Annotated in this window: 50 protein-coding genes and 2 tRNA genes (1 of these 52 running past the window's edge); 27 read left to right on the plus strand and 25 right to left on the minus strand. The window is 40.9% G+C overall.

All coding sequences use genetic code 11. The features are described 5' to 3' along the window. The 6 genes from B5X70_RS14615 to B5X70_RS14640 all read left to right on the plus strand — a co-directional run. Positions 1–254 (plus strand): ATP-binding protein (locus B5X70_RS14615; RefSeq protein WP_159450012.1); only part of this gene is annotated, 254 nt, incomplete at its 5' end. A gap of 301 nt (positions 255–555) precedes the next feature. After that, positions 556–1,803 carry a methionine adenosyltransferase gene (gene metK, locus B5X70_RS14620; RefSeq protein ID WP_079558652.1) on the plus strand — a complete coding sequence of 416 codons (1,248 nt, stop codon included), beginning with the start codon at positions 556–558 and terminating at the stop codon, positions 1,801–1,803. A 68-nt stretch (positions 1,804–1,871) separates the two neighbouring features. Beyond that, complete coding sequence (locus B5X70_RS14625) at positions 1,872–2,915, plus strand: polysaccharide deacetylase family protein (protein WP_079558653.1); 1,044 nt, start codon at positions 1,872–1,874, stop codon at positions 2,913–2,915. Then, a complete protein-coding gene (locus B5X70_RS14630) occupies positions 2,912–4,051 on the plus strand; it encodes a DegT/DnrJ/EryC1/StrS family aminotransferase (RefSeq protein WP_079558654.1) in 1,140 nt (379 codons plus the stop codon). The genes B5X70_RS14625 and B5X70_RS14630 overlap by 4 nt, the downstream gene beginning before the upstream one ends. 45 nt (positions 4,052–4,096) lie before the next feature. After that, entirely contained in the window at positions 4,097–4,705 is a 609-nt protein-coding gene (locus B5X70_RS14635; protein ID WP_198314246.1) for an acyltransferase, read from the plus strand. Positions 4,706–4,801: 96 nt separating this feature from the next. After that, positions 4,802–5,830, plus strand: a complete 1,029-nt coding sequence (locus B5X70_RS14640; protein WP_079558656.1) for a Gfo/Idh/MocA family protein — start codon at positions 4,802–4,804, stop codon at positions 5,828–5,830. A 31-nt stretch (positions 5,831–5,861) separates the two neighbouring features. Here B5X70_RS14640 and B5X70_RS14645 read toward each other — a convergent pair whose 3' ends face one another. From B5X70_RS14645 to B5X70_RS14665, 5 genes are all read right to left on the minus strand, one after another. Beyond that, entirely contained in the window at positions 5,862–6,587 is a 726-nt protein-coding gene (locus tag B5X70_RS14645) for a M48 family metallopeptidase (protein ID WP_079558657.1), read from the minus strand. Positions 6,588–6,762: 175 nt separating this feature from the next. Beyond that, complete coding sequence (locus B5X70_RS14650; protein WP_079558729.1) at positions 6,763–7,206, minus strand: GNAT family N-acetyltransferase; 444 nt, start codon at positions 7,204–7,206, stop codon at positions 6,763–6,765. A 199-nt stretch (positions 7,207–7,405) separates the two neighbouring features. Then, a complete protein-coding gene (locus tag B5X70_RS14655; protein ID WP_079558658.1) occupies positions 7,406–9,679 on the minus strand; it encodes a TonB-dependent receptor in 2,274 nt (757 codons plus the stop codon). Between the two features lie 394 nt (positions 9,680–10,073). After that, positions 10,074–10,460, minus strand: coding sequence for a hypothetical protein (locus tag B5X70_RS14660; protein WP_079558659.1), 387 nt, complete (start codon positions 10,458–10,460; stop codon positions 10,074–10,076). 97 nt (positions 10,461–10,557) lie between these two features. Next, the gene (locus B5X70_RS14665) at positions 10,558–11,688 is read right to left on the minus strand and encodes a hypothetical protein (RefSeq protein WP_079558660.1); all 1,131 of its coding nucleotides are present in this window, start codon (positions 11,686–11,688) and stop codon (positions 10,558–10,560) included. Positions 11,689–12,078: 390 nt separating this feature from the next. Here B5X70_RS14665 and B5X70_RS14670 point away from each other — a divergent pair. From B5X70_RS14670 to B5X70_RS14685, 4 genes are all read left to right on the plus strand, one after another. Next, positions 12,079–12,152, plus strand: a tRNA-Ala gene (locus tag B5X70_RS14670). A 194-nt stretch (positions 12,153–12,346) separates the two neighbouring features. After that, the gene (locus tag B5X70_RS14675) at positions 12,347–13,417 is read left to right on the plus strand and encodes a lysylphosphatidylglycerol synthase transmembrane domain-containing protein (RefSeq protein ID WP_079558661.1); all 1,071 of its coding nucleotides are present in this window, start codon (positions 12,347–12,349) and stop codon (positions 13,415–13,417) included. Between the two features lie 166 nt (positions 13,418–13,583). Next, positions 13,584–14,399 carry a substrate-binding domain-containing protein gene (locus tag B5X70_RS14680; protein WP_079558662.1) on the plus strand — a complete coding sequence of 272 codons (816 nt, stop codon included), beginning with the start codon at positions 13,584–13,586 and terminating at the stop codon, positions 14,397–14,399. Positions 14,400–14,582: 183 nt separating this feature from the next. Beyond that, complete coding sequence (locus tag B5X70_RS14685) at positions 14,583–17,633, plus strand: response regulator (protein ID WP_159450013.1); 3,051 nt, start codon at positions 14,583–14,585, stop codon at positions 17,631–17,633. Here the strand turns inward: B5X70_RS14685 and B5X70_RS14690 are convergent. From B5X70_RS14690 to B5X70_RS14705, 4 genes are all read right to left on the minus strand, one after another. After that, complete coding sequence (locus B5X70_RS14690; protein ID WP_079558664.1) at positions 17,622–18,605, minus strand: DUF6427 family protein; 984 nt, start codon at positions 18,603–18,605, stop codon at positions 17,622–17,624. The two genes, B5X70_RS14685 and B5X70_RS14690, sit on opposite strands and share 12 nt — an antisense overlap. 74 nt (positions 18,606–18,679) lie before the next feature. Then, positions 18,680–19,948 (minus strand): phosphoribosylamine--glycine ligase, encoded by a 1,269-nt coding sequence (gene purD / locus B5X70_RS14695; RefSeq protein WP_079558665.1) that lies wholly within the window; start codon positions 19,946–19,948, stop codon positions 18,680–18,682. 28 nt (positions 19,949–19,976) lie between these two features. Further along, positions 19,977–20,642: a polysaccharide deacetylase family protein gene (locus tag B5X70_RS14700; RefSeq protein WP_198314247.1), complete on the minus strand. Its 666-nt coding sequence runs from the start codon at positions 20,640–20,642 to the stop codon at positions 19,977–19,979. Beyond that, complete coding sequence (locus B5X70_RS14705; protein WP_079558667.1) at positions 20,590–23,670, minus strand: glycosyltransferase family 117 protein; 3,081 nt, start codon at positions 23,668–23,670, stop codon at positions 20,590–20,592. The genes B5X70_RS14700 and B5X70_RS14705 overlap by 53 nt, the downstream gene beginning before the upstream one ends. Positions 23,671–23,947: 277 nt before the next feature. On the opposite strand from B5X70_RS14705, the gene B5X70_RS14710 reads away from it, so the two are divergent. The 11 genes from B5X70_RS14710 (at position 23,948) to B5X70_RS14760 (ending at position 35,802) form a co-directional block, all read left to right on the plus strand. Beyond that, a tRNA-Gln gene (locus B5X70_RS14710) sits at positions 23,948–24,018 on the plus strand. Between the two features lie 371 nt (positions 24,019–24,389). Beyond that, entirely contained in the window at positions 24,390–24,863 is a 474-nt protein-coding gene (locus B5X70_RS14715; protein ID WP_079558668.1) for a hypothetical protein, read from the plus strand. 291 nt (positions 24,864–25,154) lie between these two features. Beyond that, positions 25,155–29,951, plus strand: a complete 4,797-nt coding sequence (locus tag B5X70_RS14720) for a RecQ family ATP-dependent DNA helicase (protein ID WP_079558669.1) — start codon at positions 25,155–25,157, stop codon at positions 29,949–29,951. Positions 29,952–30,779: 828 nt separating this feature from the next. Then, positions 30,780–31,007, plus strand: coding sequence for an addiction module protein (locus B5X70_RS14725; RefSeq protein ID WP_079558670.1), 228 nt, complete (start codon positions 30,780–30,782; stop codon positions 31,005–31,007). After that, on the plus strand, positions 30,988–31,293 hold the full coding sequence (locus B5X70_RS14730; protein WP_079558671.1) for a type II toxin-antitoxin system RelE/ParE family toxin: 306 nt from the start codon (positions 30,988–30,990) through the stop codon (positions 31,291–31,293). The genes B5X70_RS14725 and B5X70_RS14730 overlap by 20 nt, the downstream gene beginning before the upstream one ends. Before the next feature lie 533 nt (positions 31,294–31,826). Continuing rightward, positions 31,827–32,993 carry a 5-(carboxyamino)imidazole ribonucleotide synthase gene (locus B5X70_RS14735; protein WP_079558672.1) on the plus strand — a complete coding sequence of 389 codons (1,167 nt, stop codon included), beginning with the start codon at positions 31,827–31,829 and terminating at the stop codon, positions 32,991–32,993. Beyond that, positions 32,978–33,469: a 5-(carboxyamino)imidazole ribonucleotide mutase gene (gene purE / locus B5X70_RS14740; protein WP_079558673.1), complete on the plus strand. Its 492-nt coding sequence runs from the start codon at positions 32,978–32,980 to the stop codon at positions 33,467–33,469. Before B5X70_RS14735 ends, purE begins: the two co-directional genes overlap by 16 nt. Positions 33,470–33,631: 162 nt before the next feature. After that, entirely contained in the window at positions 33,632–33,967 is a 336-nt protein-coding gene (locus B5X70_RS14745) for an ArsR/SmtB family transcription factor (RefSeq protein WP_079558674.1), read from the plus strand. Positions 33,968–33,971: 4 nt separating this feature from the next. Then, a complete protein-coding gene (locus B5X70_RS14750; RefSeq protein WP_079558675.1) occupies positions 33,972–34,397 on the plus strand; it encodes an arsenate reductase ArsC in 426 nt (141 codons plus the stop codon). Beyond that, positions 34,394–35,455, plus strand: coding sequence for an ACR3 family arsenite efflux transporter (arsB, locus tag B5X70_RS14755; protein ID WP_079558676.1), 1,062 nt, complete (start codon positions 34,394–34,396; stop codon positions 35,453–35,455). The genes B5X70_RS14750 and arsB overlap by 4 nt, the downstream gene beginning before the upstream one ends. Before the next feature lie 59 nt (positions 35,456–35,514). Further along, entirely contained in the window at positions 35,515–35,802 is a 288-nt protein-coding gene (locus tag B5X70_RS14760; protein ID WP_079558677.1) for a hypothetical protein, read from the plus strand. 27 nt (positions 35,803–35,829) lie between these two features. Here B5X70_RS14760 and B5X70_RS14765 read toward each other — a convergent pair whose 3' ends face one another. From B5X70_RS14765 to B5X70_RS14805, 9 genes are all read right to left on the minus strand, one after another. Continuing rightward, entirely contained in the window at positions 35,830–36,666 is an 837-nt protein-coding gene (locus tag B5X70_RS14765) for a C-GCAxxG-C-C family protein (RefSeq protein ID WP_079558678.1), read from the minus strand. Positions 36,667–36,672: 6 nt separating this feature from the next. Continuing rightward, positions 36,673–37,992: a permease gene (locus B5X70_RS14770; protein WP_079558679.1), complete on the minus strand. Its 1,320-nt coding sequence runs from the start codon at positions 37,990–37,992 to the stop codon at positions 36,673–36,675. A 130-nt stretch (positions 37,993–38,122) separates the two neighbouring features. Beyond that, on the minus strand, positions 38,123–38,992 hold the full coding sequence (locus B5X70_RS14775; protein ID WP_079558680.1) for a universal stress protein: 870 nt from the start codon (positions 38,990–38,992) through the stop codon (positions 38,123–38,125). 42 nt (positions 38,993–39,034) lie between these two features. Next, positions 39,035–39,748, minus strand: a complete 714-nt coding sequence (locus tag B5X70_RS14780) for an aromatic aminobenezylarsenical efflux permease ArsG family transporter (protein ID WP_079558681.1) — start codon at positions 39,746–39,748, stop codon at positions 39,035–39,037. Positions 39,749–39,753: 5 nt separating this feature from the next. Beyond that, positions 39,754–40,140 carry a hypothetical protein gene (locus B5X70_RS14785; RefSeq protein ID WP_079558682.1) on the minus strand — a complete coding sequence of 129 codons (387 nt, stop codon included), beginning with the start codon at positions 40,138–40,140 and terminating at the stop codon, positions 39,754–39,756. Between the two features lie 58 nt (positions 40,141–40,198). After that, positions 40,199–40,627: a nitrophenyl compound nitroreductase subunit ArsF family protein gene (locus B5X70_RS14790; RefSeq protein WP_079558683.1), complete on the minus strand. Its 429-nt coding sequence runs from the start codon at positions 40,625–40,627 to the stop codon at positions 40,199–40,201. Positions 40,628–40,753: 126 nt separating this feature from the next. Beyond that, positions 40,754–41,059 carry an ArsR/SmtB family transcription factor gene (locus B5X70_RS14795; RefSeq protein ID WP_079558684.1) on the minus strand — a complete coding sequence of 102 codons (306 nt, stop codon included), beginning with the start codon at positions 41,057–41,059 and terminating at the stop codon, positions 40,754–40,756. Beyond that, positions 41,043–41,294 carry a thioredoxin family protein gene (locus B5X70_RS14800; protein ID WP_079558685.1) on the minus strand — a complete coding sequence of 84 codons (252 nt, stop codon included), beginning with the start codon at positions 41,292–41,294 and terminating at the stop codon, positions 41,043–41,045. Before B5X70_RS14800 ends, B5X70_RS14795 begins: the two co-directional genes overlap by 17 nt. Before the next feature lie 289 nt (positions 41,295–41,583). Beyond that, complete coding sequence (locus B5X70_RS14805) at positions 41,584–42,228, minus strand: class I SAM-dependent methyltransferase (protein ID WP_079558686.1); 645 nt, start codon at positions 42,226–42,228, stop codon at positions 41,584–41,586. Positions 42,229–42,784: 556 nt separating this feature from the next. Here B5X70_RS14805 and B5X70_RS14810 point away from each other — a divergent pair. Then, entirely contained in the window at positions 42,785–43,381 is a 597-nt protein-coding gene (locus tag B5X70_RS14810) for a DUF6992 family protein (protein WP_079558687.1), read from the plus strand. A gap of 24 nt (positions 43,382–43,405) precedes the next feature. On the opposite strand, the gene B5X70_RS14815 is transcribed toward B5X70_RS14810, so the two are convergent. From B5X70_RS14815 to B5X70_RS14845, 7 genes are all read right to left on the minus strand, one after another. Then, positions 43,406–44,896: an ATP-binding protein gene (locus tag B5X70_RS14815; protein ID WP_079558688.1), complete on the minus strand. Its 1,491-nt coding sequence runs from the start codon at positions 44,894–44,896 to the stop codon at positions 43,406–43,408. Between the two features lie 37 nt (positions 44,897–44,933). After that, positions 44,934–45,422, minus strand: coding sequence for a response regulator (locus B5X70_RS14820; protein ID WP_079558689.1), 489 nt, complete (start codon positions 45,420–45,422; stop codon positions 44,934–44,936). 12 nt (positions 45,423–45,434) lie between these two features. Next, a complete protein-coding gene (locus B5X70_RS14825) occupies positions 45,435–47,066 on the minus strand; it encodes an SLC13 family permease (RefSeq protein ID WP_198314248.1) in 1,632 nt (543 codons plus the stop codon). Positions 47,067–47,237: 171 nt separating this feature from the next. Further along, positions 47,238–47,495, minus strand: coding sequence for a putative signal transducing protein (locus B5X70_RS14830; RefSeq protein WP_079558690.1), 258 nt, complete (start codon positions 47,493–47,495; stop codon positions 47,238–47,240). Positions 47,496–47,569: 74 nt separating this feature from the next. After that, the gene (locus B5X70_RS14835) at positions 47,570–48,589 is read right to left on the minus strand and encodes an agmatine deiminase family protein (RefSeq protein WP_079558691.1); all 1,020 of its coding nucleotides are present in this window, start codon (positions 48,587–48,589) and stop codon (positions 47,570–47,572) included. A 4-nt stretch (positions 48,590–48,593) separates the two neighbouring features. Next, a complete protein-coding gene (locus tag B5X70_RS14840) occupies positions 48,594–49,058 on the minus strand; it encodes a DUF4268 domain-containing protein (RefSeq protein ID WP_079558692.1) in 465 nt (154 codons plus the stop codon). A gap of 218 nt (positions 49,059–49,276) precedes the next feature. Then, positions 49,277–50,497 carry a DcaP family trimeric outer membrane transporter gene (locus tag B5X70_RS14845; RefSeq protein WP_079558693.1) on the minus strand — a complete coding sequence of 407 codons (1,221 nt, stop codon included), beginning with the start codon at positions 50,495–50,497 and terminating at the stop codon, positions 49,277–49,279. 173 nt (positions 50,498–50,670) lie between these two features. On the opposite strand from B5X70_RS14845, the gene ccsB reads away from it, so the two are divergent. The 5 genes from ccsB to B5X70_RS14870 form a co-directional block, all read left to right on the plus strand. Next, positions 50,671–53,763 carry a c-type cytochrome biogenesis protein CcsB gene (gene ccsB, locus B5X70_RS14850; protein WP_079558694.1) on the plus strand — a complete coding sequence of 1,031 codons (3,093 nt, stop codon included), beginning with the start codon at positions 50,671–50,673 and terminating at the stop codon, positions 53,761–53,763. A 254-nt stretch (positions 53,764–54,017) separates the two neighbouring features. Beyond that, positions 54,018–54,500 carry an RNA polymerase sigma factor gene (locus B5X70_RS14855; protein ID WP_079558695.1) on the plus strand — a complete coding sequence of 161 codons (483 nt, stop codon included), beginning with the start codon at positions 54,018–54,020 and terminating at the stop codon, positions 54,498–54,500. Then, entirely contained in the window at positions 54,497–55,549 is a 1,053-nt protein-coding gene (locus B5X70_RS14860; protein WP_079558696.1) for an anti-sigma factor, read from the plus strand. Before B5X70_RS14855 ends, B5X70_RS14860 begins: the two co-directional genes overlap by 4 nt. A 134-nt stretch (positions 55,550–55,683) precedes the next feature. Further along, entirely contained in the window at positions 55,684–56,700 is a 1,017-nt protein-coding gene (locus B5X70_RS14865; RefSeq protein ID WP_088328609.1) for an outer membrane beta-barrel protein, read from the plus strand. 20 nt (positions 56,701–56,720) lie between these two features. Continuing rightward, on the plus strand, positions 56,721–57,671 hold the 5' portion of the coding sequence (locus B5X70_RS14870) for a WG repeat-containing protein (protein ID WP_079558697.1). 543 nt of this gene lie beyond the right edge of the window; the window shows 951 of its 1,494 coding nt (coding positions 1–951); it begins with the start codon at positions 56,721–56,723; the stop codon falls past the right edge of the window.

Here is a 57,671-nt window from a genome sequence, read left to right on the forward strand (position 1 = left end):
ATGTGCTGATTTTAGATGACTTCGGACTTCAATCCCTTGATAAACACGATCGTGAAACACTTATGGATATAATAGATGACCGATACAACCAGAAAACTACAATAGTGTCATCACAAATACCAGTATCCACTTGGTATGACATTATTGGGGAAGGAACAATTGCTGATGCAATACTCGACCGACTGGTAAACTCTTCCCATCGAATCGACTTAAATGGACCGTCATTAAGAAACGATATTTTGAAAGCAGAATAACATTTTTTTTATAATATTGCATGATCTCTCAGACTGGCACAGTCAGACCGAAATGCCTGGCACAGTCAGACCGAAATAGCCAGGCTATAACAGCATAATTTTTACAATTGATTTTTATCGTATTTTTTCTTTACTTTGTTGTAAAGAAAAAAGTGGAGGGATTTGGCTGATTGCAACCACTCAAAAAAAATGCTAAAACGCAGTTTTTTGGCTATTCAATTTCCATTTCCCGTTAAAATTAAGTTCAACTTTTGTGTGTGCCGCTTGTTATGCTTGGTACAGACGCTAATTTCTATGTTTTATGGGATATTTATTCACTTCAGAGTCGGTTTCAGAGGGGCATCCCGATAAAGTGGCCGATCAAATTTCAGATGCACTTTTAGATGAATTTCTACGACAGGATCCAAATTCAAGGGTTGCCTGCGAAACTTTGGTAACTACCGGTTTAGTGGTACTCAGTGGAGAGGTTAAAACCACCGGTTATGTACCGGTTCAGCAAATTGCGCGAAATGTCATTGAGCGAATCGGTTATACTAAAGCAGAGTATATGTTCGATTCCGGTTCATGTGGTGTTATATCTGCCATCCATGAGCAGTCGGAGGACATCAACCGGGGCGTAGATCGCGAAAGCGAAGAGACCCAGGGAGCCGGTGACCAGGGGATGATGTTTGGATATGCCTGTCGGGATACCGAAGAGTTTATGCCATTGCCACTGCATTTGTCGCATCTGTTGTTGCAAGAGTTGGCTGCCATTCGTCGCGAAGGAAAAGAGATGACCTATCTGCGTCCCGACTCCAAATCGCAGGTTACGCTTGAGTATGACGATAACAGCCAGCCCATCAAGGTTCACACCATCGTGGTTTCTACTCAGCACGATGCTTTTGATGAAGACGAAGCCATGCTTAAAAAAATTAAGGAAGATGTGCAAAACATTCTTATTCCAAGGGTCAAAAAAGTTCTAAATTCCAATATTGCCGGACTTTTCGATAACTTCATATTGCATGTAAACCCTACCGGGAAATTTGTAATTGGCGGTCCCCATGGCGATACCGGCCTTACCGGACGGAAAATCATTGTGGATACTTATGGTGGTAAAGGAGCTCACGGGGGAGGTGCATTTTCAGGAAAAGACAGCTCTAAAGTTGACCGTTCAGCTGCTTACGCTGCTCGTCATATTGCAAAAAACATGGTGGCTGCAGGCGTGGCCGATGAGGTGCTTGTTCAGTTGGCTTATGCAATTGGTGTAGCCGATCCCGTTGGTGTGTATGTAAATACTTACGGCACCTCCAATGTAAATCTGTCTGATGGGGAGATCGCCAAAAAAATCGAAAAACTTTTCGATTTGCGTCCCGGAATCATCATACGTCGCCTTGGACTTAAAAACCCTATTTTTGAGCCTACTGCAGCCTATGGCCACATGGGGCGTTCGCCATACAAGCAGAAAGTTAAAGTTTTTGATAACGGAAATGAGACCGAGAAGGAAGTTGAATTCTTTACTTGGGAGAAGCTCGATTATGTTGAAGCCATCCAAAAGGAGTTTGGACTTTAATTGTTAAGCGCAAAATCTCGGAAAACAGATAAAATTTCATTTATTTTACAACCTGATTCCCGTAGTTTATGAAGCACCTTATACTCACGGTGGATTATGAACTGTTTTTTGGTTCTGATCCTGGTACTGTGGAGAACTGTATGATACGCCCTGTCAGGCATCTGATGGAGGTGCTTGACGACTATGGGTATAAGATGACCGTTTTTTGGGATGTTTTGCATTTCTATCGGTTGAAGCAGTTGGAAGATCAGGTTGACTCTCTTCGTCTTGAGCGGGAAATGATAGAAAAGCAAATCCGGCTTTTGATAAAAAATGGGCATGATGTGCAAATGCACATTCATCCCCATTGGCTGGATACCAGGTGGGAAAACAACAGGTGGCATTTTTCATACATGCGGTTCTCCATTCACAAGTTGTGGGACGGTTGGGAACTGAACAACATTGAAACCATACCGGGATGCATCACCATCTGCAAAAATCTGATTGAAGAAATTTGCAAAAAGGAGAATCCAGGATATAAAGTAAGAGCGATAAGAGCAGGTGGGTACAGGATTGAACCATTTGAAAGATTAAAAGAGGCATTGAAACATAACAACATTAGGGTTGATGCATCAGCCGCTTATGGGATGAAGAGTTTTAATCCGGCTTATCCGTTTGATTTTAGGATGATGCCACCGTTTTTACATTACCGTTTTAACACCTCCGTGTTGAAACAGGAGCATGACGGCTTCTTCTGGGAATTTCCAAAGGAGAGCATCAAAGTACCGGTTTATATCCGGATGATGTTTTGGTTTTTGCGCAATATGGTGTATCCGTTTAAAAGTTGTTATGGCGACGGTACACGTCTGCGATTTACCCGAAGGGAACAGTCCGGCCACTGGATTTCAGAGCTTGGCGCCCGTTTTTATCGGCTTACACCCGAAGATATGGATAAGTATCGCTGGTCGTGGCTGGTTAAGAAATCAAGGCGCAACGGGATGGTTGTTCTGCATTCAAAAAACATGGGACCCTTTACAATGGAGATGTTGAAGGACTCTTTGTCCAAAAAGGAGGTTGCTTTTCATTCCCTGGCAGACAGAATTAAGGCATTAAAAGTTTACGACGATTTATGAGTAAAATAGAGATGGTAGATTTGCGGTCGCAGTACCATAAATACAAAGGCGAAATTGACGCAGCGGTTATGCAGGCCATGGACGACTGCCAGTACATCGGTGGTCCGGAGGTTGGGCAGTTTGCCTCCAACCTGGCCGACTATTTATCCGTTGAACACGTCATTCCCTGTGCCAATGGAACCGATGCCTTGCAGTTGGCTCTTATGGCACTTGATTTGAATCCGGGCGACGAGGTCATTACCTCTCCATTTACCTTTGTAGCCACCGCTGAGGTAATCGCTCTTCTCGGTTTAAAACCTGTTTTTGTTGATGTAGAAATTGGCACTTATAATATTGATGTATCAAAAATTGCAGATGCCATTACTGAAAAAACCAAAGTAATTCTCCCTGTGCATCTGTTTGGGCAGGCTGCGTCCATGGAGGCCATCATGAATTTGGCCGATGAGCATGGTTTATACGTGGTGGAAGATATCGCTCAATCATTGGGTGCGGAGGTGTATTTTAAGGGAGATAATCGTCAGGCAGGAACTGTAGGTCACATTGGCTGTACATCCTTTTTCCCTTCAAAGAATTTGGGATGCTTTGGCGATGGTGGCGCATGCTTCACCAATAATGCAGGGTTGGCTGCTAAAATGAAAATGATTTCATCGCATGGGTCACGCAAGCGTTATTTTTATGATATTACAGGCATCAACTCACGCCTTGATACGCTGCAGGCCGCCATACTAAAAGTAAAGCTACCCTATTTAAAGGACTTTATCCGGACACGTCAAAACGTGGCCGGAATTTATGATGCGCTTTTGATGCATCTTAAAGATATATCAGTCCCTGAAAGAGCTGTCGATTCGAGCCATACATTTAATCAATATACCATTAGAGTCAAAAACGGACAGCGGGATGCTCTTAAAACATATCTTCAGGAGAATGGTATTCCATCCAGGATTTATTATCCGCTCTCATTGCATCAACAAAAGGCCTTTGAAGCCTTTTGTCCCGGAATTCTTCTGCCTGTGGCAGAACAACTATGCAAGGAAGTACTATCTTTACCCATTCATACCGAAATGAAAAAAGAAGAAGCCGAACTGGTTGGTAAATCAATTATCGCCTTCTTTGAAAAAACAAAACATAAACCATAAACCCTCAACCCTTAACTTAAAACATAACAAATCAATCACATCAGCATGTCACAAAAAAATGACAACATCATGATTCACGAATCGGCCATTGTGGACGAGGGGTGTGAAGTTGGCTCAGGCAGTAAAATATGGCACTTTTGTCATTTGATTACTGGTTGCAAAATCGGAGAGGGATGCAGCCTTGGTCAGAATGTAATGGTTGCCAAAGGCGTTGTTTTGGGTAATAATGTAAAAGTTCAAAACAATGTTTCGTTGTACGAAGGAGTTGTCTGCGAAGATGATGTTTTTATTGGCCCATCAGCTGTATTTACCAATGTCATCAATCCCAGAAGTGCCATCAGCAGAAAAAATGCCTACAAAAAAACCATCGTTCGAAAAGGAGTGACCATTGGAGCCAATGCAACCATAGTATGCGGTGTAGAAATTGGAGCATTTGCATTTGTCGGAGCAGGAGCTGTGGTTACCAGCAATGTTCAGCCATACAGCCTTGTATTGGGCACACCTGCGCGTCATTCCGGATGGATGAGCGAATATGGTCACCGCCTCAGATTTAAACCCGACGGATTGGCTGAATGTCCCGAAAGTGGAGATATTTATATTTTCTCCGGCGGAAAAGTGGTCAAAATTGTCGCCAAAGACGACACTTCAAGTTAACTTAAAACTTAAAACTCTGAACAATCAACCATAAACTCTCAACTCTCAACTCTCAACTCACAACCATCAACTCAAAATCGCAAAATAGAGAAACGAATGCATAAACCAATAAAATTTGCCGTTATAGGCCTTGGACACATCGGGAAGCGACACGCTGCCATGATAAAAGGAAATCCCAATGCGAGTCTTGTAGCGGTGTGTGATGTATTGGATGCCAATGATACCGGCTTTAATGATCCTGAAACTCCTTACTACAAATCTATTTCAGAGCTGTTGGATAATGAACTTGAAGTAGATGTGGTAAATATCTGTACACCTAACGGATTTCATGCTTCTCAAACTCTGGAAGCATTGGAGGCACGTAAACACGTTGTGGTTGAAAAACCAATGGCTTTGTCTAAGCAAGATGCCGAACAGGTAATTTTTAAGGCACTACAGGTATCGCGACAGGTTTTTACCGTTATGCAGAATCGTTATTCACCACCGGTGAAATGGTTGCGCCAGATTATCCAGGAGGAGCGTTTGGGGAAAATATTCATGGTTCAGATGAACTGTTTTTGGAATAGGGACGATCGTTACTATAAACCCGGGGGATGGCATGGAACTGCCGATTTGGACGGAGGGGTTCTTTTTACCCAGTTCAGCCATTTTATGGATATTATGTATTGGTTGTTTGGTGATATCTGCAACATAAAAGGAAATTTTGGAAATTTTGCGCATCGTCATTCCACCAAGTTCGAAGATGCCGGAAGCGTTGTATTTAAGTTTGTTAACGGCGGTATGGGGAGCATCAACTACTCCACAGCGGTATGGGATCGCAACCTGGAGAGCAGCATCACCATTATTGGCGAAAGAGGAACGGTAAAAATAGCCGGTCAATATATGGATGATGTATCGTGTTGTCACATTCAGGATTATGAAATGCCTGAATTGGAGCCGGTAAATCCGCCCAATGATTATGGTGGATATAAAGGATCTGCATCTAACCACGCAGCCGTAATCGAAAACGTTGTAGAAACCCTCAACGGAAATACCGAAGTGGCCACCAATGCCCTGGAAGGGATGAAGATTGTAGATATTATTGAAAGAATTTATCAGGTTCGAGGTCCGGGTGAAGAGATATAAAGTTGCAGGAACAAAAATCAGGAGAACAAATTCAATAAACCTTTGTGCTGAATTGTTTCATTTCGGCAGCTAAAATTTTTGCTTGTCCAGCGGTCACCTGATCCATTAAGTTCCAGAATCCTGATCCGTGGTTTTTCTCAATGGTATGGCACAGTTCGTGTAAAATTACGTAGTCGATAAGGTGATCCGGGAGTCGCATCAAATGCAGGTTCAGATTGATGTTGTTTACTCCGGAACAGCTTCCCCATCGGCTTTTTAGATTCTTAATAAACAGGTGATTATAGGAGAATTGATGTTTGGCTGCGAAATGATGTACCCGGGCAGGCAATACTCTTTTCGCTTCCATTCGCAAAGCTTCCTCAATACCAAAACGTATGGCTTCCTGAACCGGCTCCGATGTGACGTCTATATGATACGGATACCACACATTTAAAATACCCCGGTTTAGTTTAAGACGTACATCCTCCCTTTGTGCCTTTTCAATTTTAAGGGAAAATGATCTGGTTTTGAAAGTGGTGTTTTCATTAAATATCGTGAAGTTTCCTTCATGTTCAGCCATTTTTTCCATGGATTTTAAAATCCATGGCTTTTTTTCACTCACAAAGGCCATGGCGTTTTTTATGGAATATCCAGGCGGGAAAAGTACCGACACTCCCTGCAATGGCTTTATTCTGATTGATAGCCGCTTGCATCGCCTGTCAGCCTGAAAGCTGACATTTCCAATTTGGTCAAAGTGGATGATGGTTGGCTGAGTCATTTCTTATTTATTTTCAATGCTGCAAAAATAGGTATTTATATAATTGTATTGAGATATTTATATGAATAGGGATTGCTTTTCGAAAGAAAAGCATCATGGTTTTTGCATGTATTTATCTTTTTTATTGCATTGAATTACATCAGCGGTGTTTTACAGCAATTAATAAAACAAAAATTTATAGTTTTTTCTTCAGATAAATCATATCAACAAGTTGTATTCCGTCTTCAAACATTGCATGGTCATAGTTTTCTGTAAAAAAGTTCTTGATAATATGAGACTTTTCAAATCCGCAACGTTCATAAAATGATAATATTTTCGGCGTTTCACCTGTTCCTACAAGCATTGTTTTAAAGTTGTTGCTGTAATAGTCCGAAATAAAACTTATCAGTTTCGTAGCATATCCTTTACCCTGATATTTTTCATATGTTGCGATATTTTTCAATTCGCAGTAATCTTTATCTATTTCTACTACAACACAAACAGTTTTTAAGTCTTCATCGTATAATGCGAACATATCGCCACTTTCCAGATATCTGTCAATCATATCCTCTTGCTCGTCAGCCAATAGCAATAAATCCAGGTATTGCTTTTTATTATGGATAATTTTCTCAATTTTCATTTTAAATATAACTTGATATAAGTCTAAAATATTCATGAAAATAAACAAAAAACTGAATAGTTTTAAAAAAAATGACCAACTACAATGTGCTCCACATGCATGAGAGTATGCAAGATAACATAGTTTTACTGGTTCTGAGTGTTTAAAAAAGCCGGGCAATGAATTGCCCGGCTTTTTCTATCTGGTATCCGCTGTTATTCTAAAAAAACCATCTGTATGAGAAGTTAACGTTTCTTCCAGGCATCACAAAGTTCCGGTCTTCAATGCGTGATAAGTGGTCGCGGTATTTTGTGTCGAAAGCGTTTTCAACCCTGAGAATAAACACATGGTTCCCCATTCTGTTCATTCTGTAGCCGGCTTGAAATCCAACTAGGCTGTAACCATCGGTTTTATCTTCCTCCGGTGCCACTCTGCTTTGGCGATTTACAATCTGGTGACTTGCTCCCAGCCAGGCTCTTCCAAAATCATATTCAATCTGACTTCTTACTCTGAAAGGAGGAATAAATGGCAAATTTTCGTTTGAGGCGTCATCAAAAATACGACGGCCACGAACCAGATCAAGACCTGTTTGCACTGTTAACCCATCAAACAGAGATGCTGCAATTGTGAATTCTCCTCCGTGCAACCTGGCTTTTCCGTCCACATATTCAAATTCGGGATAGCCTGATGCTTCATGAATGACTCCCGTAGGCTGGAATATGATGTAGTTATGGAAATTATTTATAAATGTTGCCAGCTCCATTTCAATGATGCCTCGTTTGTACCGAATGAAGAGGTCACCTCCGTGCCCTATCTCATCATTCAGGTTGGGATTCCCTCTTTCATAAACTCCGGCACCCAGATGCATTCCATCTGCATAAAGCTCTTCTACCATTGGGTTTCGGTGCGATCGGGCCAGCTGTGCTCCAATCTCCATTCCCGTTACAGGACGTGCATTTAAGCCAATTGAACCGGAATAGTTAAGTCTGTTTCGGGTTAAATCAATGTTATCAAAAATCTCATTGCTTAATGCTTTTGAGTTCATGAAATCAAGACGCAGACCAAATTGCAAACGCAGTATGTTTGTCATGGGTACCTCCTGAAAAGTAAAGGCAGCCACGGTAAATCTCCTTTCACCGGGAGTGTATGCTTCATCCCCACCCACATCAAGATTTTGCCCGGTCACACTTAATCCCATGGCTCCGCGAGCCAAAATACCAACGGGTTTGTGTTGCAGGGTTAATGTTGAGCTAAAGGCATATTGATCGTACTCTAGTTCAACATCTTCATCAATGCTTCCGTCCTCTTCAATTTCAATTTCAACTTCCTGCTGGAAAAAATGTGATGCATTGAATCGGATTTGGGCCTGATCAAAGAATCTTCCCTGTAGATTTTTTCCGAATCTTCCCTGAAATGACATCCGTCGTGCTCTGATTTCAACACTCTCATCGGGATCGTCGATGCTTTCGGGGATTTCAAAAGTTTGGTCGGAGATGGAGAAGCTCAACCCTCCGGTTAGTCCGTTTCCATTTTTCCCGTTAACGCCCCATCCCATTGCAGCATCGTAGTTTTGCATGGATGTTCCCGGTAGTTTTCCTTCTGGTGTTGTGATGTCGCCGGCCTTTCGCATGGAAGCACGTGCTGTGAAAGCATTTTTTTCTCCACCATAAGTCATTCTTCCAAATCCAGCCCCCATGTTGTTCATGGTGGCTGTTTGACCGGAAACAACCCCTGTTAAACCGGGATCCCATTGGTCCGGGATGTCGGTGGTCATTAGGTTGATGACACCTCCCAAAGCACTTGAACCATATAGCAAACTGGCCGGGCCTCTGATTACTTCCACCCTGGTGGCGGCCAATGGATCCAGCGAAATAGCGTGGTCTGCCGATGTCTCAGAAATATCTCCCATTCTTTCGCCATTTTCCAAGACAAGAATTCTGTCTCCATCCATTCCTCGAATAACCGGTCGTGCCGGAGCAGAACCAAAGCTGCGCATGCTGACTCCCGGTTGGCCGTTGAGCATTTCTCCAAATGAAGGTTCACTTCTGCGTTGGATTTGCTCTCCCATGAAAACCGCATCGGGCTGATATCTAAATCCGCTCGCAGTGGGAGAGGCAGTCAGGGTGACTTCAGCCAGGTTGATGCTGGTTGATTTGAGTTCAATATCTACTTCTTTTGTGGTATTAGCTGTGGCAACAATTTCAACTTCATTCATGGCATATCCCATGCTGTGAACTTGTAATACGTGTCTGCCTTCCGGAAGATTGGTTAATAAGTAGTGTCCGCTCACATCTGTTATGGTACCAATGCGGGTACCTTTTACCACAATATTTACAAAAGGAAGGTGCTCTTTTGTGTCTGCATCAACTACATGTCCGAAAATATTGGCGTCTGTTCTGGGTCTTTGGCTATTCGGGATATTGGTCGCATGAGACGGTATAAGTCCAGTAAACAGAATAATAAGAATGATATAGAATTTGTATTGGATTTTCATTAGATTAAAAGTTTAAAATCATACTCAGCTATAGATAGCCTATGCCGGAGCTGATTTGGTTTTATATTTGAACCTGTATGTTTGTCCTGCAGGTGTAGATTTTAATATTTTGACTCTGTTTGCTCACAATGCATTTTGGCGTTCTGCTGATGTGTTTTTGTACACATCGATACAACGTCGCCGACAGAACACATAAGAAGAGTTCTTATGTCTGGTTTGCACTATAGATTTTGCACTATGAGGTTTCTACGGTATCGAACTGAAGAGCTCTTCGTAATACAAAATAAAAAGGAACATTAAGGTATCGGTTTTATGCTTTTTCAAAATTTGCATAAAACGGATTGGTCATTTTGTATAGTCTTTTCTGAATTTAAATATAAAAAAGGGCAAAGTTCTAACCGATTAGTGTCGGAGAGAATGAGGGAGGGCCTCGCATGTGATTGGTGATGCTATACCCTTTGTTGAATATGAAAAGAGATTTATAGCTGCGTAAGCGGCTATATAAGAGCTGATAAACCAATGAAAGTGCAAGCAAGAACAACAGCAGTGTAGCGGTAATGCTAAGCATCGCCAAAAGAAAGAATTCAGCATTGCTGTGGTGATGGTTTTGCCATGGGGTTCCCGGAAGCGTGTTGCTGTTGTAGGGGTGAGCATGTTTAATCACCATTCCGTTGTCCGTAAGGTGATAGTGCCAGTTGGTCAGATGGTTATAATATAGCCACAGTACCATTGGCAGAGCCAAAAGAACGAAGAATGTCTTTATTTTACGGCTGTTATTCATTATACACCTTACATTTTACAATACAAAAGTAGCAAAAAGTTGAAGATACTCTATCCTGTCAGCGTTTTTAAGCTTTTTTAAAGGTTTCACAGGTTGTTTAGAATGAGAAGTTACTGATGAAAAACTCAGGTGTAAAAGTCAGGTATATGCCATATCCATAATCAAAGTGAGATATGGGCAAGTCGTAATAGGCTTCAACCAAAAAGGAGAAATTGACATTTCTGGAGAATTTCCTATGCCAGCTGTATTTGGCAGTAACCAGTTGGCGATTTTTTACAATCTCCATGGGATCGATAAATGAAACCGACTGGTAAATGGGATTTCCTCTTGGCGCGATGAAATTATTTGCATCCCAATATCCCAGCATCAGGGTGCTCTCATTGGTGCCGGCGGTAACGCCGGCATAAATACCCTGACCGCTGTATATTTCATGAATATTTACCTCCCGAAGATCTTTGTATAAGATGTAATGGCCAAACCAACCAATGTTTGAAATTCGGCCATCAAGAGCATGACGTGATTCCAAACCGGCTGAAATATTTACCAATGATTCACTTGGCGTGTCAAAATCGCTGATTTGTCCCCCTTCGTGCATCACAATACCTTGAATGGGCATGGTAAGATCCCAGCCAGATTCATTATTCACAAGTTTTTGCCTAAAGTTCAGACCTACGGTAAATATTTCAGGAATGGTGTCTCCGGTTCGGATGAATTGTTCCCAGTTAAGCCACACATCTGCTTTGGTGCTTCCCTTGTCATATAAAAACTGAATTCCATTTTCAACCGGGTTAAAAACTGCCCTTTCGTTTAAATAAAGAGCGTCAAGCATACTGTGATGCCGGTGACCATTAAGGGTTCCCATTACCAGCTGCAGATTGTCGTTAAATTTCAGCCTTGCCGACAAAATTGCGCGGAAATCCAGTTCCTCGTTTTTTCCGTAATATTTCCTGATATTAACACCGCCTTCCAGCCTGATGTGGTCACCTGCGTAGGCCACAATCGTTGGCTGAATGATGTGCCCCGGGAGGGTATATCCCTCAACGATGGGACCAAAAAATTCGTTGTTTATAAGGAAATGATGTGAATCAAAATTGAGAAAAATCTGATTTTTTTTTTGCTCATGAAGGTTGTTTTCGGAGATGTAGTACCATGGTTCGCTTTGTGCAGAAATAACGTTTGGAATAAGGATAACGGATACGAAAATGCTTGTTTTTAATAAGAAATTCATAATTAACTAGTTTGGTTTTGTCAATTGTAGATCCCTGATTTTTTCCAACACATACGTGTTGGAATTTACAAATGTTTTATTTTTTGCAACAACTTCCAACTCAGGATCACTTAAAATCAACATGCAACAAGTGCTGATGCTCCGTGACGAGTTTTTTTGAAGTATCGGGAATAGCTAAAAAGCAAATTTAGGGCGGTAATATAAGGCTGATGTTGATTTTTCTGACGGTTGAAAAGATTTAAAGCTATTGGTAAAGAGCGGTGGTGTGGACTTAGGCTTCTCTACATGTCATTTGAGCGTTGTCTCAAAAAACTTTCGGATGAAAGTGATTTATGTTTATGCTTTTTTGGATTTTAAGTTTAAATGTGATTATATTTGCACACCGATTACGGGGGCATAGCTCAGTTGGCTAGAGCGTTTGACTGGCAGTCAAGAGGTCAGGGGTTCGACTCCCCTTGTCTCCACAAAAATAGGTCGAGTTGTAAATCCCTTAGGATTTACAACTTTTTTTTTCAACAATAATTTCCATCATATCAGAAATCAATGTTGAATTTTTAGGTTTTCTTAACGTCAAATATCTTCTATCTTTTTCACCTTTCTATCCTTAATGGTGTAATTTTGTATTTTTATAAAATAGTAAATTTATACTTATATATTAATGACAGACAACTCCGGCAAAATTCTTAAAAGCATCCATCCAGCCCGCATAGTACTTCCCATACTAATTGGAATTGGTGTAACCGGATATATGCTTTACAGGGAATACCAACCCGGTAGTTTTTCACTGTTGAGTTTTACTTTCCAATCTCTTTTTTGGCTGATGCTTGCTTTTGTTATGATGTGCATCAGGGACTTGGGCTATATGGTCAGACTCCGCATTTTAACAAATAAGGAGTTGTCATGGAGAAAGAGTTTCAATATTGTCATGTTGTGGGAATTCACTTCGGCTATTACTCCTTCGGCAATTGGTGGAACAAGCGTAGCTATATTTTTCATTAATAAAGAGGGTGTAAAGCTGGGGCGCAGCACAGCTGTTGTAATGGTTACATCCTTTCTCGATGAACTGTATTTTATCCTGACCTTCCCCATTCTGTTGCTTTTAATTGGACGTACCGATATTTTTGCCCTGAGTGCAGATGATGTTGCAGTAGAATGGTATAGGAATCAGTTTTTTATTTTTGCCATTGTAGGTTATTCACTTAAGCTTCTTTATACACTTATTATATCGTACGGACTGTTTTTTAACCCCCGAGGGTTAAAATGGGTGTTACTTTGGATTTTTAAACTCCCCATCATCAGGAAATGGCGCCCGCAGGCCAATGAGTCAGGAACCGACTTAATCAAAACGTCTGAAGAATTTAGAAGATGGCCATTTAAAAAATGGCTACAGGCGTTTATTGCTACCTTCTTTAGTTGGACAGCTCGTTATTGGGTCGTTAATGCTTTAATTCTTACTTTTTTTGGAATGCATTGGCTCAGTTGGGACGAACATCTGCTTGTGTTTGGAAAGCAATTGGTGATGTGGATTATGATGCTGGTAAGCCCGACTCCCGGAGGGAGTGGTTTTGCTGAGTATGTTTTCCGTGAATTTCTTGCAATATTTATTCCTCTTGGAACCGGGGTTGCCATGGCATTCTTCTGGCGACTCATAAGTTACTATCCTTATCTTTTTATTGGTGCATTTGTAATTCCTAAATGGGTTAAAAAGCATTTTGTAGCCCGGAAGTAGTGTTTTTTTGACAAATGCCGTAAATCCTGTGACTAAAAACAGGAAAATGAGTAATTGGTTTCTTAATTTGCATCATACTATTGTTCACTTCGTTACGTTATTAGTATATCTCATGGAATTGTCCGCAGGTATAAGAAGTGTTTGTTTATGATGTAATTGATAGATTATGAGAGAATTACTTCTGATTTTTTGTGTCTTGTGGATAAAGGCTTGCAGCATGCCAAACGGTGAACCGGATGCTGATAAGGGTATTCCGGAACTTGTCATTTATGTAGAAAATGGGATGGTTCCGGCTATGGTTGATTTGGTTGAGATTTTTGAATCTCAATATCAGACCCGGGTAAGAATTCAAAACGGTGACGCTTTTACGCTTGCTGGAATGGTTAATAGATGGGAAGAGGGAGATTTGTTTATCCCCGATAGCCATAGAGGGTTACAAATTTTACATGAAAAAAAGTTGGATGCAATATTAGACTCCCTTTTTCTTGGGTATAATCAGTTGGCGTTTTATGTGAGCAAAGGTAACCCCTCCGATTTTGAAGGAACACTAAATTGCTTGTCAAATAACAGGCATATGGTGATTCTTGCTAACCCGGAAACCAGTTCTCTGGGTTATGTCACACGTCAATTACTAATGAATCACAATCTCTTTCAAAACGTTTCAGGAAATATTTTGGCACTTGCTATTGACAACAGACGTTTAACCAGTGCTGTAATTAATGGAGATGCTTCTGTTACAATCGACTGGGTTTCGAGTTATTACAGGAATAGCACGAAGGTGTATGCCGATACCATACATATTAACGGAACCACTCCGGGACATGAAATATATGCAGCTGTTTTATCAACGACAAATAATGCACCTTTAGCCTATGCTTTTTTGGCATTGTTGAGTTCCGAGAAAGGTCTGGGCGTGCTTGGTTATTATGGTATCAATAAGCAAAGAAGAATTAATATAGCTGATGGTGCATTTTTCGAATAATCCCTCATTTAATTGTAATTCACAGTGTATTAGTCCCAACACAGTTTAATTTCTATATCTTTTTAAATAATGATCGAGAACAATCAAATATTATCCTGGATAAAAAAAAGGGTTTTGAAACGCATACGACTCCCGGAATTTTTAAATTTTCGGGAACCTGTGATAAAAAAGCTCTTTCTTTTAATGGGACTCTTTATTTTGACTGTGTTTGTGATCATTTTTATTGAGAACTATTTCGATCAGAATTATACGCTAAGATATCATCAAACCATCAGAAATCAAGAACAAAAACAAAAGCTTGAATTCGTGCTTAAAGAGCAGCTCCTGAATATCCAGTTGCTTTTTAACAGCTATTCATCTGTTCGTCATCCCCAGCAACTGGCCAATACACATATTGAGATCAGAGAAAAAATTAATAATTGCATTAATGTGCTTAATATACTCGATCAAGGGGGGCGGTTTCAATACAGAAACAGGGTAAATCTTACCTCTTCTGACGAAATTATAGAGATCATTTCTTACGATAGAGATCAGTATACCGGAACCATTCCTGAAGTGCGAGAATTGTATGCTCCAATTCAGGATTTACAATCTTTGTCGGCAAGAATTGCAGCAACAATGAGAGGATATTTGGAGGCAAATGCAGCTCAGGCTCCCGCTATTTTTGAAACAGCTAATTTTTACCTGAAACAGGCCGAGAGTGTTTTTGATCGAATATATGAAACAGAAAGAAAAATTGCATATGACATTCAAAGCAATGTCGTTTCCGTTAACAATACAAGCATTAATGTGCTGAACCGTTACAATCGGTTAAAGTATCTCGGATTGATTTTGTTTTCAATTGTTACAGGTTTAGTAACCTATCTCATAATTGTTCAGATATCCCGAATAATCCTAGTCAGAAAAAAGGCAGAAGCCAATAATGCCAAGTTATTGATGGCGGTGGAACAGAGTCCTGTCGCCATCATGATTACCAATACCAGAGGAATCACTGAATACGTGAATCATTCGTTTGTGAATAAAACCGGCTATACCAAAAAGGAGATCATTGGCTCTCGACCATATTTTTTTAGCAATAATGGGATTTATGATTTTTCTGAAATCGTTATGGCGACTATTCAGGTTGGTAATAAGTGGTCAGGAGAAATTGAAACCAAGGATAAAGCTGGAAAAACCTACTGGGAAAAGGTGCAGATTTCTCCAGTTTTAAACGATGAAAACACCATCAGTAACTTCATTATCATCAGGGAGGATATTACCGAGAAACGATTGCTCACACAATCGTTGAATGAATCAATCGAAAATCTTAAAAGCATCACCGACAACCTACCTGTGGGAGTAATGCTTGTGGATGCCAATCATAAAATCATAGAGGTAAACCAGACGGCATCAAAAATAATGGGCTTCAACACGGTGGAGGAGACCATCAATTTTGTCAACTCAAGAGATTATCATCAGTTATTTGAGGTGGTGCATCAGAACAGTTACAATGATTTTAACTCGGGAGTTGAAGTGATCGCTCTGGAGGAGCGTCTCACCATAAAGGAGAATAATATTTCAAGGATTATTCTTAAAAATATTATCCCGATTAAGAATAATAACCAGACAGTCAAGTTGGAAGCTTTTATGGACATTACTGCTCAAAAGGAGATCCAGCAAAGGGAGGCTGAGGCGAACAAGGCCAAATCGGAATTTCTGGCCAATATGAGTCATGAGATTAGAACGCCCATGAATGGGATTGTCGGTGCTGCTGAGTTGCTTGTCCGCACACGGCTTACGCAAGAGCAATACAATATTTTGTCCGTTATTTCACGTTCGTGTGATAATTTGATTACAATTATCAACGACATTCTGGACTTTTCAAAAATCGAAGCCCGGAAAATGACCATTGAAACCAATCCGTTTGATATCAGAAAATCCATTGATTATTTAATGGATCAGATATCCTTTAAAAGCAATGAAAAGCGATTGGATGTAATGGCAAGTGTTGATGGAAATGTTCCGGTCATTGTTAAAGGAGATGAAGGCCGATTGTTACAGGTATTGATGAATCTTTTAGGCAATGCTGTAAAATTCACGGATAAGGGAGAGGTTGTTTTACGTGTTGATACAGAATCCCGGAAGGGTAAAGAGGTCATTCTGCATTTCTCCATTGAGGATACGGGAATTGGGATTCCTCCCGGGAAAATAGAAAAGATTTTTGAATCATTTACACAGGCCGACGGTTCTACTACCAGGCAATATGGCGGAACCGGTTTAGGTACCAGCATCTCAAAGATGCTGGTTGAATTAATGGGTGGAAAAATTTGGGTTGAAAGCCCAAATCCGGCGGTTAAGGACAATGCGGAGTTTCCCGGTTCGGTATTTCATTTTACACTCCCTTTTCTCATTGAAAAAGGAGGAAAGCAGGAGGATATTTACCGGAATCGTTTCGCAGGTTTGTCGGTAGCATTGGTTGATAATCATCCTGTAGGGCAGCTTTTGCTTAAGAAGATGCTTCAAACTTGGGGGGTAGAGGTTCTTGTGGCAGATAACCACAAAAGTCTCATCGAGTTGCTTAAAGATAATCCCGGCCTTGATCTGATCATCGCAGATAGCCATATTGCAGAAGTGAATAAAAGAGACTTTGTTTCCGATGTCAGAGCATTGCATCAAGACATCAGGTTGATTTTGTTGATGCCTGAAAATCATTCCATATCGGCCATAACACACAGAGGATTCAACCGGATTGTTTACAAGCCGGTTAAACATTCATCACTTTTTTCAACCATTTATGATCTTTTTAATCCCGGTAAAAATGGTGAATCATCTCCTGCAATAGCTGATGCCGATGAAGACGATGCGCAAGAAGAAAGGAAAAAGGTTTTACTGGTTGAAGATAATCTGATTAATCAAAAAATTGCCGAAAAGATGTTGAGCCGTTTAAAGTTTGATGTCATCATTTCAAGAAATGGTCAGGAAGCTGTTGATATACTCGAAAAGGATGCCACAAGCGTGGATCTGGTTTTAATGGATATTCAAATGCCGGTAATGAATGGTCTGGACGCAACAAGAGCCATCCGAGCCAGAGACATTTTTATCCCAATCATTGCCATGACTGCCAATGTATTGAAAGGAGACCGAGAGATTTGCATTGAAGCCGGGATGAACGATTACATCGGAAAACCGGTGAAAATTGATCTTCTTGAAAAGATGTTGAATCAATGGATTGATAAGCCGTTATTAAAGAAATAGCTGTGCCGATATGGTCACAACTATCAATAGTAAAAATATCATCTCTTTCATCCGGTTCTTACGCATTTTATCCAACCAAAACGCCATGGTTACTGCCGATCCGGCAGCTGCCAGTGGAATCATCTCCATGGAGAAGAAAGGTGTTAAAACTGTTGCTCCTGTTAGCAGTAAAATCCAAACGAACACCCTCAGATACCGCCTGACAATCACTTTTTGCATTGGCATATAGCTGAATGTGGCAATGATTGATAGTCCAAGGAATATAATGATGACGGACATATACATTTGAGAGAAAATGTTATGGTTGTATTGCCCGGGATTGGTAATCAGGTTCTCTTTTAGGAGCAAAAGAAACTCAATGCTTTTATCGTGCAGAAAAAACCAAGTAATACTTATTGCAAATGGGAATAAAACTCCCAAAATAGCTGCAACAATGGATCTGAATGAAGCCAGTCTTAAAATCCCCATTGTAATAATTAGGATTGGGAAAAAGAACAGCCCCTTAGCATAAAACAAACTTCCTATTCCGGCTAAAAATCCGGCATCAAAACAAATCGCCATGGGTTTTCTGCTTCCCGTTCCGGAAAAAAGACGTTCAATACCCAGTGCCAGAAAAAGGACAAAAAACCAGACTGGATTTAATCTCTGAACACTTAAGAAAACTGATGTAAATAAACCATATAGCAGCAGAGGTAGCATGCTCTGCTTCGATAAAAGGCCATATTGCGATACCATTCTGCTTAACGACCATCCTATTAACAGCGCTAGTAAGAAGGTGGTTAAGCCGGAGGTAAACTGAGATTGTCCCAAATAAGGATATATGATGCTGTCCCATAAAGGCATGGAAGGGTTGTCTAACGCTGTTATGTGCACCATGTCAGTGAAAAAGAAACGCATCCAAAACCCCAGTATCATGAGTGGGATAAGAACAAATGCCGGGATGGAATTATTATGAAATGTTCTTAAAAGCATATCTTGTTCTTAACTTGCGTAATGGTTAATTCTTCATTAGTTAAAACCCTTCCTGCCGCTAATTTCCTTGAAAGCTATAAATCGAACCCTATGTCTTTACGGAAATACTTTCCTTCAAAAATGATTTTATCAGCATTTTTCAGAGATGTTTTTCTTGCTTCGTTCATTCCTGGCGCCAGAGATGTAACAGCAAAAACCCGGCCTCCGTTTGTTAAAACATCTTTCTGTTCCAGAGCTGTGCCGGCATGGTATACCAGGCTTCCGTCTACTTGATCCAGGCCTGAAACTTTAATACCCTTTTTATAATCTCCGGGGTATCCTCCGGAGACAAGCACTACCGTCACTGCAAACCGGGGATCCATTTGGGTTTTGTGCTCGTTAAGGGTTCCGTTTAAAGTGGCCTGTAGTAACTCAACGAGGTCGTTTTTTAAGCGGGGTAACACGGCTTCTGTTTCCGGATCGCCCATGCGCACATTGTATTCAATCACATAAGGTTCATCGTTGACTTTGATCAGTCCAAAAAAGATGAAACCTTTATAGTCGATTCCTTCTTTGTTTATTCCATTAACGGTTGGACGTACAATGCGATCTTCAATTTTTTTCATGAAATCGGCATTGGCAAAACTGACCGGAGAAACTGCTCCCATGCCACCTGTGTTAAGGCCGCTGTCGTTTTCCCCGATTCGCTTGTAGTCTTTAGCCTCAGGAAGAATGAAATAGTCTTTTCCATCGGTTAAAACAAAAACCGAGAGTTCTATGCCGCTGAGAAACTCTTCAATGACAACGGTTTTTCCGGCTGCTCCAAATTTGCCGCCAAGCATTCTGTCAAGTTCCGAGCAGGCTTCATCATAATCATCAATTATGAGAACCCCTTTTCCGGCAGCAAGTCCGTCTGCCTTTAATACGTACGGAGGCTTTAACTCTTTCATGAAAAGTTTGCCTTCCTCCCTTATTTTGTCATTAACTGCCAAATAACGTGCTGTTGGGATATTATGCCTGAGCATAAATTGCTTGGCGTAATCTTTACTTCCCTCCAATTGAGCGCCTATTTTTGAGGGGCCTATTATGCCTATCTCTTTCAGGTCATTATCCTGACGGAAAAAATCGGTAATCCCATTAACCAATGGTTCCTCAGGTCCGGTAATAACGAGTTTAATATTGTTCTCAAGAACTACTTTTTTAATCCCTGCAAAATCGTTAACCCCAACCGGCACATTGGTTCCCAATTCTGCTGTGCCTGCGTTCCCGGGCGTGAAGACAATTTTATCGCACAGCGGACTTTGTTTGATTTTCCAACCCAATGCGTGTTCTCTGCCGCCTGATCCTATAATTAAGATGTTCATTATTTCTATGTTTTGTGTAATAAGTTGTTTATTGAATGATTTCCATTGAATAGCCTTCTCTTTTCAGGAATTCCAGGGTTAAAGGCAAGGCCGTTTCAAGTCGGGGCCATGCTTTTAATGAATCGTGAAACACGATGATCGATCCGGAACGAACGTTCCGGATGACATTTTTGTATATGTCATCTGCTGATAAATCATTTTTCCAATCCTGACTAAGCAGATCCCACATCACTACTTTACTAAAATTCCTTTTCAGGAATCCGATATACCATGGGTAGAGTTGGCCATGAGGTGGTCTGTAGAGATTTCCTCCTATGTAATGCTTTCCTTTTTTTATATCAGAAAAATATTCACTCTTCGACGATTGCCACGCCTTCAGATGCGAATATGTATGATTCCCTGTTGCCATGCCGTTGTTTATGAGCATGCTGTATACCTCCGGGTGTTTTCTTACATTATCTCCCACGCAAAAAAAAGTAGCCTTTGCTCCATATTTGTTTAGCATCTCTACTACCCTGGGTGTTACCTCGGGAATAGGTCCGTCGTCAAAAGTGATATAGACTCGTTTCTCTTTTTCCGGAATCCTCCATGTTGTGCCGGGAAACATCCAGCGCAAAAGAAGAGGCGGGCGTACTTTCATATCAACGGTTAAAAAAGCCAATTCGTTGAAATAAGCGTTCGTGATCTTCTTCAAATTCTCTGATTAATTCATCCCTATTGAATAATCTCAAAGTCCTCACTATTTCAGAGTATATAGCAAAAGATCTTTGTATTTCACCCATGTGAGCGTTTCTGATGCGTTGTGGCAAGTTTGTGAAGAATCTTAATTCCTGATAATTCTCCTCTTTCAAGCCACGTATAACTTCATCTGCTTTTTCAATTTCACCAATTTGATAATAGCTGTCTGCTATAAACAGTGAGAAATAATTATGAGGTAGTCTTGAAGGTGGCAGCATGTTCATGGTTTTATCCAGAACGGCCAAAGCTTCTTCATCCCGTCCTTCTTCAATCAGAGCCGAAGCCAACCTGGAAAGATTGTTTCGAATGTTGACCCCCATCCTTCTATGGTTCTCATCAAGATATACGGATGGATCATTCCAACCGTCAAAAATGAATTCGTTCATCACATTATTAAACATGCGATCAGTGTCAACCCTGCCAAACTGACCATCAACGCTCTTGGTTCTGATTGGTACAATTTGATAAGCGAATCCTTCAAGCTGGAAATAATCCTGTAAACCAACGTAATTATCGCTGCCAACTGTTACTGCAAAATATATGGGTCGTTCCCAGTCGTTGTGTGCTAAAAGGTCAAGTACCATGACCTCATTTTTCATTAACCGCTCTTTATTCAAGTCAATGAACATCAATGAATCAATCAGGTTGGCGTGTCGTTCGCCTACCATTCCGTTTTCAACTACTTTGCGCCAGTCTGCCGGTATTGTGAACGATTTTGAAGGAAGATGCTCAATGCGTCCACTGTAGTTGGGAATTTGTTTGCTCCTGGGGCTTTCACTTGCCAGAAATCGTATGGCTTCTTTTAAGTCCACATACCCTTCAATTCGGTCGATTAACCAAACAACATCTCGTTTCCCAAGTATGTATTGTTCACGCTCCATTGAAAAATTCAATGGTTCGGATTCGTAAGCCTGCCTTTTCATTTGATCAATGTACCAGTCGGTTTGCAGGTAGCTGAGGTTACATACTCTTACATCTGTTCTTACGCCTTCAACCTCCTGTGCATACCACAGAGGAAAAGTGTCGTTATCCCCCATGGTGAAGATGACACCATTTTCACCAACAGTATTGAGATAGTTGAATGCCAAATCACGTGCAATGGTTCTGCCGGAGCGGTCGTGATCGTTCCAGTTCTCTTTTGCCATATTTGCAGGAACTAGAACAAGCACGGCAAGCGTTCCTGCTGCTACTGCCGGCATGGCCGGAAGAAATCTTCGAAAGCCATCGATGATTGCAAGAACTCCCAATCCTATCCAAATGGAGAAGGCGTAGAATGAACCAACATAGGAGTAGTCCCGTTCACGGGGCTGAAGGGGAGTTTGGTTGAGGAATATCACAATAGCAAGACCTGTGAAGAAGAACAGGAGCATCACCACCCAGAAGTCGCGTTTCCCTTTTTTCCCTGATCCATATTGATAAAGTAATCCGATGATTCCCAGTATCAGGGGAAGCATATAATATTTATTTCTCCCCGGGTTGTTTTTGTATGAATCCGGCAAAATCTCCTGGTCGCCATACATCCAGTTGTCAATGGCGGAAATTCCGGTGATCCAATTTCCTTTGTGCACTTCCCCATGTCCCTGCATGTCGTTTTGGCGACCTGAGAAATTCCACATAAAATACCTGAAGTACATAAAATTGACCTGGTATCGCACGAAGAAAGTCAGATTTTCAAAGAATGTTGGCAACTGAATGGTTGTCGGGGCGCCGGTTTGATCCTGCACGGTCATTCTTCGTCCGTTTATGTTGGCCCACTGTTTGTATTCCTCAATGTGACGAGCGTCGCGACTGTGCATTCTGGGGAAGAAAGTGGTTGTCCTGCTGTCAAAACGATGTTTTCTGCGATGGTCTATCACTTCATATCTGTCTCCTATTCTGGCATAAACCGGGCGGCCTTTTTCCGACTCCATAGCGTCCCAATCCAGGGGAGAGTTGTAGTATTGGCCATAGAAAAGCGGACTATCGCCATATTGCTCCCGGTTAAGATATGATCGAAGCGCGAAAACATTGTCCGGGGAGTTCTGATCCATGGGAGGATTCGCGGAAGAGCGAATGATGATGGTGGCGTAGGATGTGTATCCCATGAGTATTACCGTGATGGCTGTCAAAATAAAGTTCAGAGCTGCTTTTTGCTTTACATAGGTGTAATAAACTCCATATGCAAGTGCTCCAAACAGTGCCACCGTATAGAAAATAAGACCTGAGTTAAAACTTAAACCGAAGCTGTTAACAAACAAGAGTTCAAACCATCCGGCAACTTTAATGGTTCCCGGTATGATGATGTAAAGAATAAAGCCCAGTATGGCGAAAGAGGTGAGTAGAGCAATGAGACTATTTTTACGAGTCACCTCATATTTTTTGTAGTAATAGACCATAACAATAGCAGGAATTGCCAAAAGGTTCAACAGGTGAACTCCAATAGAGAGTCCTATGAGGTAGGCAATTAGAATCAACCAACGGTTGGCATGGGGCTCGTCGGCAATAGATTCCCACTTCAGAATGGCCCAGAAGACAATGGCGGTAAACATGGATGAGGTGGCATAGGCTTCGGCCTCCACTGCCACAAACCAAAAGCTATCGGAGAAAGTATAGGCCATGGCACCAACAAAACCAGCTGCTATTACTGACCAGATTCTCCATGGCTCATTGTAGGCCTCTTCAGATTTCAGAACAATTTTCTTTGCAAGATGTGTAATACTCCAGAAAAGGAACGCAATGGTGAAGGCTCCTGCCATGGCCGACATCAAATTTATCGTATATGCCACATACGAAACATCGGGTGCAAACAGTGAAAAGAAGCGCCCCATTAACATGAAAAATGGAGCCCCCGGTGGATGAGGAATCTGCATCTTGTATGCTGCGGTTATACGCTCACTGCAATCCCAAAAGCTTGCAGTTGGTTCTAAAGTTAAAGTATAAACAACAGCGGCGACTAAAAATGCCAGCCATCCGAAAATGCTATTGTACCTGGAATATTTGTGCATAGGTTATAGTTTTCAACAATTTATCCTGATTATCATTTTTCACTGATTGCCAAAAATACAATAATCTGCTTAAAAAAGTATCAATATTGATACTTTTAAGTGCAGAAGGCTAAGATGTTGCCAGTTAACAAAAAAGTGAAATAGCAAAAAGCAGAGTTAAAATTGATTGATTTACAGTGTTTATGCAACTTTTTCTTTTTTTTAGACTGTTTTTTTTGAAAGATACCTGAAAACATTCTATATTTGCATCGCTTTTCAAGGAAAAAGCACTCAAGTTTGTCTCGTGGTGTAATGGTAGCACAGATGGTTTTGGTCCATCTAGTCAGGGTTCGAATCCTTGCGAGACAACAATTTAAGCGATCGTTTACGATCGCTTTTTTTTTGCTCCGACAAACTAAATTGCCAGATTGTTCGTTTGTTTGAAACAACCCTTAATATGGAAATCAGGCTGATTGTCTGATGATTGATTAACCTTTTCGATTAGTGGAAAGAGATTTGCAATTAGTCCTCTTTTGCAGAATGAACACTTTTTGGCTAATATTGTCACCTGTATAGAGACTGTTTGATTTTAGCCAGTATATATTTCATTGAGTTGTGGTACTAAAGTTGTATCTAAACATTTTCAAATGACCTTTTCTTTTGGAGAGAATTTAAACAGTTACAACATAAAGAATCGTTCATTTAGATTTTATATTACTAATTAAAAATGATTTATTAATATGAAAAAAGCAGTATTTGTTATTTTGGCATGCATGCTGATAATTCCTGCGGTATCTAATGCACAGGGAAGAGCAATAGGACTTCGCTTTGGGGGAGGAAACCTGGTTGGTGCCGAAATTTCATATCAAACCCCATTTAACGGTGACCGCCTGGAGCTGGACTTGGGGATTAAAAGTTCGTCGCACTGGAGCCATTGGTCACTAACAGGTATCTACCAGTGGGTGTGGCAAATTGAAGGAGGTTTCTATTGGTATGCGGGTGTGGGTCCCTCAATTGGGAACCGTTCTTATTCTGGTCCTGGTTACAGAGATGACGGAATGTTTTTGGCTGCTGCCTTAAATGCCGGCGTGGAGTATAATTTTGAAGAGATTCCACTTCAACTTTCAGTAGACATTCGTCCTGAATTGGGGTTGATTAATACATATGACAGGGGCGTCTTTAGTTTGGCTTTAGGTGTCAGATACAGGTTCTAAAACCTTGTTGTAAAATTTTTTAAAACAGATAACACTTTGGTGTTATCTGTTTTTTTATTTGTGAAGTTATGGTCCTCATTTTTTGTTCGTCCAAATATCTCAACCTTATTTACGATCATTAATTTCTAATTTTCTGAAATAATGCAGGTTAAATTTTTATATTTGATGTTTTCATGTTTTCGAACATGGGAAAGGCGTTCTATATTTACGTGAACTTTCGTAAGAAGCGTATCACATAAAGAGTTTATAATCAGTATAATATATGTTTAGGGTTGTTTTTTATAAGAGACAATGAAATCCATCCTGTTTTTAGATATTGAAACGGATCCTGAACACAAAAGGATACTAGATATTGGTGCAATAAACAATCATGGGCACCAAATGCACTCCAATGCTATTTCCGATTTAATTAAATTGATAAATGACGGCAGTTTTTTATGTGGACATAACATCATCCGTCACGATTTACCATATCTTAAGAAGGTGTTGGGAGAGAAACTCGTAAGCAGTCCGGTTATAGACACTTTGTTTCTTTCACCGCTACTCTTTCCAAAAAAGCCTTATCATGCTTTACTGAAGGATGATAAACTTCAAACTGAAGAGCTAAATAATCCTCTTAATGACGCCATTAAAGCGATGGATCTTTTTTACGATGAAGTGACTGCTTTTAAAGAGTCGGAGGAAGAGTTGCGGCAAATTTTTTATTCCCTTTTGGGGAATCAGGGTGAATTTGCTGCATTTTTTCTGTTTGTAGGTTATGAAAGTGAAAAGACAAATGTTATAGAATTGATCAGACGCAAATTTGCTTCACAAATTTGTGCTCACATTGATTTGGAACAGTTGATCTGCAACAACCCTATTGAACTAGCCTATTGCATTGCACTCATCAATACCGGATGTCGGAGTTCATTTACTCCGCCATGGGTGTTAAAGAATTTCCCGGAGGTTGACAGGGTGATGTATCTGTTGCGTAATAATCCTTGTTTAAAAGGCTGTACATATTGTGATCAGTCTCTTGATGCCGGGAAGGGATTAAGAAAGTTCTTCGGGTTTGAGTTTTATCGGCAATATGGAGGGAAGCCTTTACAGGAAGAGGCTGTGAAGGCGGCCATCCAAAACCGTTCGTTATTGGCGGTTTTTCCTACGGGAGGAGGGAAGTCCATTACTTTTCAGGTTCCTGCACTGATGAGTGGTGAAAATGTCAGAGGTTTAACGGTAATCATCTCTCCGCTTCAAAGTTTGATGAAGGATCAGGTTGATAACCTTGAGCGTGCCGGTATCACCGAGGCCGTTACCATTAACGGACTGTTGGATCCAATTGAACGTGCAAAATCGTTCGAACGGGTTGAAAACGGTTCTGCATCCATGCTCTATATATCTCCGGAATCGTTGAGGTCCAAAACCATTGAGCATTTGCTTCTGGGACGCAACATTGTGCGCTTCGTCATTGACGAAGCACACTGTTTCTCAGCATGGGGACAGGATTTCAGGGTGGATTATCTCTACATCGGTGATTTTATCAAATCCATTCAGGAAAAGAAAAATCTCACAGATCCAATTCCTGTGTCGTGTTTCACGGCTACGGCCAAGCAGAAAGTAATTGAGGATATAAAGAGCTATTTCAGGGAGAAACTTGCGCTCAAACTGGAGCTTTTTACTTCACCTGCCGCGCGCGAAAACTTGCTTTACAAAGTGCTTCCCAAAGAAACGGATGAGGAGAAATACCAGGCCATTCGTCATTTGGTTGACGGAAAAAACTGTCCCACCATTGTTTATGTGTCCCGCACCCGGCTCGCGACCAAGTTGGCTCAGCGGCTATCGGACGATGGCTATGCCGCAAAAGCCTATCACGGAAAAATGGACAAGCAGGAGAAATCGGAGAATCAAGACGCTTTTATTCGTGGCGACCTGCAGATTATGGTGGCCACATCGGCTTTTGGGATGGGTGTGGACAAGAAAGATGTGGGCATGGTGATTCATCATGATGTCTCTGATTCGCTGGAAAATTACGTGCAGGAGGCAGGAAGAGCGGGTCGTGATGAAAAGATCACGGCCGAGTGTTACATTCTTTTTAGCGAGGAGGATTTAAGCAAGCATTTTATTCTGCTTAACCAGACCAAACTCAATATCAAGGAGATTCAGCAAATTTGGTCGGCCATTAAAGAGATTACCCGTTTTCGTGCTACGGCGTCCAACTCTGCTTTGGAGATAGCCAGAAAAGCCGGCTGGGACGAAAATGTGGTGGAAATTGAAACCCGCGTGACCACAGCCATTGCCGCACTCGAAGAGGCCGGATACATTAGGCGCGGACAGAATATGCCAAGGATTTTTGCCAATAGTATATTGGCAAAAAATGCTCAGGAGGCCATCGAAAGAATCAATCAATCGCACCGTTTCAATGATAAACAGAAGGTGCATGCTGTGCGCATCATTAAAAAACTGTTTTCCGGTAAAAGCCGGAAACAAGCCTCCGATGAGGTGGCAGAAACAAGAATTGACTACATTTCCGACCACCTTGGTATTGTAAAAGAGGAGGTGATAAACGTGGTAAACCTACTTAGGGAGGAGCGCATACTGGCCGATGCCAAGGATTTAACCGCGTTTATAAAACGCGGTGAGAACAAAAACCGCTCGCTTAATATATTGCAGACTTTCGGCAAAATTGAGACTTTCTTTTTGTCTGCCATTGATGAAGATGAGAAAGTGCTGCATCTGAAGGAACTGAACGAAGCGGCAGAAATGGCTGGCTGTATAGATGTTTCGCCAAACAAGCTGAGAACCATCATTAACTTTTGGACCATTAAAAACTGGATAAAAAGGCGGAATCATGACTATTCGAACCACCATTTTTCCGTTATGGCCAACAACCCGGTTGGCGTATTAAAGGAAAAACTTGAGAAACGCCACCAGCTTGCAGCTTTTATTGTCAATTACCTATTTGCGAAAAGCAACGAAAGTATAACGGCAGAAGATCAGAACAAAGAACAACTGCTTGTGGAGTTTTCGGTACATGAATTAAAGCAGGCCTACGAGAAGGAGCAGGCTCTTTTTAAATTGTCTGTTGCCATTGAGGATGTGGAGGATGCACTGTTTTATCTTTCACGAATTGATGCCATAAAGATTGAAGGCGGATTTTTGGTGGTTTACAACAAATTAAGCATCGAACGCATTGAGCAGGATAATAAGAAAAGATACAAAACCGATGATTACACCAAGCTGAAGCAGTTTTATGTAAATAAAATTCAACAGATTCACATTGTCGGGGAATACGCAAAGAAAATGATCAGTGATTATAAGGAGGCACTGCAATTTGTAAACGATTATTTTAATCTCAACTATTCAACTTTTCTAAACCGATATTTCAATGCAACGCGACAAAAAGAGATTCAGAGGAATCTCACCCCGTCGAAGTTCAGGCAATTGTTTGGGGAACTCTCCCCGTCGCAATTGAAAATTATAACCGACAACAGCTCTCGTTACATTGTAGTAGCAGCCGGTCCCGGAAGTGGAAAAACCAAGGTGCTGGTGCATAAACTGGCTTCGCTGTTGCTAATGGAAGATGTGAAGCATGAGCAACTGTTGATGATCACCTTTTCGCGTGCGGCAGCCAGTGAATTTAAACAACGGCTGATTGGACTCATAGGGAACGCAGCGGCTTATGTGGAAATAAAAACGTTTCACTCATACTGTTTTGACCTGTTGGGGAAAGTCGGTTCCATTGAAAAATCGGATACCATCATCCAACAGGCCATTGATAAAATCCGAAACAAGGACATTGAACCAAGCCGCATCAGTAAAAGTGTTCTGGTGATTGATGAAGCGCAGGATATGGATCTTCATGAGTTCTCTCTGATAAAAACGCTGATGGATTTAAATGAAGAGATGCGCGTTATCGCCGTAGGCGATGACGATCAGAACATTTATGAATTCCGTGGAGCCAGTTCCAGGCATCTGGAGCAGTTTATCACCCAATATCAGGCCAAAAAATATGAGTTGAATGAAAACTTTCGCAGCAAAAACAATCTGGTAGAGTTCACCAACAAAGTGGTTCAAAAAATACGTTACAGATTAAAGGAGACTCCCATTGTGGCAAGACAAAAGGAGAATGGGGAGATAAAAGTTACCAAATACCGGGGAGGAGGGCTCATTACTCCATTGGTGGAGGAGATTGCCGGAGGGAATCTTGCCGGAACCACCGCGGTACTTACCCAGACCAACGATGAGGCTCTGTTGATTACCGGACTGCTCAATAAAATGGGATTTCCGGCTAGACTGATTCAGTCAAACAGCGATTTTAGCCTTTACAATCTTTATGAGATAAGATTTTTTATTGACCAGTTGAGTTTAAATGGTGATCAGGTAGTGATCAGTGATGACACATGGAAACAGGCAAAACGAAATGTTTGGGAGAAGTTCAAAACCAGTTCAAAAATAGACGTCTGTATCAACCTTGTTAAAGAGTTTCAGTTGAGCAACCCCAAACAGAAATACAGATCGGATTTTGAGGTGTTTGTCAGGGAGTCCAAAGCTGAAGATTTTATCAACATCAACGGAGAAACCATCTTTGTTTCAACCATACACAAAGCAAAGGGGAAGGAGTTTGATCATGTATTTCTGCTGCTCGATAATTTTGTGACGGATAATGATGAGAAAATAAGACAGCTTTATGTGGCAATGACTCGGGCTAAAGAGAATCTTTCCATACACTTGAATGGTGCGTTTCTGGACGATGTGTCAAACAACAGTATTCCTTGTAAAATGGATGACCGAAATCATCAAAACCCCGAATGGCTCATATTGCATCTGACCCATAAAGACATATGGCTCGGGTATTTTACTCACCGACAACATCTCATCCCGGATCTTTTAAGCGGAGACCCTCTGCTGATCGACACCGAAGGTTGCACGGATGCAAAAGGGAGGCGTGTTTTGAAATTTTCCACCGCATTTAAAGAGAAACTGTCACAATTCGAACTAAAAGGTTATAAACCCACAAGCGCAGAAGTTAATCATATTCTTTATTGGAAAAATGAAGATACCGACACCGAAATAAAAATCATATTGCCGGAAGTGAGGTTGGGGAAATAGATGGGGCAGATGCTCTTATAATAGATGGTTAGGTTATTAGATTATTAGGTGTTAGCCAAAAATAAGTTATTGATTACAAGTGTGTTTTTTGTTTAAAAAGCAGGGTTGAATACATCTGGATTTCATTAAACGTATCGTTCCTACGGAACTTTAAGAATAAAAAATTGCTTATTAATTGAGAGCCGTAGGCTCGCATCTATTTTGTAAGGATGGACTTTAGTCCATTCATAAGCAGTTGTATCAATGCGAAGGATAGCTGTAGGCTCGGGGCATATTATATGAGGTCAGAAAAGATATATCCCTTTCGCCCTGCATCCCACGTCCTGCTGTGCTTTCCGCCCTTTTTTGCTTTCTTTTTTTTCAACCCCCATCAGATAAGCGTTTAATTCTCCCTAATGCCACAAAGCGGCAGGTTATTCCAACCCAATGGCAACGCCTTGGGTATTCGCACAACAAGGCGATTTCGTCCTGAAAGGACAGCTTAAATCAGAGCAAGCAATATTTGCAGAAAGAAATTCTCAGTTAGCGGGAATCTTTTGCAAGCAAAGTGGGCACACGGCAGTCTCTGGTTTTGTCCATAAACAGCGGTCATAGGTTTGATCATAATATGCCACGTTCCTACGGAACTCAGTTAATCTGTGGGCGGTTCTTTTAACCGGATTAAAATCCGGTCTTATAAAATGTGTCGTTTCTAGGGAAATTTGTAAAGAAAACATTCAATTGACCTTAAATTTGGCCTTATAAAATTAGGTTTTCCTATGAAATTTTAATGCTTTAAAAATCGATAATCGCATTATAAAACAGTATCTTTATCTAAAATGAGTTGATATGGAACTTACAGTTAATATAAAGGAGCAGAGAAAAATAGCTGCATTTCTTAATCTAATCAAAGATATTGATTATATAGAGATTGTTAGTGTGAAAGAAGGATTGCAGGAGCTTCCATCCGAGCATAAGGATTTACTTGATAAAAGGCTGCATCGAATAGAAAACGGCGAAACGACTTTTAAGAATTGGGACTTGATTAAAAAGAAATATGAAGACAAAGACGTATAGTCTTGAATTATCAGACGAGGCAGAAGTTGACTTTGATAAATCATATGAATTTTATTCTGAGGACAGCATAAAAGTTGCTGACACTTTCTTTAAGCAAATTAATCTTGGTTTTGAGAATATCAAACAAAACCCAAAATCGTTTCCAATTGCTCACAATGATGTAAGAAAGTATGTTGTAAAAAAGTTCCCATTCGTGATTTACTATCGAATTGTTCATGCAGTAATACAGGTAATTGCGATTTTCCACACGAGTAGAAATCCTGAAATATGGAATGAACGGACATGATAAATTTGCTATTCTTTATGAAGGAAAGAACTCTTTTGTAAATTTTAACCCTCGCTTGGAACTTTCTATGCAAGCAAAGCGGGCACACGGCAGTCTCTGGTTTTGTCCATAAAGAGCGGTCATAGGTTGGATCATTATTTGCTACGTTCCTACGGAACTTTAGGAATAAATTACCACAAGCATATTAACTCTTCCCAAGATACCTCAGCGTCCTTGCATCGCTGCCTTTAGCTCTTCTCTCTCCAAAAAATCCTCTGTGCTTTTGCGTCTTTGCGTTTATATCTTCCCTCCCCATCATGGCATTTCTTTTACAGAAAAAATGGAACTATCTATTTTTTCTCAGATAATCCCGACAAATTTCTTTTTCTTTGCATAAAATTATTACCAGCAGGAATTATTCACATTGGTTTGTTAGGATAATCTGAGGTATTTATGCTCAGTAATAACGAATCACATGATATTTTTTGGTTTATAAAAATTTGTGTCTTTTCGCCTTTGCGTTCAGACTTTTAAATTACATGCGCTCAATATAAATGGAAAGATTGATTACTTCGAATCTGAAACTTGGAATCATTGCCGGGGGACAACTTGCGAAAATGCTGATACAGGAAGCAAGTAAATGGGATATTGCAACATATGTACTGGATAAGGAGAAGGAGTGTCCGGCAGGAAGCATCGCTTCATGCCTGATAAGTGGCAGCCAGACTGATTTTGATGATGTTTATAACTTTGGCAAATTGGTGGATGTTTTAACCTATGAAATGGAAAACATCAACATAGAAGCTTTAAAGAAATTGAAATCAGAAGGTGTTGTCATTAAACCCGACCCTGATGTTCTGGAAATGATTCAGGACAAAGGATTGCAAAAAGAGTTCTACCGAACGAATGGAATTCCCACCTCTCCCTTTGTTTTTGTGGATGGTTTGGAAGAGATTGAAGAAAAAATTAATTCCGGAGAGATCAAATTTCCGTTCGTACAAAAGATAAGAAAGGGTGGATACGACGGACAAGGTGTTGCGGTGGTAAACAGTTCCGAAGAACTTGGAAAAATCCTGCCTGATGCTTCCATCATTGAGAATAAAATCGAAATTGACAAGGAGATAGCAGTGATTGCAGCCCGCAATCAAAATGGTGACATCAGTTGTTTCCCTGTTGTAGAGATGGTTTTTAACGACAAAGCCAATCTGGTTGACAAGCTCATTTGTCCTTCAACCATCACTGCCGGGCAGACTGAGAAAGCCATTAACATAGCATCGCAAATCATTGGTTTATTAAATATGGAGGGATTGCTTGCTGTTGAGTTTTTTGTAGATCAGGATGGTGAGGTTATTGTCAATGAAATGGCTCCACGACCGCACAACAGTGGACACCACTCCATTGAAAGCATTATAACTTCCCAGTTTGAACAACATTTACGTTCAATTTTAAACCTGCCTCTGGGAAGCACAGAATTAAAATTGCCGGCGGTAATGCTTAACATCATTGGTGAAGAAGGATACCAGGGCAAAGTAAAATATGAAGGTCTTACTGAGAGTATGGCAATACCGGGAGTTAAGGTTCATTTGTACGGAAAAAAAGAGACCCGGCCATTCAGAAAAATGGGTCATGTTACCATTCTTTCGGCGAATATGCAAGACGCACTTAAAAAGGCCGACAAGGTAAAGGAATTGTTAAAAGTAAAGTCATGGGAAAAAAAGTAGTAAGCATAGTAATGGGATCCGACTCGGATTTGCCTGTCATGAATCAGGCAGCTGAAATGCTGGAATTATTTGGAGTTGAATATGAACTGGATATTGTTTCGGCTCACCGCACTCCCGAAAAGATGTATGATTTTGCTTCCAACGCTCATAAAAGAGGCATTCAGGTCATTATTGCCGGAGCTGGTGGAGCCGCGCACCTTCCGGGCATGGTGGCAGCCATCACACCACTTCCGGTTATTGGAGTGCCTGTAAAGTCAAGTAATTCAATTGACGGATGGGACTCTGTATTGTCCATTTTACAAATGCCCGGAGGAGTGCCTGTTGCCACAGTGGCATTAAACGGAGCTAAAAATGCAGGTATTCTTGCTGCACAAATTGTGGCCGCAAACAATCAGGAGGTACTACAAAAAATCATCAATTATAAAGAGGATTTAAAAAATCAGGTCATCGCAAAATCTGAAAAAGTTAAGCGATAAATCATCTCCTTCATATTTTTATTCCATAAATGTAACAATAATTTAATCTTTTGTTATGACGTATTTTTGCGTCATAATTTTTTATGACGTAAATTTACGGCATAAAAACATCGGGTAGTTCTATTACTTGATTAGAACATCAAATTTAAAGCTCTATATGATATGGCTAAATTAATTAAGAACTCTTTTTCTGCTGATTTGGTCCGTCAGGCCAAATTCTTTAAAGCCTTATCTCATCCGGCGCGTTTATCAATTCTTCAATATCTGGCTGAAACTAAAACATGCATCACCGGAGATATTGCTGATGAACTGCCACTAAGCAGAACTACTGTTAATCAACATTTAAAGGAATTAAAGGAGGTAGGGCTGATAGTTGGCACTGTAGAAGGGGTGAAAACCAATTATTGCCTCAACACGCAGGCCATTAAAGATTTTAAATCATCCGCCATTTCATTTCTCGAGGATTTAAATATTGATACCATAAACTGTAAAAAATAGAAATATGAAAATTTTGATTTTGTGTACCGGCAATTCATGCCGAAGTCAGATGGCTCATGGATTTATGGCCTCATTTGACCAACGTTTAACGGTCTGTTCAGCCGGAACCGAAGCTTCCGGCAAACTTAACCAGAGCGCGGTTAAAGCCATGAAAGAAATTGGCATCGACATCAGTCATCACACATCTGATTCGGTAGAGAAATACCTGGGTGATGAGTGGGATTATGTGATTACCGTATGTGGAGGAGCCAACGAAGCCTGCCCGGCATTTATGGGCAAAGTTAAAAAGCGTCTTCACATTGGATTTGATGACCCGTCGCACGCTACCGGAACCGATGAATTTATCTGGAGCGAGTTTATCCGTGTCAGGGATGAAATCAAAGCAGGTTTTTACAAATTGTATAAAGAAGAAATTGAATCACAACTATGACTGACACAGAAAAAAAAGTTATAATTCCGGAACAGCCCAGAAAAACCATTGGATTTTTTGAAAAATACCTCACAATATGGGTAGCACTGGGAATATTAGCCGGTATTGGGATTGGCCATTTTATTGGTGATGGCATTGAGGTCATCAGCAGCATGGAAATTGCCAGGGTAAACATACCTGTAGCAATTCTTATCTGGCTTATGATATATCCAATGATGCTCCAGATTGATTTTTCCAGTATCAAAAAAATAGGTAAAAAGCCCCGCGGGGTTGTTTGGACGGTAATCATTAACTGGCTTGTCAAGCCATTTTCTATGGCATTTTTTGCCTGGATTTTTTTCTCCAAGCTTTATGGCGCATGGATTGATCCATCTTTAGCCGGGGAATACATTGCAGGTGCCATTATTTTAGGTGCCGCACCATGTACGGCAATGGTTTTTGTGTGGTCATACCTGTCGGATGGTGATCCTAATTATACTTTGGTTCAGGTTTCGGTAAATGACCTGATAATTTTGGTGGCATTTGTACCCATTGTGGGATTGCTATTGGGGATTACAGACGTTGCAATTCCATACGATACTTTGGTTTACAGTGTTTTGATATTTGTTGTGGTGCCACTGGTTGCTGGTGTTATTACACAACGAATTCTCCTTAAATCAAAAGGAGTTCAATGGTTTAAGAATGTGTTTTTGCCAAAATTAAAACCGGTCAGTATAGTAGCATTATTGGTCACTCTAGTACTGCTGTTTGCTTTTCAGGGGCAAAACATACTTAACAACCCAATGATTATTCTATTGGCCGCAGTACCATTAATCATTCAAACCTATTTCATCTTTTTTATTGCATGGTACGGCGGTAAGAAACTAAAACTTAATTATGCCGTTTGTGCACCGGCAGCCATGATTGGAGCCAGCAACTTTTTCGAACTTGCCGTTGCGGTAGCCATTGCATTGTTCGGGTTACAATCCCCGGCAGCACTTGTAACCGTGGTTGGAGTTTTGGTGGAGGTGCCAATCATGCTGTCATTGGTAGCTTTTGCAAATAAAAAGAAATATTGATTATAAAGTTTTTATTCATCCTATGACTCTTAGTCATGGGATGAATAATAAATCAATCTATGGAACTGACTCTTAATGCCATTAAAAAACTAAAAGAGATGCTCGCAGTAGATCATCAAAGGAGCAAATTTATTGAGGTGATAGTGGGCGAACAAAAGGAGCCTCCAAGCCCAGAGTTCTCAATTGTGGACGAGAAAAAGGAACAACACAAAGTTGTTTCTATAGAGGGGATTCCACTTACTATGAGTGTTGAAACAGGCAAGGTGCTCTCGGGGTACATCATTGATTACAAAACACATGGATTCCGAGTGGATTTTATGCTGCCCGAAGGGCGTTGCTGTCGATGATTTTTGGGTTATTATTATAATTTTAATCTACTTATCGCCGGTAAGTTTATAATGAATATTTGAAAAAGCTCTGTGTCCCACTGATTCTGTGTGGCACGATTTACAATCCATTTTTCCGAAGGAATTGTCTAATTTGCCTGAACTGCCATGACAGGCAACACATGAATTAACGCTTTCATTGGCATATTTATTTCCAACATATCTGTTCGCTTTCAAATCATTAAGAGCCATCACAACTTTTTCCGCAACATCGCATGAAAGCCTTCTGCATCGCTCTTTACGCTCGTTGCTGTCAACTTTTACTCCTGCCATTTTACTCCATGAAGTATTGGATACGTGACACAATACGGATTCAGTGGCAAATGCCGGAAGAATAAAATCATGCGCAGGTTTTTTAGGGATGTATTGGGGCATCGGTGTTTGTTCGTACCATTGAAAAATGTCGGTAATCATTCTGTCCCGGACGCTTCTTTCGGAAACAAACAATCCCAATAAGGCTGCAGCGCCATTTAATGCGCCACAAACTGAACCATATCCTCCGATTCCTGCCTGCCCGTAACGGAAGAGATGATATGGGAAACTCTTGTAAGGTTCTCCATATTTTTCGGCCAGCTGCATTACAACGCTTCCAACCACAGCATACATGCAACTCCCGTTGCTGTATTGCTCATAAGCAATTTCTGCTGTGATTTTCGGATCCAGAATATCATAATCCCATGAATCCCCTGCCTGTTTGTATTCTAACTTAAATGGGTCATTGTTGGTCTGGTAATCAGGCTTAAATAGCCTGGATAATGCAAACAAGCCAACTCCTCCTCCAGCCAGCATCCCTAAACTTGCTTTAATTGCTTTTCTCCTTTTCATGCTTTTTTAAAACATTGATCCAAAAATAAGTCCTGATATGGTCGCCATAATCACTACCAATACCACAAATAACAAGGTCTTTTGCGTTCCCATTACGCTTCGAATCACCAACATATTTGGTAGCGAAAGGGATGGTCCTGCAAGCAACAGTGCCAGTGCCGGTCCTTTACCCATACCGGAAGCCATTAATCCCTGTAAAATGGGGACTTCGGTAAGCGTGGCAAAATACATAAAAGCTCCTAAAACAGAGGCAAACAGGTTGGCCCAAATGGAATTGCCTCCCACCAGCGATGAAACCCATTGGTCGGGAATGATGCCAGGCATGGAAACATCATCATAGGTACTTCCCAGTAAAAATCCTGCTATTACCACACCAATTGCCAGCATGGGCATAATTTGTTTTGCAAAATCCCAGGTGGCCAGTGTCCATTCACGATTTTCATCGTCTTGTTTGTCAAGCAGGGTAATGATGCTTAATACAGCAACTCCCACTATCATTGGAACCAAAGGCGATGATGTTAAAAATCCCGATGCAGCAGTGATTATTCCTCCAACCACAACCCATTGCCATTTAATTTTCAGAATGTAAATAAGGGAATACATCAGCATCAGGGAGAAAATAGCCGTCAAATTCCACTTGTTGACCCATATCCAGTACCATGGTCCTTCAGTTACACCCTCGCCGGGTTGTCCCCAGTTGGCGAATACCAGAATGAGAACCAGGGTGAAAAAGTGAAAAGAGGTTTGCCACATGGGGCGTTTTTCCGGTACCTCGGGAATGTTCATCTGTTCTTCTTTTTTCAGCTTCTCTTCTTTGCGATAGATGAACGACATTACCAACCCGATGACAATAGCAAATACCACGGCTCCGATAACCCTTGCTACGCCCATTTCAAACCCAAGAATGCGGGCAGTAAGTATAATGGCAAGGATGTTTATGGCCGGCCCTGAGTATAGAAAAGCAACGGCGGGGCCTAAGCCGGCACCACGCTTGTGAATACTCGAAAAAAGCGGCAAAATGGTACAACTGCAAACGGCCAGAATGGTTCCGGAAACCGATGCCACTGTATAGGCCAGCCATTTTTTGGCGTTGGCGCCAAAGTATTTAAGGACGGCGGCCTGACTGACAAATACTGAAATAACCCCGGCAATAAAAAATGCGGGCAACAGACACAAAATAACATGCTCCTGTGCATACCACCTGGTTAAATCCAGTGTAGCTGCAATGGCATCCTGAAATCTTGCACTCTCCAAAGGCATATAAAAGGCTCCCAGGAAAACCACTACAATCCAAAAAAGGATTTTTAGTTCTTTTTTTAATTCCATTTATCTAGTTTTTAAGATGTTCGTTTCCTGACCGAAACGTATATTTCGGTGTTGTTGTTTGCACGTTAATTACTTTGTTTGGGATCTAAATGGGCCGGCAGATCTTGCTTATTTTTCCGAATATGAAGTTTTATTCCCTGAATCTTTCCGGCACCAACAATACTGAAACATCTGAATTTCTCGCTACTTTATAACTAACGCTTCCTATAAAAACGTTGGTAAAATATCCACGACCCTGGCTGCCCATTACAACTAGCGAATATCCTTGGTGCGCTTCATTTATAATTTCCTGAGCAGGTATTCCATAAGGAATTTTTATTTCTACATTGGTTGCACCCAGTTTTTCCAATCGCTCCTTCCGAAGTAAAAGGCGTTCATTATCAATGTGGTTAAACTCTTCCAGCTTATGTTCAAGATGCCCGGAAATGCGCCCTTTGTCCTGCACATGCATCAGGGTGATGTTTTGAACTCCATCCTTAACCAGCTCTTCCAGATATTCAAAAGCATACATGGAGATATCGGAAAAATCGGTGGCAAAAAGAATCTTTTCTTTGAGGTTGACTGAGGCTGCTTCAAATCCTGATGCATCATTTTTAATGCGTAAAAAAAGCAATGGCTTTTCATGGCTGTTAAGAACCTCTGATGCAACTCCTCCAATCCTGAAAAATTGATGGGTAAACGCGCTATGACCATGCGATCCCATAACAATAAGTGAGACTTCTTTTTCGTCGCAAACCCGTTTGAGCTCTTCGGAAGGCATTCCGTCAGTCAACGCCAGACTAACATTAAAGCCCTCTTTTTTCAATATGTCCTGCTGTCGTTCCAAATCAGGCTTTACCTGTTGATGAACTATTTCCGAAACTTCGTCATTTTCCCTGAACCCCAGAGCATAAAAAAGTACCACCTCCTTGATGTTGAGCGTTTTTAGGTTGGTCATGCAACCAATGATTGCATCAGAAACAGGAGAGAGGTCGCTGGCTATTAAAATCCTTTTAAACATAGGGGGTAGATTTAGTTTGAATTAAAATTGCTGATTAAAAAATTATAAGTAAATCAACCAGATGTAATAAAGTCCTACCAGAATAAATATGACCGCTGCGATTCTTCTGAACCAGAATTCAAAGGTTTTAATTTTGTTGTACATTTTACCTACACTCGAAACACTGAATGTGAGAATCCAGGCGAATAGAATCACGGGCAAACCTGTGGCTATTGCAAAAACCACCGGTAACAAATACCCTATATTTGAAGAAACCGCCAATGGGATGAGCCCTCCAAAATAAATGACGCCGCTGTATGGGCAAAATGCCAGGGCAAAAACAATTCCAAGCAACAATGAACTCCACCAGCTGCCTTTTTTTGTTTTACTTTCCATTTTGTCGGACAAACCGCCCGTAAGGGAAAAGTTGAATTTTATCAGATCCAGCATAAATACACCAATGACAATCAGCAGGGGTCCGATAAAAAGCTCTCCGTAGTTTCCAATGGCTCTTTGAATTTGAAAAATGCTTGAACCTTGTTTAAGAATCAGAATTAAGATAATTCCTAAAACGGTATAGCTTATGGTACGACCTAATGTATATACCAATCCATTGATAAAGGTTTTTCTTTTATCCTGAATGTCTTTGCTGATAAAGCCAATGGCTGAAATGTTGGTGGCCAATGGGCAGGGACTGACAGCAGTCATCAGTCCCAGTATAAATGCAGTAAAAAGTGGAAATTGCGTGTTGTCTGCAAGATTTTGCAAAAACTCCATAGTGGTTAAAGATTTTCATTTACCGAAGCAACCAAAGTGCTCTCAAACTCTTCACGATCTCTGAATCTTAAATAATTTCTTACCTCTGTGGAAATGTCCTTAAATTTTTCTGAATCTCCGTTTCTCACCACAACAACTGTTTGTGAGCGGGCATTGAATTTTTGAACCAGCTCGGCATTGGAGGGATCAGCCAAACGAACCTCTTTAAAAACTACTTCTGAAGCATCAAAGTTGCTCTCCACCATAGTTTTGATGTCGTTTTGAAGCATGTCGCAGGCACGTGCCACACAGCATCCCAGTTGTGCCTTAAAATAAAGGACTTCTGCTTTTTGAGCCATGACAGCCATTCCACTCATTAGGGCGATGGCTGAAATTAAAATAAGTTTTTTCATAGTTATATTGTTTAAACTCTGATTACACAGATTAATTAACTCTTAATGATCCACTAATTTATTTATCTAAAAATTTTTGAGTCTCCGCCATAACTAAACTTTTCAGGCCTTCCGGGTTATTCATAACCATTGCAAACGCCTGCTCTGTAATATTGGTATGCTCATCTTCGGTGGCAATAACCACGCTACTCCATGCAATTTCATATTTGTCGGCCAAATGGGCATTGGCTCGGTCAGAAAAGTCAACCTCCAAAAATGCGACATCTTCATTTCCGGCAAAATTATCGTTGACTGTATTTTGCACCACCTCTTGAATGTTTACACAAGTTGGACAACGCATTCTGCCATGGAAATAGTAAACTTTTACCTTAGCGTCATCAGCTTCGCTGAGCGAGGCTGATTTTTGGCCACTTTGTCCCGACTGTGATTGTCCGCAAGATATAACTGCAAGGACAACAGCGATTGCTAAAAATGTTCTTTTTATCATATTTATAAAATATTTGATGATTGTTTCGGGGTTTTTTGTTTTGAGTTGATAGTTCTGTGTTGATTGAATCAACTATAAACCATAAACACAGAACCATCAACTATCAACAATCAAACTCATTAACTCTTATAAAAACTCTTTCATCAACTTCTTTGCCTTCTCCCAATTCTCATAATTTATGCAATATTTGATGTAAGGGGGCTCTACTTCTCCCTGAATTAATCCGGCATATTTTAACTCCTTTAAGTGTTGAGACAAAGTTGATCTTCCTACTGGCAATTCCTCTACCAAATCACCACTGTAGCAGCAGGAGTCCATGTGTGAGAGTTTTTTCAGGATATAAACCCTGACTGGATGACTCATGGCTTTCATAATTCGCGCAACTTCCTGCACGTCGGCATCCAGCTCAACCTTATTAAGCGTTTGCGGCATCTCCAATAAGTTTCTTTAATTCATCTTTTGACGGGACACGACCCTTTACGACTACTTTGCCATCAACTACGACGGCAGGCGTTGAAACAACATTATAAGACATGATTTCCATTATGTCTTCAACTTTTGATACAGTTGCATTTAGTTGAAGTTCCTCAACTGCTTCCTGGGTTGCCTTTTCAAGGGTTTTGCACTTTGCACAACCCGGGCCTAATACTTTGATATCTGCTGCCATAATAAAATGTTTTGTGTTTTTACGTTTCGCAAAATAACGAAATGTGTTTGTAATATGCAATCTGTTACGTGATTTTTTTAAATAGGTTATAATGTTTTTAAATTTATATTAAATCTGTTTTAAAGATTTTTAGATGTAAGACATATAAAACGACAGACAAGATTAAACAGAAAACCAGATATATCTGATCGTCTTTTAAACTTATTCTATCTGTCTAATCCCGATTCATCGGGATTTATCTTTAATATATATTAAAAACAGTTACTGAGAGTTATTGGTGATTTTAACATTAAAATTCCCAGGCTACCACTTTTCGAAGAATAATAACTTTATCGCCATCATCATACTCAAGGGAAAAACCAAACTTCTTGCAGATGAACTCAAAAGTTTTGTCATGGAAAAAACAAACATGCGTTTGGTCACGCATGTACCACCACTCATTCAGATTTGTGTCGTCTTTCCATCGGTGAGTCATGATGCTAAGAGTTCCGCTGGGAATCAGAAGAGAGGTGATGAGGTTTAACTCCTTATATGGCTGAAAGAAGTGTTCAAATGCTTCAGTGGAAATCACGAAGTCGAGCCGCTCATCGGGTAGTTCAGGGAAAAAAAAAGGATCGTAATGGTAACATTCAGCACCGGTTTCTTCTAACATTTTTGCCAAAACAGGTTCCGGCCCGCAGCCAAAATCCAGCCCCACCATATCTTTGTCAATATAACTGAGTGATGGCTCCAATGCCTGATTAAGAGAGTCAACATAACCTTCACATTCAGAGTTGTTGTTATGATGCATGTAGCGTAACTCCTCTTCGTTTGGAGTTGGATGATATGACTGATCTTTGTATATCAGATAACATGATGGGCATTTCCAGAAAAGGATGTCGTTAATCCCTATAAATGAAGTAGATTCTTGATTTTTGCAAAGTGGGCAAGTCATACAGTTCTATTATTATTGCAGATGAAAGTATCTGACTAAATTTTGCAGGACAAAACTACTTGTTTTCGAAGAAAAACAAGCAATAAATTACTTGTTTTTCAAGTAAATATTCCCAAAAAACATTAACAGGTTTCACATTTAAATACTTCAAGGATAAATGGAATTGGTTGCAATTTTGCATTGAAAGGTTGGTTTTGGCCTAATTTTAATAGATTTTTAGGCTGCTTCGACGAACTTAGTAAATCGTCTAACGGAACTGAGCCGCCAGGTACAGAATCGAGCCATGCAGAATGTTTCGATACACAAGTCTATGACTAAATGGCGAGTTCTCCCGAGGCCTCGGGAGCAACTGTAAAACAAATTATAGACACATGAATATCGGTTGAGAAAAGTCGGCCCTAATTTCCCGTGTCCTATGGAGACCCAACATATAGTATGCATCTTGCCAAAAAACGGACAGGGGTGATTTCTTATCTAGCATATTCAAAGACATCAATGGAGGCATAGAAGAAAAACTTTTCACATCCAAAGTTGTTAAATAGGAAAAAACAATGCCATGTTCCAATTATTCAAACTTCCATTCGTTGTTCTGATGCTGTGTGTTATTTCTTTAACCTTGGATGCACAGAACCCCTATTATGAGTTCTTTGAGGAATCTCAAAACATTACGAACATAGGGATGTATGTGCTCGGTTCATGGGCTTTTGCCAACATCACTTTGGGTGTGAATGGCTGGATGCACTCATCCGGCGATCAGAAATACTTTCACCAGATGAACGCAATGTGGAATGGTGTAAATCTGGCCATTGCGACATGGTCCATAGCCGGAAGCTATGCCAGAGATATCGCGGGTATGGATGCACAGGATATGCTTTCACATGTTACCGGTCTGGAGAACCTTTTGTTGATAAATGCCGGGTTGGATTTGGTATATATTGCCGGCGGTTTTGTGTTGCGCCATCAAAGTAAAAAGTCGGAAAAAAGAGCTGATATGCTGAAAGGCTATGGGAATTCGGTGATATTGCAAGGAGGGTTTCTTCTTGTATTTGACTTAATTCTTTATGGAGTAATTAACAGCCATAAGTTGAATTTCCTAAATAATCTGGAATTGTCGGTTGGTCCGACAATGGGTCAATTGACTTTTAATTTTTAGAAAGAGGCCACTACGATTAAAATCTTAAACATCAATCGGAAAAGTGATCAAAAACTTTGCGCCGCCGCCTTCACTGTCATTAATTGATATGGAGCCCTGATGTTTTTCAATGACTCCCTGGGTGATTGCCAGTCCAATGCCCAAACCAAAATCGCCCCCGGCAGTTTTGGTTGTAAAGCTGGGGTTAAATATTTTTTTCTTTATTTTATCGGGAACGCCGGGTCCGTCGTCGGCAACTTCCACCCAAACCTGAGCGTTGGTTGTATTAACTCCGCATGAAATGTATAAGTTTCCGCTATCTTTCATGGCGTCACATGCGTTTATTATCAGGTTTGTCCAAACCTGATTTAGCTCGCCAACAAAGCAGTTTATTTCAGGAATTTCTTCCAAATCGAGATGTACTTTTACGCTCTTAAGCCTGTGTCCAAGAATTTGCAGGGTTTCCCTTATGCCATTGCGAATATCAGCAAGTTCCGGATTCTTGCCTGATTGTCGGCTATAACTTTTAAGGCTTTTAACCAGAAACTCAATTCTGCCGGTTGAAATGCGTATTCCATTAAGAAAAAGTCCTGATTGATAAGCATCAATCAGCAGGTTAAGCAGTTCTTGTTGCGACTTCTTGCTTGAATACTGCATCAGTCTTTTTATCAGATCATCGTTCATCTCGGCCACCAGCCTGAGTTTGCTTCTCTGTATATGCGAAAAGACGCCTGCCAGTTTCTTCATGCGTTCTCTCTGCTCCACAGAATCGGCGTACTCCCTGCTAAGTCCGGCTTCAAAAAAGTACCTGATTTCCCAAGAGCTGGGTAGTTTCGCTGAACTTTCAATCAATTGGGATAGATTTTGTGATAAATAATCCACTGAACGCAACAACGCCGATGCCGGGTTGTTTATTTCATGAGCCAATCCTGCTGTGAGCTCACCCAGCGTTGCCATTTTTTCTTGCGAAATGTAGGCGTTACGTGTGCGTTCTAACTCTTTGATGACTTTACGTAGATGATTTTTTTCTTTTTCAAGTTCCCTCGTTAATTTTGCCACCTCGAGGTGAAGTCCCAACATATTGCGGTACCGTTCAGCCAGGTTGGCGAAAATTAAACCATGAAGCGTCCTGCTGATTTCAGGATATTTCGTGTAGAACAGTTCGAAATTATTGTGGTCAAAAGCCAGGGTTTTGACCCGACTCTGAGCCTTTATGGTGATAAAGATTGGTTCACCGGTTTGGAATGAAAGTAATCCACAAAACTCGCCCGGCCCCAGCAATCCGGTATCGGCAGTTATATCTTCACCGTCCTTGTGCTGACTCACCTCTCCCTCTAAAACCACATAGAGGGTTTTGTTGGGCATTCCCTCTTCAAGCAGAACATCCCCTTCTTCAAAAGTTTTCAGCAGACTTTTTAGTAATTCTGACTCAGTGATTAACTGGTTTATGTTTTGAACAAAGGTGTCCTTATCATAAAGGGAGCGGGTGCTTTCCTCAGTAAGATGGAGGGCGCTGTGTTTTTTGGGATAATTCATTTTTTAAACCTGATTCAAAATCTCAATCTCGCAATTTCTAAATAAACCCTTTTGCCCTGATTGCTTCCTGTAATTTTTCCTGATTAAGTACCGACAAATAGGGTAGAAGTTCATCTTCTGTTTCGATGACGTAGTCGGTCAGTTCATCAATAACAATCTGAAGCAACTCCTCTTTTTTCCAGGGTTTGGACACATACTGATTAAGTCGTGCTTTGTTTACAGCTTGAATGGTATCATCCAGTCCTGCCTGCCCGGTTAGCAATATTTTTCTGGTACTATGAGTGAACTCATCTTTTTGCATTTCAATAAGCAGGTCAACACCCTTATCGCCGGGCATGATGTGGTCGCATAGTATGAGTCCAATTCGGTTCCCTTCTTCTTTTATTTCGTTAATTAGTTTGCGGGCATCGCTGGCAGAGGCAGCTCCTTCGATGGGAAAAAACTCTTCCAATTGCTCCAGATCGCGAATAACAACATCGAGCACTTGTGCCTCATCCTCAACGCAAATAATATAGATATCGGACATAATTCTCGGTTTTTAATTAATAATGAAAGGCCAGTATAGTTGCGACAGTGCTAATGTAGCAACAATTCCAATTAATCCAATAACAATTCCCACCTTCACCATATCGGGTGTTTTAATAAATCCTGTACTCATGGCAATGGCATTTGGTGGTGTGGATATTGGAAGTAACATAGCCATGTTACAAGCTGCAGCAATGGCCAAACTTGATATTACCAAACTAAAACCTTCACCTGCAATACCTGAAGTACCCATGCTTACTGCCAGCGGAATTAGTAACGTTGCGGTAACTGTATTCGAAAGAAAATTTGAAAGGTTTAAAGCTACCAGCCCAAACACACCAATTAAAACAACCTGAGGAAGAGCATCCCATGAAATGCTTGCAACCAGCCACATGGCAAGGCCTGTGTTCTCCATGCTAATACCCAGGGCAATACCACCGGCCACCAACCAAAGAACCTCCCAGGGTAATGAGCGGATGTCCTCCTGCTTCATAACTCCTGTAACGGTTAAGCCTGCTATTGGGAGAAAAGCTACCATGGAGCTTGGGATGCCGTGTGCAGACTCGGTAAACCAGAGCAAAACGGTTGCGGCAAAAAGAAGATAGAGTATAATCGCCGGTCGAGATTTGTTAAAATCCACTTTAAGTGAAAGTTTGAATTCACGCAGATTTGTCGGAAAAAGAAATCTCATTGTGAACCATGCTAGCAATAGAAGCAGGATGACAAGGGGAAGCATCATTACAACCCATGTCCCAAATTCAATGTTTATTCCCTGCTGACCCAGGTTTGCTATTGCAATCGCATTAGGCGGAGTTCCAATAGGAGTAGCCATGCCCCCGATATTTGCTGCAATGGGAATACACAGGGCTAAGATAATTCTAAACTTATCTTCTCTTGCTACCTGCGCAACTATGGGAATGGCCACCGTCATCATCATGGCTGTTGTTGCAGTATTACTCATAAATGCTGATAGCGTTGCCGTAACAACCATTAATCCCAAAATTATAAAATTAGGTTTGGTGCCAAATGGTTTAAGTAATACACTTGTTAAGTTTTTATCGAGATTGTATTTTACCGCTGCTCCTGCCAGCATAAATCCTCCTAAAAACAGAATGATGATGGGGCTGGCCAATGTTCCAAAAAATAGGGAAAATGAGACAGGCTTATATCCAACCAGTTTATGGTTGGCATTGCTGACAATTTTCGCGTCTGATTGTAATTCGTTGCTTCTTATCTCAACCCAATCGGCACGGTTAAGTATTTTAACATCAATGGCAGTATAGTTTCTGCTATCATTAGCTACGTATATTTTTTCACCATCGACTGCTTCAGCTGGTACCAGCCATGAGTCGCTCGTATGTTGCTTTGCGGTTGTGGTTGGCAAACTGGCATCAGAAAAAACAACCCCTTGCTGACTTAAGAGTACAACCTGAAGGAAGATGACCAACATGGATGTGGAATAGATTGGAATGGTCTCGAACATCCAAAACACAGCCGCCATAAGAAATATTCCCAGGGCGATATGTCCTGCATATGACAATCCGTTGAACGTAAAAAACAGGGGTAAACAGAATCCGATTATTCCGAGAATAAGACCTGTAAGAAATTTAATTTGATTTGATTTTTGTTTGCTTTTTCCGGGCATGTTGCACTATTTTAAAAAGCGCAAATTTACAAAACTAAAAGTTAGCTTAATCTTTTCGGGACAATCAATTAACCGTAAAAAAAAGGAAATTAGCTTAACTTTCTTTAATTATATGCTTACGACGTATGACGGAACGTATTTCTGATATATCGTGATAGAGACATGGTATCTTCAATTATCACAATCTTCTAATAAGTCTCCAAAACCACTGTTTCTTATAATTTCTGTGGCTTTTTTATAGGCATCCTTATGGAGTTTGATGCTTATGTTTTCATGGGAAACTGAACCCATGTAAATATTAAGGGCAGAAGATGCCGGATTGTCTGACTGCAATAGCGCATGAATGCCATTCTCTTCCAGAATGCGTTGAATATTCTCCGCCAGTATCCGGTCTTCCAAATTTGCCAATACTACGATTTCATCAGCCATAAATTAATTTTAGGTTGTTAATTTTATAAGGAGATAAGGTTCAGAGAGTAAATATCGGACAATCTATTGGTTATTCAAATAGTTTCCACTGGTAATTGCATTGTTACGCAATGCAATGAGCCATGTTGCTTTATTAATGGAAGACAATTGATGCCTATGATTTCCCTGTCGGGAAATGCCTTTTTTAATTGGGATAATGCCTCAATATCCAGTTCCGAGCCGTATGTAGGAACCAGGACAGCATGATTGATAATCAGGAAATTGGCGTAGGTAGCCGGAAGTCTCTCTCCATGGAAAAAAACTTCCTTTGCCATTGGCAAAGGAATAAGCTGATATGGTTCGCCATCGGCTTTCCTGAGTTGAATCAATTCTTCTTCCATTGCTTTAAGTGCCTGAAAGTGCTCATCTGAAGCATCGCTGCATTTTACGTATGCAATGGTATCTGGATTGCAAAAGCGTGCCAGCGTGTCAATGTGGCTGTCGGTATCATCACCGGCCAGGTATCCATTGTTTATCCAGAGAACTCTTTTCAGTCCCAGTTTCTGAATGAGATATCCCTCTATTTGCTCTTTATTCCACTCCCCGTTTCGGTTTGGTGACAACAGGCATTCACTGGTGGTCAGCAGTGTTCCTTCTCCGTCGGACTCCAATGCACCACCTTCAAGAACAAAATTGAGACGGTTTTTGTATCGAACATCTTTTGCGAAAACGTCCTTACGGAATAAACTTCCTGTAATCAGGTTGTCCTTATCAGCTGCAAATTTCAGACCCCAACCATTGAATTTAAAATCGAGGCAAACAGGCTTATTATCCTCAAAAATGATAATTGGACCGAAGTCTCGTGCCCATGTGTCATTTGTGTCTGTCACAATGGTAATCAGGTTGTTGCCAAACTTTGAGGATAGTGCTTTTCCAGTCGGTTCATCCGGAACCAGAAGCAGTACTTTTTCAAAAGGAAGTATGGATTTTATGATTTCAGAGAAACAGACCTGAACTTCCTCAAGCATGTAGTCCCAATCGGTGTTTTTATGTGGCCAGGCCATAAGAATGGCGCTTTGAGGCGCCCATTCGGCAGGGAAGTGTCTTGTTGTCATTTATTTACTCGTTCAGGTTGCTTTGCAAATAATCTTTTACCTCCAAAAAAGCTTGTTCCATCTTCATCATTTTATCAATCAGGAAGTAAGTCATATCGGGCCACAAATCCTTGTTTAAAATATCCCCGGGACACTCGGTGTAAACCCGGCAAACCATTTCGCCGGTGGGCTTTTCGTAAGTAAAGTCCCAAATCAGCGGTTCTCCAAATTCAGCTTCAAACAGAGTCTTGGCTGCTTCAAGTTTTTCAAAAAGTTGCAATCTGCGCCCCTCTTTGGTATGGTTTATTTCCAAAGCAACACGAGCCTTCTCCCTGTCCACATCAAAACGAAGGTCTAAGCCTTTAATACCGGTATTATCAAATATCCAGAACTTTTTACGACCCTTCTGTCCCGGAAGCCGGCGTGTTTTATTGTTCAGCTTTTGCCAGAATTCTATTCTTACCTCTTTGGCTTCCTCTTTGTTGAACATTTCTGCTGTGTTTTGAATAAATTGTTTTTATGAGTTGAGGTTGATAGGCTATTAGGTCGTTAGGTGTTTTAGGCCTTAACCACAAAGGGCACGAAGAAGGCACAAAGGTCACTATGGCTAACTTAAAACATCGCGTACTTGGTGGTTCTCTCTGTGTTCTTTGTGGCTAAAAAATTATCAATCTTAAAATTCTGAAATTATCTCTTTAAATCAAAATATCAGAAAGTGTATCTCATGGACATCATTACCCGATTGTTGGCATATTTGGTTACTTCGGAGGGGACTCCTTTTGACGTGTAACTTGCACCCCATCCGGCCTCGGTGTACATGTATTCCACAGCGACCCATGTTACCGAATTGATGTGATAACGAAGGCGGGGAGCGATGGAGAAAATATTGGTGACACTGGGATCCCGACCAAAAATAGAGGAGCCATCAACATTTTCAGACGCACCAAGTGCTTCTGTGTAACCTACAAAAACACCCGGGCTCCATGTGGCAGAATGCCTTTCCATATCAGTCCACATTGAGCCATAAGCCAGAGGTTTAAATTCCGGGTTTTCCGGAGTAGATGCAGTAGTACGAGCGACCCCTCCCGGCATGGCCACTTCGGATAAGTTCTCGCCGTATAAGGCTCCAGCACGAACCATTACGGTTGGAAGTCGGTACCTGAAAGTGGTTTGTGCATGAAAACTACCAACATAAGTACCGATGGTTGCCATATTTTCTCTTTCCGGCATTGCCAGTCTTTTGTAACCTGCCGAAAACGAACCCCAGGCATCACCACTCCACATTTTGAGTTGAAGGGTGATTTCCGGCATCTCTCCAAATTCGGTTCCTTCGGCAAAACCGGTGGTGCGGAAGTTATTTTGTTCGATTAATGATGCTGAGAGTTCAAAATTCTCCTGATGATATGTTAATCGCAGCTGCGGATTGCGGCTCAGTGGGTGCATGGGTACACCAACCCCGGTGTGGACCATGTTCGGAAAATTCTCAGGGATGAAAAACGGGTGCCATGTTTGCCCGGCTAGAAAAGTGAAATCTCCATAACCCAATCTGATAAAAGCATGCCGAAGTCTGAAATTGGAATCGGCCGAACGGGCATCTCCTAAGAAGTCGGCTTCAATCAGGCCAAAAACTGAAACGCCATTAACAGTGGGTCCTTTTACATGAATACCAAAGCGAGAGTGGGCAGCATCAATGTCAGTATTTCCGCGACTGTTTAAATCAATACCGGTTTCCAAATCGAGTTCCTGAGGCAATGGGTACAGATAGATGTGCTTATTTCTGATGGCGTTTCCAACTCTGGAGTTATGGGCAGCATCCACGGCTACAAAGCCGTGGATTGAAATATCAAATAATTTTTCTTCATTATCCTGTGCCATCAGAAAAGATGAAGAACAGAACAATGCTAACAGTAAATAAGTAATTTTTTGCATGAATTTCAGTTTAGATAATAAAAGGATGTTTTTATCTGTAATACAGTTAAATAGTCCTGATTGGTTTTGTTTTTCGCACTGCGAAAAAACAAAAAGTTATCCAAACCAACAAACAATTCTTTTATGTAATTGCACAAATCTTATATCTTTATGCGTTTCAAAACCATGTGAATATGAAGAATATTATCAGGATACTTTCTGCACCGTGGCTCATGGGAAGCCTTTTTGTATTAATGGCAGCTGTTATGGCAATGGCCACATTTATCGAAAATGACCATGGAACACATGCTGCAAAAGCGATTGTATATAACTCCTGGTGGTTCGAGTTGATTTTCTTCCTGTTGGCCATCAATATGCTGGGTAATATCTTCAACTTTAACATGTGGAAGCTTGAAAAAATGCCGGTTTTTTTGTTTCATGTTTCGTTTTTTATCATCATAGCAGGAGCTGCCATAACCCGTTATGTTGGTTATGAAGGTTTGTTGCACATTCGTGAAGGCGAAACAGAAAGCGTCATGTTATCAACCGATCCTTTTGTAACTGCTGAATTTCGTTCTGGCGATGAAAGTGAGCAAGTGAGCCGTTTGGCTTTTTTTTCCCCAGCCTCACCACGTGAGTTTAAAGCGACGCTCCGGGCAGGCGATGAAAGAGTTCGCATTCGCAGTGTGGCATTTGTTCCCAATGCCGTTCCACAGCCGGTGGAAACAATGGATGGCAAGCCATTGGCAGCCATTGTCTTTTCTGACAGAATGGAGCGTCTTGAGCATTTTATCGCTCCTGGCGAGAAAATTACAAAAGCTGCTTTCACATTAGGTTTTGAAACCACCGAAGATGTTAATTCCGATGTTTTCATCAAAAGAAATGCCTCCAATACAGGGTTGGTTTTAACAGCCAATCAACCTTTTACGGGATTGAATATGGAGGATAGTTCCACCAGATCTTTTGAGGCCAATACTGAGTACCCCTTTAACCCGGGACTGCTTTACGACTTTAATGGCTTAAGAATAACCGTGAGCCGTTATTATCCATCCGCCATCATGCGTCCGGTCACTTTGCCGGGAGATCAGGGAAGTGGAATGCCACACGGGGTCGTTTTTGAAGTTACCCACAGGGGAGAAACTCAACTATTTACTGCATACGGACGAAACGGCAGAGTGGGAGAGCCCTTTAAGCTAAACCTGCCGGGAGGCCAATTGTCCCTGCGCTTCGGAGCACTGCCAATAGAATTGCCTTTCAGCGTAAGGCTCAATCAATTTATTCTTGAAAGATATCCCGGATCATCCAGTCCGTCAGGCTATAGAAGCGAAATTACCTTATTTGATTCTGATCGGGGGATTGACCAGGATCAGTCGGTATTTATGAACAACATTGTGACTCATCGCGGTTATCGACTTTACCAAAGTTCTTACGACCAGGATGAAAAGGGTACTGTTTTGTCGGTAAATCATGACAGAACCGGAACCATTATTACATACTTCGGGTATTTTTTAATGACACTGGGAATGATGTGGGCTCTGTTCGGAGGAAAAACCCGTTTCAGGCAGTTGATGTCGCATGTCGGGAAAATACATGAAAAGCGGAAGCAACTTATGACCATTTTATTGCTGGTATTTTCTTTAACCATGGTGGCTCAATCCAGGGACGTATTGCCTCCCGCTCCCGACAGAGATGTTGCCGATGCATTTGGAACCATTCTGGTTCAGGATAATGGGGGCAGAATTAAGCCACTTAATTCTTTGCATCAGGAAATCGCATTAAAACTTGTTAAGCACCATACATTCAGAGGTATGACTGCTGATCAGATGGTTTTAGGGATGTTTATACATCCGGCAGATTGGCAAACCTTTCCGCTTATTACCGTGAAGGATCCGCAGATTAGGGCAATTCTGGGCATTACAAAGGATAAAGCTGCTTTTGCTGAGTTTTTTGACAGCAACCGACATTATAAGCTGCATCAATGGGTTGATGCAGCGCACCGGCAAAATCCGGCTGCGCGAAACAAAACAGAACAGGAATTGATTAAAATTGATGAACAAGTCAATGTTTTCTATCTTACCCAAATGGGTAATTTACACAGGATATTCCCATCAACAAAGGATTCACATTTACCATGGTACACCCCGACATCCCAACCTCAAACACTCACAACTTCAGATAGTTTGTTTGTTTCTTCGTCGGTGAGGGATTTTATTGAGATGGTTCGCCGGGGAAACAATGAAGATGCCATTAGTCAACTTAAAGTCATCGATGAATATCAGCGCAGTCATGCTGATGAAATATTACCAACCGACAGGGTTCGGTCTCTTGAATTGCTATATAACCGGCTGAGTATTTTCCTGTGGTTGGCAACCTGGTTTTTTGCGCTTGGTGGCATTTTGGTCTTGCTACAGTTTATAAACCTGTTAAAACCAACACTTGATTTTAAATGGATTATGCGTGGTGGTTACCTGTTGCTCTTTTTGGGGTTTTTGTATCATACCTTTGGACTCATTCTAAGATGGATTGTTTCAGGTCATGCGCCCTGGAGCAATGGGTATGAATCGATGATTTTTGTCGGCTGGGCCATTCTTTTCGCTGCCTTTGTAATGGCTCGGAAGAGTTCCACAATTCTGCCAATTTCCGGATTATTTACCGGCGTTGTGCTAATGGTTGCCCACCTCAGTTGGATGAATCCACATATCACCAACCTTGTTCCTGTGCTGCAATCCTATTGGTTAACCCTTCACGTTTCAGTTATAATTGCAGGATATGGCTTTTTTGTTTTAGGCGCACTTTTAGGATTCATGAACCTTCTTATAACTGCGGTTCGAAACAAATCTAATTTTAACCGGCTTAAACTTACCATTGACGAATTTACGGCCATCAATGAAATGTCCTTAACCGTGGGGCTTTACCTGATGACCATTGGTTCATTTCTGGGCGGTGTTTGGGCCAACGAATCCTGGGGTCGTTATTGGGGCTGGGACCCAAAAGAAACCTGGTCGCTCATCACAATAGTTCTTTATGCCTTTATTCTGCACATGCGATTCATTCCCGGGTTAAAAGGGAAAATCGCATTTAACACCGCTTCTTTACTAACATTTGGATCGGTAATAATGACTTATCTGGGTGTAAACTACTATCTGGCAGGATTGCATTCATACGCCGGTGGCGATCCGGTGCCAATTCCTACTTTTGTTTATTATTCTGTGGCTGTGATTTTTGTATTGATATTCGCGGCCAGATGGAATGATTCAAAAATGAGTCGGGTAGAAGGAGAGGATTAAACGCGGAGTCGCCGAAACGCAGAGGATTTTACGGTTGGATTATCGTTTTTGTTATTTTGGGATTCGATTGTTTTATTGCTCCTCCATACAGAGCTGGTTGTAAATTGTGAGCACTATTTTATCAAAAACATACCCGATGGTATGTAAAACTATTATGGCAAGAATTAGAATGAAAAAAAACTTGATTTTTTTTCATTCTGCTGTAACTTCACATCCACCTAAAGCGTCTCATTTGTATAAACCTTAATAACAGGATGACAGAGGCTCAGTATAATCATTGTGTGGAGCAGCATGCAGACAATCTTTACCGTTTTGTTCTCAAAAATATAAAAGATGAGGACAAAGCGGCAGATATTGTTCAGGATGCCTATGAAAAAATGTGGCGCAATAAAGACGGTGTAAATCCTGAAAAGAGTAAAAGCTACCTGTTTACAACAGCCTACCACGTACTTATAGATTATGTAAGAAGAGAAAAGCCAACCAAATCCATAGAAAACGAAATATCGGAATATTGCACGCATGCGCAATATTCCGATCTGAATGAACTGCTCCATCAGGCTGTTGAAAAACTACCCCCAGATCAAAAAATGGTGGTAATGCTTCGCGATTATGAGGGTTACAGTTACGAGGAGATAGAACAAATTACAGGTCTTTCGCAAAGTCAGGTTAAAGTTTACATATACCGGGCACGACTTTTCTTAAGAAAATTTATCGGAAAAATGGAGGCGGTAATATGACAACAGATAGAAACAATAAGCAGATTAACCGTGAAAACTACTTTGAGTGGTTTCTGGAGTTTACAGACGGGAATCTTTCTGAAGAAGAGAAGGATGCGCTTAAGCGTTTCTTATTGGAGAACCCTGATTTAACGGAAGAATTTCAGGAGTTAACTTCTGGCGCCGATTTGTGTTTGTCTATTCCGCATGAAGATACCTTTCCAAATAAATCCAGAATTAAAAAAGCACCGGAACCTTTTAGTAGTATCTCTGAATATGACTACCTGTTAATCAAAAATTCAGAAGAGGAGTTAACCATTTCTGAACAGAGTCAACTTATCAGCATTCTAGAAAAAGACCCCGACTCAGAGAGAGAGCTAAAACTATATGAGAGGCTAAAATTGCAGGTTCCCGAAGTTGTTATGCCTGGTCGTTCAAAATTACTGCAGCGTTCTGTAGGAGTTAATTACTTTAACTATTTAAAAGTGGCTGCTGCTGCCATCCTGATATTTATGATGTTTAATTACCGGGAAAATATCTCTTTGAATGACTCTTCGCAGGAGCTCAGGTTAGCTCAAGTCGCCGAATTTAAGCCAATTATTCATGAGCCTGTCATGGAAGAAGAGATTTTTTCCATACAATCTTCTGATGTTTTGGTCACTTCACCAACGTTTTTCGCTGATGAAGTTATTGGCTATACGGCAAAGCCACAGGTGTCAGACGTTCTTGATGAACCGGAATTACTTCAATTGCCGCGGCCCGCAATCCAACCTTTAGATCCCGGGATTATGCCAAATGCGTACGAGGCTGGCTTGGCTTTAATGTTACCTCAATATGTTGAAAACAGACGATTAATGGCTCAACTAGATCCGGAGAGATCAGGATCTCAAAACGAAGATACTAAAACGTTATTGGAGCGAACAGGTGTATTATTCAGAAGTGTCAATCCGCTTTCAAACCTGGCATATAACAGAGTTTATGATGAGGAAGGTGAAGTTGTGGCCATCAACATCAGTTCAGATAACTTTGAACTGACTCAAAAAGTCCCCAAATGGCTTGCTCCAAGATAATCTTTCAACGATTTTCACAGATCTTGTAACTTTTAAATTAGCAAAAGCGTCCCATTCATAAACAACAATCCGGATTGTTTTTGACCTGTTTTGTATTATTAATCAAAGGTGATGATTATTTAAAAACCAATGCGATGAAGCAATATAATATTTCAATAGATGAGTATTCTGAATCAGTTGCTAAAACGAACTGTTGTCAGAATGAAAATATAGAAGTTTTCATGAAAAAGTCAGAAAGAGCGATTCATTCCTTTATTCTCGTCATGTTTTCCATCATCATTTTTGTTTCAACAGCTGACGCACAAAGCCATCAGACTGACCGACAAAAGGTGAGGGATTTGGTGACCGTTGAAGAAACCTCCCACAGAACGAGCGTGACATTTCCCGGGGGCTCGGTAATTGTTAATCATTTTGAAGATACCATTACCAGGCTTTCGGTTGGCAGAAGGGAATTGCAGATTATTGAGAATGATAAGTCAGGGTGTACCCGGATAAAAATGGTGCATTCCCCCCGGAATAAGTTCAGAGGCCATTGGTCGGGGTTTGATCTTGGATTCAATAATTTTTTCTCATCATCATTTGACAGCAGTTTACCCGATGATGGTTATTTTATGGATCTGAATAATGGAAAGTCCGTGGCAGTTGGATTAAATTTCTTTCAATATGATATTGGACTTTCAAGCTATAGTAACAATACCGGTTTGGTTACCGGTATGGGAATTACCTGGCACAATTATCGGTTGGATTCTGATTATGTTCTCACACGACTGGAAAATGGAAAAACCGGTTATTACATTGAAGATGAACTGAACATCCGCAAAAATAAGCTAACCACCATGTTTTTAACCGTTCCTTTATTGTTAGAACACCAGTTCCCGGTGGCAGACTCAGGAAAACCGATTTTCATTAGTGGAGGGGTTTATGGTGCGTTCCGGCTTCGCTCTCATACCAAGTTGGTTTATGATGGAAGAGAGAAGGAGAAGTCCAGAGACAATCTGAATCTTAATTCATTTAAATATGGATTTACAGTGAGAGCAGGATACAGATTTATAAAGCTATTCGCTACCTATGATATGACGCCTTTGTTTCAGAAAGACCAGGGTCCGGAATTGTACCCATGGTCGGTTGGGTTAACCCTTGTTAGTTTTTAAGACATTTTTAAAGATAACATATGATGCGTATTGTTTTAATCATTAAGATATTGCTTGCACTGCTTCTCCTTATGGAGAAGTCGGAAGCAGCCATCCTGTTAAATCAATCATCTCAGCAGTGGGAGAGAACCTGGGAAATGAAACCAGGCATATTCAGGGTTCTTCAGAATGGGAAAATCGGTATTGTGAATAAGGAAGGGGATATTCTGGTTCCCATTCAATACGATCAGGTATATGATTTGGATCGCGAAGGGTATGTTCGAGTTCTGCAAAGTCTGAAAATTGGACTTTACCACCTGGATAAAGGAATGATTCTACCCGCAGAATATGATCAGATATGGCCATTTGAAAATGGTGTGGCAAAGGTGTTGAAGGACAGGAAGGTGGGATTTGTGAAAAATGATGGATCAACATTGATCCCCACCGAGTATAATCATATTTGGCCTGCAGAGGATGGGTTTTATAAAGTTTTGAAAGATGGCCGAATGGGGTTGATCGATCTGGACGGACGTATGGTTGTTTATCCCGGTTATCAACAAATATGGTCATTTGAAGAGGGATATGCCAGGGTTTTAAAGGATGGCAAAATGGGGTTCATTAACAGACAGGGTTTTGAAATCATTGCTCCTGTTTATCAACAGGTTTGGAATTTTGAAAATGGCAAAGCCAGAGCATTATCTGGAACCGAAGTACATTATGTTGACACGCTTGGCCGTTTGCTCGATAAGGAAGTTGAACCAATAAAGCTGCCTGTTCAGGAATCCAGACAGGAGCAACCGGCTCCGGGTGTGCGTATTGGCCGAGATCATGTAGAGGTTCAACGAGAAACTCACTCAAAGGAAATTAGAGTTTATAAGGGAACTCCATCAAAACGCAGGAAATATTTTGATGGAAATCTGGCCGGCATTAATCTTGGTATTAATGGTTATTTTAATAACAATTTTAAAGAACAGATGCCTGACGGGTACGAG

The organism is Alkalitalea saponilacus, from assembly GCF_900168165.1.
In the GTDB taxonomy this organism is placed as follows: Bacteria; Bacteroidota; Bacteroidia; order Bacteroidales; family Marinilabiliaceae; genus Natronoflexus; species Natronoflexus saponilacus.

Excerpts from the sequence above, each read along its gene's own strand:
- metK (WP_079558652.1), top strand. The coding sequence starts at position 556 with ATGGGATATTTATTCACTTCAGAGTCGGTTTCAGAGGGGCATCCCGAT.
- B5X70_RS14625 (WP_079558653.1), top strand. The coding sequence starts at position 1,872 with ATGAAGCACCTTATACTCACGGTGGATTATGAACTGTTTTTTGGTTCT.
- B5X70_RS14630 (WP_079558654.1), top strand. The coding sequence starts at position 2,912 with ATGAGTAAAATAGAGATGGTAGATTTGCGGTCGCAGTACCATAAATAC.
- B5X70_RS14635 (WP_198314246.1), top strand. The coding sequence starts at position 4,097 with ATGTCACAAAAAAATGACAACATCATGATTCACGAATCGGCCATTGTG.
- B5X70_RS14640 (WP_079558656.1), top strand. The coding sequence starts at position 4,802 with ATGCATAAACCAATAAAATTTGCCGTTATAGGCCTTGGACACATCGGG.
- B5X70_RS14645 (WP_079558657.1), bottom strand. The coding sequence starts at position 6,587 with ATGACTCAGCCAACCATCATCCACTTTGACCAAATTGGAAATGTCAGC.
- B5X70_RS14650 (WP_079558729.1), bottom strand. The coding sequence starts at position 7,206 with ATGAAAATTGAGAAAATTATCCATAATAAAAAGCAATACCTGGATTTA.
- B5X70_RS14655 (WP_079558658.1), bottom strand. The coding sequence starts at position 9,679 with ATGAAAATCCAATACAAATTCTATATCATTCTTATTATTCTGTTTACT.
- B5X70_RS14660 (WP_079558659.1), bottom strand. The coding sequence starts at position 10,460 with ATGAATAACAGCCGTAAAATAAAGACATTCTTCGTTCTTTTGGCTCTG.
- B5X70_RS14665 (WP_079558660.1), bottom strand. The coding sequence starts at position 11,688 with ATGAATTTCTTATTAAAAACAAGCATTTTCGTATCCGTTATCCTTATT.
- B5X70_RS14675 (WP_079558661.1), top strand. The coding sequence starts at position 12,347 with ATGACAGACAACTCCGGCAAAATTCTTAAAAGCATCCATCCAGCCCGC.
- B5X70_RS14680 (WP_079558662.1), top strand. The coding sequence starts at position 13,584 with ATGAGAGAATTACTTCTGATTTTTTGTGTCTTGTGGATAAAGGCTTGC.
- B5X70_RS14685 (WP_159450013.1), top strand. The coding sequence starts at position 14,583 with ATGGGACTCTTTATTTTGACTGTGTTTGTGATCATTTTTATTGAGAAC.
- B5X70_RS14690 (WP_079558664.1), bottom strand. The coding sequence starts at position 18,605 with ATGCTTTTAAGAACATTTCATAATAATTCCATCCCGGCATTTGTTCTT.
- purD (WP_079558665.1), bottom strand. The coding sequence starts at position 19,948 with ATGAACATCTTAATTATAGGATCAGGCGGCAGAGAACACGCATTGGGT.
- B5X70_RS14705 (WP_079558667.1), bottom strand. The coding sequence starts at position 23,670 with ATGCACAAATATTCCAGGTACAATAGCATTTTCGGATGGCTGGCATTT.
- B5X70_RS14715 (WP_079558668.1), top strand. The coding sequence starts at position 24,390 with ATGAAAAAAGCAGTATTTGTTATTTTGGCATGCATGCTGATAATTCCT.
- B5X70_RS14720 (WP_079558669.1), top strand. The coding sequence starts at position 25,155 with ATGAAATCCATCCTGTTTTTAGATATTGAAACGGATCCTGAACACAAA.
- B5X70_RS14725 (WP_079558670.1), top strand. The coding sequence starts at position 30,780 with ATGGAACTTACAGTTAATATAAAGGAGCAGAGAAAAATAGCTGCATTT.
- B5X70_RS14730 (WP_079558671.1), top strand. The coding sequence starts at position 30,988 with ATGAAGACAAAGACGTATAGTCTTGAATTATCAGACGAGGCAGAAGTT.
- B5X70_RS14735 (WP_079558672.1), top strand. The coding sequence starts at position 31,827 with ATGGAAAGATTGATTACTTCGAATCTGAAACTTGGAATCATTGCCGGG.
- purE (WP_079558673.1), top strand. The coding sequence starts at position 32,978 with ATGGGAAAAAAAGTAGTAAGCATAGTAATGGGATCCGACTCGGATTTG.
- B5X70_RS14745 (WP_079558674.1), top strand. The coding sequence starts at position 33,632 with ATGGCTAAATTAATTAAGAACTCTTTTTCTGCTGATTTGGTCCGTCAG.
- B5X70_RS14750 (WP_079558675.1), top strand. The coding sequence starts at position 33,972 with ATGAAAATTTTGATTTTGTGTACCGGCAATTCATGCCGAAGTCAGATG.
- arsB (WP_079558676.1), top strand. The coding sequence starts at position 34,394 with ATGACTGACACAGAAAAAAAAGTTATAATTCCGGAACAGCCCAGAAAA.
- B5X70_RS14760 (WP_079558677.1), top strand. The coding sequence starts at position 35,515 with ATGGAACTGACTCTTAATGCCATTAAAAAACTAAAAGAGATGCTCGCA.
- B5X70_RS14765 (WP_079558678.1), bottom strand. The coding sequence starts at position 36,666 with ATGAAAAGGAGAAAAGCAATTAAAGCAAGTTTAGGGATGCTGGCTGGA.
- B5X70_RS14770 (WP_079558679.1), bottom strand. The coding sequence starts at position 37,992 with ATGGAATTAAAAAAAGAACTAAAAATCCTTTTTTGGATTGTAGTGGTT.
- B5X70_RS14775 (WP_079558680.1), bottom strand. The coding sequence starts at position 38,992 with ATGTTTAAAAGGATTTTAATAGCCAGCGACCTCTCTCCTGTTTCTGAT.
- B5X70_RS14780 (WP_079558681.1), bottom strand. The coding sequence starts at position 39,748 with ATGGAGTTTTTGCAAAATCTTGCAGACAACACGCAATTTCCACTTTTT.
- B5X70_RS14785 (WP_079558682.1), bottom strand. The coding sequence starts at position 40,140 with ATGAAAAAACTTATTTTAATTTCAGCCATCGCCCTAATGAGTGGAATG.
- B5X70_RS14790 (WP_079558683.1), bottom strand. The coding sequence starts at position 40,627 with ATGATAAAAAGAACATTTTTAGCAATCGCTGTTGTCCTTGCAGTTATA.
- B5X70_RS14795 (WP_079558684.1), bottom strand. The coding sequence starts at position 41,059 with ATGCCGCAAACGCTTAATAAGGTTGAGCTGGATGCCGACGTGCAGGAA.
- B5X70_RS14800 (WP_079558685.1), bottom strand. The coding sequence starts at position 41,294 with ATGGCAGCAGATATCAAAGTATTAGGCCCGGGTTGTGCAAAGTGCAAA.
- B5X70_RS14805 (WP_079558686.1), bottom strand. The coding sequence starts at position 42,228 with ATGACTTGCCCACTTTGCAAAAATCAAGAATCTACTTCATTTATAGGG.
- B5X70_RS14810 (WP_079558687.1), top strand. The coding sequence starts at position 42,785 with ATGTTCCAATTATTCAAACTTCCATTCGTTGTTCTGATGCTGTGTGTT.
- B5X70_RS14815 (WP_079558688.1), bottom strand. The coding sequence starts at position 44,896 with ATGAATTATCCCAAAAAACACAGCGCCCTCCATCTTACTGAGGAAAGC.
- B5X70_RS14820 (WP_079558689.1), bottom strand. The coding sequence starts at position 45,422 with ATGTCCGATATCTATATTATTTGCGTTGAGGATGAGGCACAAGTGCTC.
- B5X70_RS14825 (WP_198314248.1), bottom strand. The coding sequence starts at position 47,066 with ATGCCCGGAAAAAGCAAACAAAAATCAAATCAAATTAAATTTCTTACA.
- B5X70_RS14830 (WP_079558690.1), bottom strand. The coding sequence starts at position 47,495 with ATGGCTGATGAAATCGTAGTATTGGCAAATTTGGAAGACCGGATACTG.
- B5X70_RS14835 (WP_079558691.1), bottom strand. The coding sequence starts at position 48,589 with ATGACAACAAGACACTTCCCTGCCGAATGGGCGCCTCAAAGCGCCATT.
- B5X70_RS14840 (WP_079558692.1), bottom strand. The coding sequence starts at position 49,058 with ATGTTCAACAAAGAGGAAGCCAAAGAGGTAAGAATAGAATTCTGGCAA.
- B5X70_RS14845 (WP_079558693.1), bottom strand. The coding sequence starts at position 50,497 with ATGCAAAAAATTACTTATTTACTGTTAGCATTGTTCTGTTCTTCATCT.
- ccsB (WP_079558694.1), top strand. The coding sequence starts at position 50,671 with ATGAAGAATATTATCAGGATACTTTCTGCACCGTGGCTCATGGGAAGC.
- B5X70_RS14855 (WP_079558695.1), top strand. The coding sequence starts at position 54,018 with ATGACAGAGGCTCAGTATAATCATTGTGTGGAGCAGCATGCAGACAAT.
- B5X70_RS14860 (WP_079558696.1), top strand. The coding sequence starts at position 54,497 with ATGACAACAGATAGAAACAATAAGCAGATTAACCGTGAAAACTACTTT.
- B5X70_RS14865 (WP_088328609.1), top strand. The coding sequence starts at position 55,684 with ATGAAGCAATATAATATTTCAATAGATGAGTATTCTGAATCAGTTGCT.